The following is a 55,579-nucleotide window of genomic DNA, read 5'->3' as shown; positions in this document are numbered from 1 at the left end:
TTGCTGTGACATAGCCTTTTGTTCCTTTATTTCTCTATTTTTGACGACTTAAAGTTATAAAGGAGCGGCTATGTCATTTCAACTCATCATAAAAGTCGAGCATCGCGTTAATATTATATTTTTTTGATAATAATAATTATTATCAAAAAACTCACCCTCCCTCAATCTCCATCTATCTGTTTCTGCATTAATTGATTTATCAAATGTAATACACTCAGTAAGCGATAACGCTGTTCTGATGTTAAACGCAGATAACGACGAATCATCGGGAACCAGCTGACCATTTCAGAAACAGCAAAATGTTCAACTTCGCAACGCTATTTCCCCTCTCTGATTTTTATTCACAAAGAAAAAGTTTTTTATGATTAAAATTGGCAGACTCACTAACTTAATAAAAAACTAGGGAAGTGAGCTTGTTGGCAATGAAAAGAATTGGAAATGCGTCAAAACGCCTTAAAAAAACAAGTAAGAATAATTTATTAATTGCGGTTATTGCGTCATTACTAAACCACGATAAGCATTTTTTACTTTCCACAAATAACGCGGAGCCTGTGGTGCAGGATGATTATTTTGAACATATTGATAAAATTGATCAGGCGTCATTCGATTGATCTTATTAATTGCCACAGTTCGGTTTGAATCAAATGTACGCAACAATGCCCCTGCACCATTCACATAAGCGACTATTGTTGCATAATACAGCGTTTCTGGATTCGAAATACCGTCCAGATGCTGTTTTTTCAAAATACTGATATAAGCAGTGCCAAGGTCAATGTTCGTTTCAGGATCTTTCAATTCACGCACTGTCGGCTGCCCTGATTTTCCTTTCATTCTGTAGGCATCTCTCCCGGCCGTCGTTGCTTTAATTTGCATTAACCCAACAGCATTCGATTTACTGACAACTTCTGGACGAAACCCCGACTCCACTTGAATAATCGCTTTAATAAGGGTTTCATCAACACCATAACGTTTTGCAGCTTGCTCAATGAAGGCATCAAACGGAGTGGGTTCAGATCGATTGGTTAATTTAGGAGAACTGAAAATAGCTCTATTACCATCCAGCATACGTTTTGCTGTTGGTTGTCTGTTGATGTCTGACTGATGCCCTTTTTGGCCTGCACATCCCGTCAGTAACAGTGCCAACACAATATAACGAAGTCTTAATTTCACACAGTTTCCCCTAAATAAAATTAATCCCATAAAGGATATATAATTTTATCGGTAAGCCAAAAATATTTTTCCATTGCTTATCAAAATAAGTTAATCCATTGTTCTTGGGTAATTCTGGACAATGTGCTGTTTTTTTGTTCGCATGTGGTTCACTACTGTCATACCAATCAACGAAGAATAAAGGTGTATCTAACAAATCTATTATCAATTTTGCTGATATCACCTTGACTTCACACAAGTGATATTGATAATCATTATCAAAGATAATATGTATAACAAATAGGGTCTGCCATAATGAATAAAAAACGTTCTCTCTCTGCTGTACCGATATTTAACCTAATCATTGCGCTCTTAACAATGGTTTTATTCAGCCAACACGCTCATGCAGATAAGACGTTCAGAGTCGTTACGACATTCACTATCATTCAAGATATGGCACAAAATATCGCTGGTGATGCTGCTATTGTTGAATCCATCACAAAACCCGGCGCAGAAATCCACGATTACCAACCAACACCTAAAGATATTATCAAAGCACAGCGTGCAGACCTCATTCTTTGGAATGGCTTAAACTTAGAACGTTGGTTCGAACGCTTCTTTGAAAATATGAAAGATATACCTACTGCTGTCATTACCGACGGGATTACTCCTTTGCCTATTCGCGAAGGGCCTTACAATAAAAATCCCAATCCCCACGCTTGGATGTCACCTACAAATGCATTGATATATATCGAAAATATTCGCAATGCCTTTGCTAAACACGATCCGGAAAATGCGGAAATTTATAATCGCAATGCCAAAGCTTATGCAGCAAAAATAGCCCAATTAGATGCTCCGCTCAGAGAACGCCTCTCACGTATTCCTGAAGAACAACGTTGGTTAGTCACCAGTGAAGGTGCTTTTAGCTACCTCACACAAGATTATGGTTTCAAGGAAGTGTATTTATGGCCAATTAACGCTGAAGAACAAGGCTCCCCCCAGCAGGTTCGTCGTGTCATCGATACAGTAAGGGCTAACAAGATCCCTGTTGTTTTCAGCGAAAGTACTGTTTCAGATAAACCGGCAAAGCAAGTCAGTAAAGAAACAGGAGCCCGTTACGGCAGTATCCTCTATGTTGATTCTCTTTCTAACCAAAAGGGGCCAGTGCCTACTTATATTGATCTGCTCAATACCACCGTAGACACCATTGCGAAAGGATTTAATCAATGAATCGCTCATCGTTAAGCCACCAGCCATTATTTGAGCAACCCCACTTGATCGTTGATAACGCGACTGTCACTTACAACAATGGACACACCGCTATTTATGATGCCAGTTTTGATATTACCGGCGGCACGATTTGTGCGCTGGTCGGTATGAATGGCAGTGGAAAATCCACACTATTTAAAACAATTATGGGACTAGTTACACCTTCTCAAGGAAAAGTGACTCTCAATGCACAATCTATAAAAACTGCATTAAAGCAAAATATCATCGCCTATGTTCCACAAACTGAAGATGTAGATTGGAACTTCCCGGTTTTAGTTTCAGATGTCGTGATGATGGGCCGTTACGGAAAAATGGGATTCTTACGCCGCCCCAGTAAACGAGATCATCAGGTCGTAAATGAAGCTCTTGAGCGTGTTGGATTAAAAGAACTACGTGACCGCCAAATTGGTGAGCTTTCAGGGGGCCAGAAAAAACGCGCATTTTTAGCCCGCGCGCTCGCTCAAGAAGGAAAAGTCCTGCTACTGGATGAACCTTTTACCGGTGTAGATGTGAAAACAGAAACTGCCATCGTTAATTTACTCCGTGAATTACGGGATGAAGGGCATTTAGTCTTGGTATCGACGCACAACCTCGGCAGTGTTCCTGAATTTTGTGATCGGGTTATTTTGATCAATCGCACTGTGTTGGCTAGCGGTCGTACTGAAACTACTTTTACCCAAAAAAATCTGGAAATCACTTTTGGCGGTGTCTTGCGCCATATTAATCTTTCCGGTTCTGAACTGCACGAAGATGATGACCCTCGTTCATTGACTGTCATTACTGATGATGAACGTGCCGCTGTCTTCTATGGACATGACCACCATATCCCACCGCGGCAAAGCTCAAAACAAAAGGAAAACCAGCCATGATGGAATTGCTTTTACAGCCATTCAATTACAACTACATGGTAAAGGCCATGTGGGTAAGTGCCATCGTCGGTGCTGTTTGTGCTTTTTTATCAGCTTATCTGATGCTGAAAGGTTGGTCACTGATGGGAGACGCACTCTCCCACTCTGTTGTACCCGGAGTAGCAGGTGCGTATGCTCTTGGCTTACCTTATGCGGGAGGCGCCTTTTTTACGGGGATGCTTGCGGCACTATCAATGACATTGGTGCGTCATATCACTCGATTGCGTGAAGATGCAGTAATCGGCTTTATATTCTCCACCTTTTTTGCTGCCGGATTACTGATCGTCTCCCTGAACCCTACATCCGTGAACGTACAAACCATTATTCTGGGTAATGTTTTAGGCATTGCTGACGAAGATGTTTTGCAAGTTGAAATCATTACCGCCGTTTCCTTTATTATCCTGATGTTGCTTTGGAAAGATTTATTGGTTGTTTTCTTCGATGAAACTCACGCACGTTCTATCGGGTTATCACCATTACGGTTAAAAATCATTTTCTTCACTTTATTAAGTGCCTGTACGGTTGCCGCATTACAGACGGTAGGTGCCATCCTGGTTATCGCAATGGTCGTTACCCCCGGCGCAACCGCCTATTTACTGACCGATAAGTTTAAAAACCTGCTGATCATTGCTGTTTCCATCGGTTCACTCACAAGTGGCATCGGTGCATATTTAAGCTATTTTCTTAATGGCGCAACTGGCGGTGTCATTGTCACCCTACAAACAGTGGTTTTCCTGTTAGCGTTCTTCTTTGCCCCTAAACATGGCATGCTGGCTTCCCGCAAACGAGCGAGAAAGGAATCTCTGGCGTTGACTCAGGAAAGACGCCCATGAATACATTTATTGAATTAATGACTGAACCCTTCACACATGAATTCATGCAGCGGGCTATCTTTGCTGCCATCATAGTGGGTACGGTTTGTGCTGTACTTTCTTGTTATCTGGTCTTAAAAGGCTGGTCTTTGATGGGTGATGCGATTTCTCATGCCGTGCTGCCCGGTATCGTATTGGCCTTTGCAGCAGGTATCCCACTTGCAGTAGGTGCTTTCCTTTCAGGTATATTTTGTGCGTTTGCCACCGGATATCTGAAAGAACACAGCAGAATCAAAGAAGATACTGTTATGGGAATTGTCTTCTCTGGTATGTTCGCGTTTGGCTTAATTTTATTCACTCGTATAGATACGGATCAACACCTGACACATATTTTATTTGGTAGCATACTCGGCATTACCCAACATGAATTGATTCAAACACTGTGTATTGCCGGAGTCACGCTGGCTATTGTTTTGTTGAAGCGAAAAGATTTCATGCTCTACTGCTTCGATCCCAATCAGGCTCGAGTTGTTGGCCTTCCAGTGAAACTTCTTCATTACGGCTTATTATCTCTGTTAGCTCTAACAATCGTCGCATCCTTGCAAGCCGTTGGCATTATTCTAGTTATAGCCATGCTGATCTCACCAGGTATTATTGCTTTTATTCTTTGCCGGAGTTTTGATCACATGTTGATTGTTGCAATGCTTGCTTCCGTATCATCCTGCGTGCTCGGTACCATCATCAGCTTCCATATTGATGGTGAAACAGGGCCTTGCATCGTAATCATTCAAGCCATTTTCTTCACTATCGCTCTTATTTATAACCAAATAAAATTGGCCCGCAAAAAAGTGAACAGGGAACTCTCAGAAAATATACCTTCTTAAACATTACCAGCCCCCAAAAAATCCAATTAACAATCCAGAGCGCCATATCCAATTTGAGATATGGCCTTATTAATTGCTATTAAAGTCCTTTTTAACCTGTTCAAATGTTGCATCTATCTGTAATATGAGTCTAGCAATTGTCAACTTAATGAGGTGAATCATGTGGCAAACCGTGAACCGTCTATTAAGTGAGCATTTTGATGGCACTGAAATTCACGATAAAACGGAATTAGCAGGAGGCGACATTCACCGTTCTTGGTGCATTAAATATGGTCAACAGCATGTTTTTGTCAAATCCAACGTGAAAGAAATGCTGCCAGTTTTTAAAGCTGAAGCAGAGCAATTGGAATTACTGGCCCGCAGCAAAACAACCCGCGTTCCCGAAGTTTATGGTGTAGGGCATGATCGCAACTATAGCTTCCTTTTACTGGAATATTTGCCTATAAAGCCGTTTAATGCCCATAGCGCGTATTGTTTTGGTCAACATCTTGCAAAGCTACATCAGTGGAGCGAACAGCCTAAATTTGGTTTTGATTTTGATAACATGCTTTCAACCACCATACAGCCTAATGGGTGGCAAAAACGCTGGAATCAATTTTATGCGGAGAAACGTATAGGATGGCAATTGCAACTTGCGGCTGATCAAGGAATGGTATTTGGCGATATCAACCTCATTGTCCAAATAATCAGTGACAAATTACACTCCCATCACCCTCAGCCTTCCCTCCTTCATGGTGATTTATGGCCTACAAACTGTGCATCGCTGAATGATGATTGTGCTGTAATATTTGATCCTGCCTGTTATTGGGGAGATCGTGAATGTGACTTAGCGATGCTGCCATTTTACCCAGACCTTCCCTTACAAATTTTTGATGGTTACCAAAGTATCTGGCCATTGCCACAAGACTTCATTGAACGTCAGCCCATTTATCAACTCTACTATTTACTGAACAGATGCAACCTTTTCGGAGGTGATAACTTCATGATTGTGCAAAATATGGTAGATAAACTCTTATCTGAATAATGATGAGAAAATCTTATCGGCCTCACATTTGAAAATAAAAATCAAGAGAAAAATTTATATATTAAAGATGCACTTTCGCATTACCAACCCAATAATTTAGATAAGAAATAAGCTATCGCACCAATAATAATTGGAGATATATAAAGGGTAAAGATCTGACTGAATAGAGAATGACGGGGAAATTTAATTTTAGCTTCCAACTCTTCCTTAGTTATTCCGCTTTCCTTAGCCTGTTCCAGAACCATTTGATCTTCAATATGTTCCTTGATGAATTTAAATTGACGATACATTCTCAAACCAGATGCACTCATCGCTAAACCAACAAACATTAAAATATAAATAATGAAAAAACTGATATTTTCTCCTGTAATTCCAGCTATGCGATCAGGAGTTGGAGAGTGCTTCCAAAAGAAATCCAAAAATGATGTATTAAATTTAATCATGTCTGCCATCATCTTAAGAAAATCATTCAATACCGCACTAATACCCTCACCTTTGGAACTATGCTGCCACGCCAGATTAATCACAGAAACTAAAGTTGATAAAAAAGCTGGTACAAAAATAATCCAACCTAAGATCCGTTTAGCAATAGCAACATATCCAGCTTGTTGATAAGTCATTGACATTCCTCATTAGCATAAATTATTTTATTTTTATTCAATGATAGCTGATCGCTCATAAGGAACCAACTTTAATCCTATTTGCAGATTAATACTCTTGCTTTTACCAGAAAACTATTTTTTTCTTTGTTATCAATCTATAACGGGATTTAAATCACAGAGGTTGCTACAATCAAATTGTATCAATTATTATCATTACTGCGAGAAATATGAGATGTCATTTTGTTTATCTATAGATACAGCCATTTTGATATGAGTGGTATCAAAATTAAATTATTCATTTAAAAACAATAAATTATATAAAGACTACTTATAAAAACCATAAATACACATAGATGTACAAACGAAAAAAGTGCTCTATACAGCACATAGCAATGGATTTTGTGCTCGTTAGATAGGAAAGAAACCGCCGTCACTATAGGGTAGAAATTTACCCTTAAACTTTCAGGGTAATCAGTCAAAAACATCCCCCTTCAGCACAATCAAAACTCCCTTTATTCATTAACCTTATTGGAGTTTTAGTCTACTTTGCGCTCATGTCACTGTCAGCTTCTTTGCCTCATTTAGCATATTCAACTGGTTAGATTTATATAAACCCGACTTTTTAAAGCACATGGATAGCTAAAAACTCTGCATAAGCCACCCTGTGAATAATCTAGCTATCAGCCCGTGTGCGTTGGGTACGCGGCAGGAGCAGGGCAGCAGCAAGTGTTATTCCTGTAGCCATTCAGGGAATGGACACAGAAATATTTACTTTAGTTACAGGAGTTGACGAATTGTTAAGCATTATTCGCGTATTGTTGGGGGAGATAAGGTTATTAGACTTATCAATCTTTTGATAATAACGTTATAAGCGGAGAGTAAAATGAAAAAATGTCTTCTTCTTTGCCTGTTGGCGGGTTCGGCCATTTTAGCTCCAGTGCTAACTTATGCTAACACCCCCAGCGAGTTATCGAGTGGTCCTATATGCTTTACAACACCTACAGGGGAATACTGCGTGATGCCCCCACAACCCTTTATTCCTCCATTCCCTTTTTCCCCACCGACAAATTAACAGAATTGAACAGACTAATAAACCGAGTAGGACGGTAACATTCCTGCCGTCCTCTCATGGCTCACTGACACTCAATTCTGATGTACTCCTGCCACCCCAGTATCATTTGCTCTGAGGTGGCAATCAGAATGTAGTTGGTTGAGCTACGGCACGAAGCCAGCACATAATCCCCTACTTCTTATCCACTAAGACGCTCCAGATAAATAAAGATTTTTCTTATTTACCCCCTATCATCCTTATGCAAAACCCTCTATACTGCCAACTGTACGTATACACAGCAATCAGCATAAATAATTAGTATAAATCGTTATGACAGCAGAAGGACATCTTCTTTTTTCCGTTGCCAGCCTTGTATTGGCTCACCAGCTAGAAATTACACCAGAAATAGCACAGGGAGATTGGCTACATATGCTTCCTGGCGCACTTCTGGCTTCATTACTACCTGATATTGATCACCCAAGTTCAACTTTAGGTAGATTATTCCGTTTTATATCCATTCCAATTGCGCGCTTATGCGGGCATCGTGGGTTTACACACAGTTTAGTAGCTCTCATTGCAGGTATTACTTTATTTCAGACTGAAATACCTTCTGATTGGCCTATTCCAACTGATTTTGTCCATGCTATGGTTGTGGGTTATATCAGCCATTTGATTGCTGATATGCTGACTCCTGCCGGTATTCCACTTTTATGGCCATTAAGAATACGTTTTTGTATTCCTATTGTTAGAGGTAAGGATAAGCAACGCAAGAAAACTGAACGCTTCATCGCTGTGTTGCTGGTAGTAATTGCCATTATTCTTCCTCAACATATTGAATCTTCATTTGTTGGCTATTTAGAAAAATTTCAGTTGGATAAATTACAGCTAGATAAGTTACAAATTGATAAATTACAGAATCTCTATAAGTAACCAATTGATTGTATTTTCACTAAATCAGACCCCACTTGAAAAAGTGGGGTGCCCTAAAATATAAAAATTTCTTTTATATCCATTCTTATTCTTTTTTGAACAGCACTTATAACCCAGTTAAATATACCTTTTGTCTGTCAAATCCGCAGGAAATAAAACAGTAATAGATTAGGATATATAACTAATTAAGCTAGTTAGTGAAAAATAATTATATTAAATTCCATTTAATTATAAGAAACACGGTTCTTATGCTGATACCATTCTCTTATACACTTCATGGCATGTATCCGACAAATTTCAAGCCGCAAAAGCGACTGTTGAAAAAATAAAAAGGTTATCGATTACCACATAACACGGTTACATATCATACAGAAAAACCATATAAATATCGTTATACCCAATAGCTTGCAAGTTGCAACACAGCAATTTGCAGATATAAGGGTATAAAAGTTTTGGAGACTAGGGATGAATTTACCGCTCATTATCAACATACTCGTTTTTGTAGCGCTACTTATTTTATTAGCAAAAGCGGGCTCAAATAACTGGAGTTTGTCCAAAAAGGTTCTTATGGCTTTAGCCGTAGGTGTCTTTTTTGGGCTGGCATTGAACATCATTTATGGCACAAACAACCCTACAGTGAAAGAATCAATTAAATGGTTCAATATCGTTGGTAATGGCTATGTGCAGTTATTACAAATGGTTATCATGCCATTGGTTTTCGCCTCTATCCTGAGCACTGTTGCGCGTTTGCACAAAGCATCTTCTTTAGGAAAAATCAGTTTCCTGACTATTGGTACGTTGTTGTTCACTACCGCAATTTCCGCCTTAATCGGCATCGTAATTGCCAATTTATTTGGACTGAGTGCAACCGGCCTAATTCAAGGCACTCAAGAAACAGCTCGTTTATCAGCCATTGAAACCAACTATATCGGTAAAGTTTCTGATATGAGTGTACCCCAGATTATTCTCTCTTTTATTCCTAAAAATCCCTTTGCTGATCTAACGGGAGCAAATCCTACTTCTATTATCAGTGTTGTGATTTTTGCGGCATTTTTAGGCATTGCTGCATTACAAATGCTCAAAGATGATCGTGAGCGCGGTGAACGAGCTCTCGTTGCCATTGATACAATGCAGTCATGGGCAATGAAACTGGTTAGATTAGTTATGAGCCTAACTCCATATGGTGTAATGGCTTTGATGACTAAAGTTGTAGCCAGCTCTAATATTCAAGATATTACGCAATTAGGTAATTTTGTCGTTGCTTCCTATATTGCCCTTGGTTTGATGTTTGTCGTTCATGGCGGACTTCTGGCACTTATTGGTATTAATCCTCTGAAATTCTTTAAAAAAGCAGGTCCCGTACTGACATTTGCATTTACCAGCCGTTCAAGTGCGGCAAGTATTCCTATGAATGTTGAAACACAAACTCGCCGCCTCGGTGTGCCCGAGTCTATTGCCAGTTTTTCTGCGTCTTTTGGTGCCACCATCGGCCAAAATGGTTGTGCGGGTATTTACCCAGCCATGCTTGCTGTCATGGTTGCTCCAACCGTAGGGATTGATCCGTTTGATCCTTTGTGGATTGCAACTCTTGTTGGCATTGTGACTATCAGCTCCGCTGGTGTTGCTGGCGTTGGTGGTGGGGCAACATTTGCAGCGCTAATTGTTTTACCTGCCATGGGCTTGCCTGTTACCTTGGTAGCTCTGTTGATTTCTGTTGAACCTCTTATTGATATGGGCCGTACTGCGTTAAATGTTAATGGTGCAATGGCCGCAGGTACAATCACCAGCCAATTAATGGGACAGACTGATAAAAAGATATTTGAACAAGATGAAAACGTGGTATTAAGCAAATCTTAAATCGCTTAAATAACACTTGGCCTCCTTTGAACTCACAGTCAAGGGAGGCTTTTTTATAAGATTCCTGCCCTACTTCCTTTCTCTCAGCTACATTCATAATGAAAATCCCCTCTCCCTGAGAATCAAATAAATTTTGCAATATGTTCAAAAACGCGATCAAAAAAGCCGGGGATCACTATGACGCCCGGCTTTTTATCAGAAATAATTTAAATGCTTATTCAAGCTTCTTATCAGGAAGCCTATGGCATTATTTTATATACTCACCACTACGCAGAGCTTCAATGCGCTTATCCAAAGGTGGATGCGATAAGAATAGTTCACTGAAACTCTTAGATTTGCCATTAATACAGAATGCCATCATGCGACCTTCTTCTTGAGGTTCATAGCTGGTCTTAAGACGTTGCAACGCAGCAATCATCTTTTCACGACCAACCAATTTTGCTGATCCTGCATCCGCATGGAATTCACGGTAACGGGAGAACCACATGGTAATAATACTTGCCAAAATACCAAATACGATCTCCAACACCATGGAAATAACCATATAAACAATTGGGTTACCGTTACTGTTACTTTCTTCACCTTCATCATCACTGCTTGAAAGGAAACTTGCAGCAGCCTGTGCAATGATGCGTGAGATGAAAATAACAAATGTATTTACAATCCCCTGTAGCAACGTCATCGTTATCATATCACCATTTGCGATATGACTGATTTCATGTGCAATGACAGCTTCTGCTTCATCACGGCTCATATTGTTCAGCAGCCCGGTACTAACAGCAACCAGAGAAGCATTACGGCGTGCCCCTGTCGCAAATGCGTTAATATCAAGAGCATCATAGATAGCGACTTGTGGCATGGTAATTCCAACCTGATCCGATTGACGACGTACAGTTTCCATCAACCAGGCTTCAGTTTCGTTGGAAGGTTTTTCAATAACTTGACCACCAACAGAACGCAGAGCCATCCATTTCGACATTAATAAAGAAATGAAAGCACCACCAAAACCAAACAAACCAGCCATAATCATGAGGCCAGCAACACTACTTTGCTGAACTCCTGTAAGTGAAAGTATTATTCCAAACACTACCATGACAGCAAGGTTAGTGAGAAGGAACAAGGCTATTCTCATCATATAAATTTGCTTCCTTTAATTATCGAACAATTCAACTAAAAGTTAGGCCATAAGATGGGGGCTGAACCCATATTATTCAAGTTTTTTAAGATGTTAAGCGATAGAATCAACATAACTTTACAATATAATAAAAAAAGCCGGCTTGATAGCCGGCCTTGCATCAATAACGAATTCTATAGCTACTTCGTTATAGCCATTTCAGCAGGCTGATGCGCTAAATCTAACGCAATTTTTACCGATTCATCTAAATATGGATCAGGCCCTTTATAATCTTTTGGTAAATCATCAAGTGACTTGAGCTGTTTTTTCCCTTCACGTTTAAAACGCTCATTAAGACGATTCAACTTGGTTGTTTCATATTGCTTATTCTCTTTCTCTCTTTGGATATAGTTTAGAGAGTAAACACCATTACGCTCCTTCATGGTCTTATAATAAGCAATATCCTCTTTGATATATTTAAACTCAGGATCATTAGCAACGCGATTGTTATGCAGTTTGGTTAATAGCCCCGCCAATTCTGAAATCACTTTCGAAGAAGTATAATCCGCAGGTTGGATACTGTCCCAAGGTAGCGCATTATCTTCCTGGCTTTCACCTATTTCATTAGGATCTTCACCCGTAAGCATAACTATATCAGGCGTTACACCTTTCAGCTGAGTGCTGCCGCCATTTACTCGGTAAAACTTCTGAATGGTATATTGCACAGAGCCGATTTTCGGCCAATCAGGCTCTAGCATTTGATCATAAATCCGGTGCAGAAGACGGTGCATCTGAACTGTACCTTTACCAAAAGTAGGCTCGCCCAGAATTAGCCCACGCCCATAATCCTGCATAGCCGCAGCAAAGATTTCAGACGCCGAAGCACTTCTATTATCAACTAAAACAACCAGAGGGCCTTTGTAATATATTGCTTCATCCGTATCCGATTCTTCTTTAACTTTACCAATATTGTCTCGAATCTGAACAATGGGACCAGTAGTAATAAACAAACCAGATAGAGAAACGGCTTCCGTTAATGCACCGCCACCATTGCTACGCAAATCAATTACAATCGCGGAAACACCTTGCTTAGTCAGTTTTTGCAACTGAACTTTGACATCGTTAGTCAAGCCAACATAGAAGCTCGGTATATCAAGAACCCCCACTTTTTCCTTGCCGACAGTCTTCACCGACATCTTGACTGCATTATCTTCAAGGCGGATATTTTCACGAGTTAAGGTGACAATATGATTTTTTGCCCCTTTCGTACTTGGGATAATTTCAAGGCGGACTTTACTGCCTTTCGGCCCTTTGATCAGGGTAACAACGTCTTCTAAACGCCATCCGACAACATCCACAATAGGCTTGCCAACTTGCCCGACACCAATAATTTTATCCCCAACTTTCAGTAAATTACTTTTAGCCGCCGGGCCACCTGCAAGTAATGAACGGATAGAGATATATTCATCCTCATATTGTAAAACAGCACCAATACCTTCAAGAGAAAGGCTCATCTCTGAGTTAAATTGCTCTGTATCTTGAGGTGAGAGATAACTGGTATGAGGGTCTATTTCACGGGTAAAAGACATCATGATACTTTGAAAAACATCCTCACTTTTAGTCTGTGTGAGGTGCTTCATCAACATCCGATAACGTTTAATCAGTGTTTCTTTGATTTCTTTATCATTTTTGCCTGATAATTTGAGATTTATCCAATCAAATTTAATCTTGGCATCCCAAAGCTTATCCAGTTCCTCAACGCTCGTCGGCCAAGGCGCTTTAGTACGTTTTGTATCAATCGTATCACGCCCTTCTAAATCAACGGGCTGCTCCAAACGAGAGAGCACATATTGATAACGTTCAAAACGACGCTTTTGCATTAAATTAAACAGGGTATAGGGCAGCTTCAGATCGCCACTTTCAAGATCTTTTCCTAACATGCCCTTTTGAGCCGCAAACTGTGCAATATCCGATGCCAGAAAAACATTGTGCCCATAATCTAGCTGGTTCAGATAACGATCAAATATTTTCCCTGAAAAATCAGCATCTAAATAAAATTGGCGATAATGAGAACGAAGCAAGCGTGAAACAATTCGCTTACTTACAGTAAAATGTTGTGGCTCCGGTTTTAAATCTGGCAACTGGCTCAGACTGATAACAGCGACATTGTGATTATTAATGGTACTGCCGCTAGCGACATTGCCACTACTGGCGATATTATTGCCATTAGTGGTATCTGAATATCCCGTACTAGAAAATGATAGACCTAAAACGAAAGCCAAAGTAATGAGTTTGTTCATGCCCAAGTTGGCCTCCGTATCAGAACTTTAAGTGTTCTGCGCGTACTATCATTGCCAAACCAGTAGGTAACTGCACTCTTACACCATCTTTTGCAATTTCAAGCACAGAAGCATCCATTAAGCTTTTTCCTACGTTTACTTTGATTGTCTGACCGACTTTCAAAGAAGATACGTCTGTGACTGAAGTTAACTCAGATTGTACAGTTTTCTTTGTGGTTTTATCTGCAGGTTTACGCGATTGTTGCAGACGGTTTTGCGAACGAGATGGACGTTTTTCACCATCACCTGATGTTTTTTGACGACGGGGAGCCGGCTTTTTACTTACAGGGCGTTCACTCTTCTTTTCAGATACGTTTTCAGTTTCACGTTTCTTGGCACGCTGTTCAGCTCGTTGAGCCTGTACACGCGCTTTTGCTTCTGCCAATTGCTGACGAGCATGTTCAATATGTTCGGCTTCCAACTCACCACATACATTCCCATCAAGGTCAACACGTTGAGCTCCCTCTTTAACGCCATAAAGATAGCGCCAACTGGAAGTATACAAACGCAAAGCAGAACGGAGCTGTGTTTTACTTAAACACTCTTCACTCTGAATACGCTCAACGATATCCTGAAAGATCCCGATCTTCAAAGGACGTGCTTCACCTTCTGCTACGAAACAGAGCGGGAAACGCTCAGCCAAGAAAGCAATAACTTCTTTACTACTGTTCAACTTAGGTTGATTTTCCATGAAATTTCCTGATTACAACGGTTTTGCCAACCAGCGCAGGCATGAACAGGCGACATTATAATAGCGTTACTGATAAATGCCACGTCATACGTATGTTAAGTTACGTTCTGTTGTAGATATTTTGACACAACACATTGTCCCAAATGTTTACAAAGCCTGATCACCAGCGCTTCCAAGCCATTTTCATCATTCTCGTCAAACCGATCAAAAACCGTGCTATCGATATCCAAAACCCCAATAACTTGTCCATTGATTTCCAAAGGAAGAACAATTTCAGCATTACTAGCGGCATCACAGGCTATATGACCGGGGAAATCGTGCACATCAGAAATACGCTGTATACATTTATTCGCAACAGCCGTTCCGCATACACCTTTTCCTACGGGAATGCGAACACAAGCGTTCTTACCCTGAAATGGCCCTAATACTAGGGTATCATCATCCACTAAATAAAAGCCAACCCAATTAACATTATCCAAACGTTCATATAACAATGCACTCGTGTTGGCAAGAGAAGCTATAAAATCATATTCACCTGACAGCAGTGCCATCAAGCTGTCTGTTAGCTCTCTATAAAATTCGTTCTTATTCATAATGCCCTATAAAGCAGATAAGATTTTAACAAAATAAAAACAAAAATTTTACATGAAAATTTTCATCCTAGTTCAGCAGACTATTTCTGAGAAAAATGTACCACCAAAATATCAATTTCCCCAAAATATAAACTGTCTTTCTGAATTTAAATTTTCTTTAATTCTTTTTACCAGTATTTACTGGTAAAACTCAGGTAGGTATCACAGCTTATATTAAAAATCACTCCAATTTGCAGCCAGAATCGTGTGCTTGTTCATATTATTATAAAACACCAAATCAAGATCCTGAACGATTGTTTTCTTCTCTCCTGCTTATTATATATATAGCAAAATGAGGTAATTTATTGAAAAGAGAGTCAAAACACCCGCTCCTTATAATAGACAAAAAAAAGGCCGAGTTCACTCCTATACTCGGCCCAGGGAAAATGGCTCTGTCAAAGAGCCTTGCGCAAAAGTTGCCATTGAGACGTAGAACAACTTACCCTCTAAAGCGTAGTTGACATGGCATGATTTACCAAATTTTACCCCTTATTAGGTATTCGAAAAACCATTAACATTATAAATATTAATCAATTTTTACTTTTTATCATTTGAATGATCACATAAAGCCGATGCCGCTTTCTGGAATGGCTCTACGCTCATTTTTTGATTGGGACTTTCTGGATTATCTAAGAGGATTGTATCTAATGATGTTGCAATAACTTTATTAGATTTCATCAATTTTGTTGCCAGGTCATTCAACGGATACTGCATTAGTGTACTAGGATTTATCACAAATAGCGCCCCATCTGAGCGACAATCAAGCATCACCTCTTCGCGGGTAAATGCCCATTGCTTACCAAACTGTAGCTTGCTGATGGTTTGTATTGGCGAACTTACTCCCTGAAAAGAGAGAAGCAAAAAAGGCAAAGCCAAATATATTCGTTTCATTATCATTCCCCTGATATACCCGTTGTCTTTCAAGTTGCAGCTTTGTTGGCGGCATTTTGAAATCCATTAGGTTATAGATACATGATCTGATTTTATCGTTAATTTTTCTGTTAATGTACCCGGAATTTTACCAATCACTCAAGAATCATGCCGGAGGCTGCGTTGCAAAAATTGCCACACATAATAATGCAGATGTACCCAGGATAAGCTCCAGCCAGATATTGATGATCAACAGTTGATAACAACCTTTCCGCTTCAATTTGGGAACTAAAATATAACGGTTGATTAACGCCAAAAGCACCATGCCAGTGACCAAAACAATTTTCAGCCATAACATGGATTGGTATTCAGAAATAACGCGATTAAAAACAGGCCAACCCGGAATTAAAATCACACTACTCACAATTCCCGTTACAATCACCAGAAAAACGGCAAAATGCCCATAGAGGGAAAATTTTCTCATTGCTGCCATACTTTCTGCATATAAACCAGCAGCAATATTTTTACTACTGTCTATATCCCCTGCATGTGTGCCATTAATTAAGCATGTACTATCACGATATAAATTTGCTTCCGGTGCTTTCTTCAAACGCAAAAATTGCAGGCACAGCAAGAATGGCCATAATCCCCCAAACCAGTAACCCGCACTCAGCAAATGAACAACCTGATTGGCTTGCAGTAATAACCCTATGCTTCCTTCATACATAGCGGCATGACCAATGAAAGCGTGACTGGATAATAAGATAACTGCACAACTGAGCAATAGAAGGTTTCTGACCTTGGCATTGGAAAGGAACAACCCACCAACAGCAAATATTGCAACCAATAACTGCCATTGCCACACTTGCCCAAAAGAGGTCCCTAATACAGCCAGCCAAATATCCGGGACATAGATATCTTGCCAGCCATCCCCCATTAACCCGGCCTGAGCAACAAACCAGACTAAGGAGGTTATTAAAGCCAGCACTGTGCTGATTAGAATTCCAACCCTTAACCGTTCTCCCATCAGCCTCGAAAAATGACCAGAAGTCAGCATCACAGTGAATAAACTCAAACCAAACATCAACATGACGACGACAAAATGAGAAAAACGGCAGAATACGTATAGTGCCTCTAGAGAGATCATTATCTTACGGTAAAGTTATAAGCGCCTTTTGTTTTATGACCATCGACAGAAAGTACACTCCAGTCGACACTATATTCTCCCGCAGCGAGTTTACCTTCAACCGGCAGGATAAGTTTGGTTTTAGTTTCTGGATCAAGTTCCAACTTACCAGTTTTGATCGCTGTTTTTTCCGGGCCAGTCAATTTTACTTTACTGAATCCAAGTTCAATACGCTCTGAAAAACTCAAAGTAATGGTTTGCGGAGCAGCTTCAACTGTCGTGTTTTCTGCCGGGATTTGATCTTTCAAATGCGCATGCGCTAAAGCCTGTTGGCAAGACATGCCGACAAAAAGAACAACAAGAGCAGATAACTTAGCCCAAGATGAACGGATACTAAAAGTAGACATATAGATAACCCTTTAATATACAGGTGAATTTTTCATACTAAGACAAAGATTCTATATTAAAAGATCGGTTTAATCTGCGATATTCGAAGGGTAATGTCCTGACCTGTGAAGCACTACGCAAAAATGAGGGTAAAAACGAAAAAAACCGTAATTCCTGCCTTAAAAATAAACGAAAAGGCGGGAACTACGGTGAAAAAAGCGGTTCAGGCGAATTTATTTGGCGCTCTCTTAAGCGTGGTTTGGTGCCATAGACAGACCTTTCAGATCCTTATCCAGCAAGAACAGTGACTTGCCACTTTCACCCACCATATCCAGTTTACCCAGAATGGATTTGAACAATTTTTCTTCTTCATGTTGTTCAGCAACATACCACTGCAAGAAGTTAAAAGTAGAATAATCTTGTGTCATCATCGCGACATGGGCAAGTTTGTTGATCTCTTCTGTAATTAATTTTTCATGCTCATAAGTCTGATTGAAGACATCAGAGATAGAATCAAACTCAACCGGAGGAGCCTGAATAGCACCCAGCACAGGCATTGAACCAGTGTCACCTAAATAATCAAACAAACGCTGCATATGCTGCATTTCTTCTTGTGAATGCGCTTTCAGAAATGCGGCTGCACCTTCATATCCTTTGTCGCTGCACCATGCACTCATTTGCAGATATAAATTCGCAGAGTAAAACTCCAGATTTAACTGCTCATTTAATTTCTTGATCATTTCTTGTTTTAACATCAGCCAATCCTTCTAATGATTTATTAAACTGGGCGTATTATGCCAATTAAAAACACATAAAACAAAAATAAAATAAAAATATATAACCTATTGATAATAAATGTTTTATTTTAAATAAATAACAAGAATAAATCTCATTAAATATAAGAAAATAAGAATCAATTTTATTTAATTTAATTCTTTCATTTAAAATAAAAACTTTAATAAGAATGAGAATTGGTATTATTTATATTTATTTGATGTTTTTTTGAACCCTTTAAACCACTTGATAAACCCAAAAGAGTCGATTAATTTTCTTCCTAAGAGATAAATTTTCAGAGAGGCCATAATGGAGTACAACTTAGCCAGATTATCTAAAGACGAGATGGATAAAGTCAATGTTGATTTAGCAGCATCCGGTGTTGCTTTTAAAGAGCGCTATAACATGCCTGTCATTCCCGATACTGTCGAGCAATCACAGCCATCCCATCTACGAGAATATTTCCAGCAGCGTTTGCATCACTACCGCCAGCAATCAAGGTTTCTGTCACGCTTGCCTTACGAACCCAAAAGTCGTTAACAGAGACGGCAAAAAAGGTAACCACCGCTGAATGGGTGGTTATCTCGGCTATTTTCCGACAAATCTATCAGTTGCCTTGATTAATTGGTGCAAAATACCGGGCTCATCAAAAGAGTGACCAGCACCTTCCACAATACACAGTTCTGCTTCTGGCCATGCTGTTGCCAGATCCCATGCATTCTGAACCTGACATGCCATATCATAGCGTCCATGTATAATGACGGCTGGAATATGTCTGATCGCATCAATATGATCCAATAGCTGCTGGGTTTCATCCATAAAGCCGTTATTGATGAAGTAATGATTTTCAATGCGTGCAAATGCCAGAGCAAATTCATCTTCCGCAAATGAATCTGAATGTTCGGAAGGCAACAACGTCACGGTTTCTCCTTCCCAAAGACTCCATAAACGCGCCGCTTCCAACTGCACTTGCAGATCAGCGCCCGTCAGCCGTTTGTGATAAGCTGCGATCACATCTCCACACTCTTCTTCAGATAAGATAGATAACATACGTTCCCATTTTTCAGGGAAAAAACGAGAAGCACCTTCCTGATAATACCAACTCAATTCTTGGGGACGAAGCAGGAAAATTCCCCTTAATATCAATTCAGATACATGACCCGGGTGTTTTTCAGCATAGGCCAAAGACAACGTTGAGCCCCACGAACCACCAAAAACCAACCACTTCTCAACACCCATCAAATTACGCAAGCGTTCAATATCATCAATCAAATGCCACGTTGTATTATTCTCCAGGCTGGCATGAGGTTTGGAACGGCCACAACCACGCTGATCAAACAGCATAATATGATAACGCTCAGGATCGAATAACTGACGATGATAGCTTGCAATACCGCCTCCAGGGCCGCCATGAATAAATACCGCAGGCTTACCTTTCGGATTACCACACAACTCCCAATAAATCTGGTGCCCATCCCCGGTATCTAAATACCCTGTTTGATACGCATCATAAGCGGGATAGAATTTCCGTTGTTCCGTCATAAAGCCCTCTCTCTGTTCAAACAAAACGGGATACTCTCTCGGTATCCCGTCCATACTCAAAGATAGCATGACAAACTATTTACTTACTTTACTTCACTATAATTGATAGTTTCTTTTTGGCAATCAATTGTGACATTGTAACTTTTATCCATTTTTGAACCACGGACAATAAGTGGAACCTGCAATGCGTTTTCATCACCAGTAATATCGTTGACATTTACCCATGCAATCGGTTTTGACGTTCCTAATTGCTTTTTATCTTCACTCCAGCGATTAATGCGGTTTTGTAAAAAATCTTGCTTAACCTGCGCTGCAACTTGATCTTTAGTTAAATTTTTACAAGAAATAAACTTCGCTACACGATCATTTTCAGCGGCTGTCGCAGTAAATGAAACAGAAAGCAGCACCCCCACACTCAATAACCCAATTCGCTGAATAAACTGACTTGCCTTCATATTACCTCCTATTACCATCCAAATAATATGGATTAAAAGTTGCGATAAATTAACATGTAGTAGAAAGTAATTATGTGATTTTTGTTAAAAATGCGTTGCAACTATTTTTCGTCATCCTCAAACAAAACATGAATCTGCTCGTTACCCTGATGTTTTTCACGCAATTCCTGAGCAACGATGGCAATGGCTTCTCCACTTCCCATTCCTTCTGAAATGAGCTGATGGATCCTTTCTACAGCAACTTGCTGTTCTTCGTGAGATAATGCTGGCATACCTGAAAACATAGTTATAACCTCAAACCTGACATAACAATTAGTGGCAAACGAAGATTATAATCTTTTTTATCTCAAGTCAGGAGTGAGATTCTGTGATAATCTCCGCGGGTTAATATGTTATTTATCGTGAATTACCAACCGCCAACACTGATTCCATCATGAAGATTGCACTACAAAAACGACAATTACCTTATTCTCCCAATCTTGCTACCCACTATTTTGCACCTGTTTCTGCATCTCCCTGGGCAATGTTGTTACATTCAGGAGCCGCCGAACATCCACATAATAGATTTGATATTTTAGTCGCCGAGCCAGTGACAACATTTGTTACTCATGGAGAATCTACAGAAATCAATCATGATGGCGAAACGTCTTTTTCTCAGGAAGATCCTTTCTTTTTATTAAAAAAATCCCTCCAGGCCTGTCATATTCCCCCTCAATGTGATCCTGACTTACCTTTTCAGGGAGGAGCATTAGGACTCTGGGGATACGATCTTGGACGACGGATTGAAAAATTGCCGACCATCGCTGCCAATGAACTGGATTTTCCTGATATGGCTATTGGCATCTATGATTGGGCATTAATTATCGACCACCAGCAACAAAAAGCGACTTTACTGAGTTATCACGATATCGATAAACGTTTGGCATGGTTAGAATCACAAAGGGAAAAAAAGAACAATCCTTTCTCCCTGACAAGTCATTGGCACGCCAATATGACAGAACAGCAATACCACGAAAAAATCGCCCATATCCATCGTTACCTGCGGGAGGGTGATTGCTATCAGGTCAATTTATCACAACGTTTCCATGCTGATTATCAGGGAGATGAATGGCAGGCATTCACCCAACTTAATGAAAGTAATCGGGCGCCCTTTTCTGCCTTTATCCGTTTACCTGAACACTGCATTATCAGCGTTTCACCTGAACGTTTTATTTTACTGGAAGATAAGCAAATCCAGACTCGCCCAATCAAAGGAACATTGCCACGATTGCAAGACCCCGCAGAAGATCAATTGCAGGCTGAAAAATTAGCGAATTCACGAAAAGATCGCGCTGAAAACCTGATGATTGTAGACCTATTGAGAAATGACATTGGACGGGTTGCCCGCCCCGGTTCGGTCAGAGTGCCTGAATTATTTGTTGTCGAGCCTTTTCCGGCCGTACACCATCTGGTCAGTACCATTACAGCAATGTTGCCTGATGAATATCATGCCACCGATTTACTTCGTGCCTGTTTTCCGGGGGGGTCTATTACCGGAGCGCCCAAAATCCGCGCGATGGAAATCATTGAAGAACTGGAACCACATCGTAGGCATGGGTATTGCGGTGCTGTCGGCTACATTAGTTTCTGCGGTACAATGGACAGCAATATCACTATCCGAACCTTACTGACAGAAAAAGGAAAAATTTACTGTTGGGCTGGAGGTGGTATCGTCGCAGATAGCATTGCTGAAAAAGAATATCAGGAAACATTTGATAAACTCGGGCGAATTTTACCTCAATTAGGAGAGCTTCACATACCATGACATCGCTTTCTGACTTCATTCATCGGTTTCAATTGCAACTTCCTTCCCAATCTCCGCATCTAGCGGGGAATCAACGGAATGCTGCGGTATTACTTCCGATTATATGTAAGCCGGAACCAACGCTTTTATTGACTCAACGCTCCCAGAATCTTCGTTCTCATGCGGGACAAATTGCTTTTCCGGGCGGAGCTGCTGACCCTGAAGATCATTCACTTATTGCCACTGCTTTGCGGGAAGCGGAAGAGGAAGTCAACCTTCCGCAAGATAAGGTACAGATTCTGGGGCAATTGGCCCCTTTGGACAGCAGCGGAGGTTATCGTGTTACTCCGGTCATTGGGCTAATCTCCACTCCGGTTTCTTTTCAAACAAATCCGGCAGAGGTGGCAAAAATTTTTGAGATTCCGCTGTTTGACGCACTTTCCCTATCTCACTACCGGTATCTGGACATAAAACGTCGCAATCGCCACCACCGCGTCTACTTTTATTGGCACCAAAAGCAAATGATTTGGGGATTAACCGCTGCCATTATTTATCGGCTTGCACAACAAGTTCAAAAAACATTCTGAATTGAACATAAAATGCCACAAAATTGTGCATTACTTATCCATAATCATATCAATTGCTATTATAATTAAAAAAAAACTGTAAACTCCTTTATCAACACTACTAAATAACAGTAAAGTAGCGCGCTTTAATATAAATAACTATATCTCTTTCTTCTTAAAGGAGTCTGGCGTGATTAGCGTTTTCGACATGTTTAAGGTGGGTATTGGCCCATCCAGCTCTCATACTGTTGGTCCTATGAAAGCAGGAAAACAATTTGTCGATGATCTTGTAAACCAGGGGGTAATGTCCTCTATCACGCGTGTAGCTGTTGATGTATACGGCTCACTTTCATTAACCGGGAAAGGTCACCATACGGATATCGCTATCATCATGGGATTGGCAGGTAATATGCCAGCAACTGTTGATATTGATTCAATTCCGGGTTTTATACGTGATGTTGAGCAAACTCAACGTTTGCCACTGGCAAATGGTTTACATGAAGTCGATTTTCCTCGCGATGGCGGTATGAACTTCCGTAGCGATAATCTGTCACTGCACGAAAACGGCATGCAAATTCATGCATTCGCTGGTGATGAAGAAGTCTACAGCAAAACCTACTACTCTATCGGTGGTGGTTTTATTGTTGATGAAGAACATTTCGGCAAGCCATCTCAAGATACTAAGCCTGTTTCTTACCCGTACAGTTCAGCAGCAGAACTTCTGATGAACTGCAACAAAACAGGTTTGTCCGTTTCTGGCTTGATGATGAAAAACGAATTAGATTTACACAGCAAAGAAGAAATTGCTGAGTATTTCGCAGACATATGGGCAACCATGCAGGCCTGTATCGATCGCGGCCTGAACACAGAAGGGGTATTACCCGGCCCATTACGTGTTCCTCGTCGTGCAGCCGCATTGCACCGTATGCTGACATCATCTACCAATCTATCCAATGACCCGATGAATGTTGTTGACTTAATCAACATGTTTGCATTGGCCGTCAATGAAGAAAATGCTGCGGGTGGTCGTGTCGTTACCGCACCAACCAATGGCGCATGTGGTATCGTGCCAGCCGTCCTGGCCTATTACAATCACTGCATTGAACCAGTAACACCGGAACTGTACACCCGTTATTTCCTGGCCTCTGGTGCAATCGGCATTTTGTATAAAATGAATGCTTCTATTTCTGGCGCTGAAGTTGGCTGTCAGGGAGAAGTCGGTGTTGCCTGTTCAATGGCTGCTGCCGGTCTTGCTGAATTACTGGGTGCAAGCCCTGAGCAAGTGTGCATTGCAGCAGAAATTGGCATGGAACATAACCTCGGCCTGACTTGTGACCCTGTTGCAGGACAAGTGCAGGTTCCATGTATTGAGCGTAATGCAATTGCTTCAGTCAAAGCGATTAACGCCTCTCGCATGGCACTTCGCCGTACCAGCGAACCCCGTGTTTCGCTCGATAAGGTTATCGAAACCATGTATGAAACAGGTAAAGATATGAACGCGAAATATCGTGAAACTTCACGTGGTGGTTTGGCGATAAAAGTTCAGTGTGATTAATATCAGACATCACTTATTCCTTCTGGGATAAGTGATATTGTTATCTGTTTTTCACTATCCATTAACCTCAGCCCTGCCGGAATACTGAAACGGCGGGATGAGGTTATATAAAGTGTTCTGATTTTACGAGCTGCTACCCGGCAGCGACGGCATCGATATCAAAGTCTCCGGTAGAAAAACTTAATGATTTTTCGAAATTCTCCATGAGTTTTGCCGTTGGTACAAACCGTAAGGACAAATCCCTCTTCAGACAATGAAAGAAACGATCATCCTGCTCAGCGTCACTCAGCATTTTTGATGCATTCACTAACATTTCCGCCCTTGGAAGACGAATTTTTTCGTATTGGCGCAGAGCAGAAATTGGCTCTGACTGCTGCTTAAGTGCATGCCCCAAAACCGCAGCATCTTCGATAGCCATACCCGCACCCTGACCAAGGCTTGTCAGCATGGGATGCGCTGCATCTCCCAAAAGAGTAATTCTACCTTTTCCCCAGAGAGGTGAAAAAGGTCTATCCTGTGCCGGAACAGCAATGATATCTTCGGATGGCGTTTGCAGGATAATATCAGAAATAATAGCCGGCCATCCCTGATAATACGCCAGGATATCTTTATTATTTCCTTGCCAGTTACGGGCCTGTTCAGTACTCATATTCGCAGTCCCCCACCAATAGACTTCACCGTCACCTACATCGACCAAACCGATTCGTTTCCCTGCACCCCAATAATGACCAACGTAACCCGGTGTGATCTGCGGATGTTGATAGCGAGTAACAGCTAACCAACAGATATAATCGGCTGGGCGGACGGGTTTGTTCCCTTGAATATAGTCACGGACAAAAGAGTAAATCCCATCAGCACCAATGAGCAAATCTCCATCTGTCTCTCTGCCATCAGCAAAACAGACAGAAACACCATCATCCCTTTCCGTGATCGCGGTGACCTTAGCGCCGACATGGATAATATCCTTATCAAGCTGCTGTAGCAGAGCTTCCTGCAATGCCTTACGAGATATACAAACACTATCGAATCCGTTAGAAGACGAGATTTCGGGTATTGGTAAGCTACGTATCAAACGATCTTTAACGTTCCTGATTTCAAAACGTTTAATTGGCGCACCAAAGTGTTCCAACTTCAGATTAATACCAATTGAGGATAAGGCAGCAACCGCATTGGACATCACAGATAAACCTGAGCCTGCGGTACGTAAAGTAGATGCTTGTTCATAAACTTCAACACAATAGCCAATCTGCCGTAATACGATAGCAGCAGTTAACCCGCCAATACCGGCTCCGACTATAATCACTTTTAATGGACGATTCATACTTTCTCCGACACTAACAATACTTGTTCTTTAGAAAATTCACTCATTTCCCGCAGGATCACTTGTGCAACTTCTGCCACATACGGCTCTTCCATAATCTCTAAATGATCACCGGGTACATCAATGACATTGATATGACCCGCTGTTTTACCCGCCCAGCCATTTTTAGGATCGCGATACTCACTTCTTATCGCATCATGCATGGAGCGTAGTACTTCGGGTAATGGACGCGTTGCATGTAATAAAGTCATATTGATATCGGCCGTGCAGGCAGCATAATCCGCAGCTGCTTTCCAATTGGTCTTATACACATCAAATAATCTTTGTACGACAGCACGAGAACTGCCTTGTGGAATAGCGCCTGTAGCAATGGCGTGTTCCGTAATATATTCGAATCGTTCCTGCAAAGAAGTCATCTGCTCCGGCACCGTCTGCTCAGGGAGAGTCGCCCCTTCATTAACCCACAGTAATTCCCAGAAAAACCATCGTAATAGTGCTTCCTCATTCACTTTTCCCTGAGAGTTCGTGTTAAGCGCAACCGTGTCTAAGACAAAAAGATCGGCCACTTCTTCCCCATGCTCTTTCAACTGACGTGCCATCTCAAATGCGACAAATCCGCCATAAGACCAACCGCCGATTGAATATGGGCCATATGGCTGGATTTGGCGTATAGCTTCCAAATAATTTGCCGCCTGTTCCTGCACACTGGTCAATGGCATAGACCCCGCATCCACTCCGTGAGCCTGCAAGGCATAGAAAGGTTGATCCTCAGGGAAATGTTTCACTAAGCGTAAATAGGACAAGACATTTCCCCCCATTGGATGGACAAAAAACAATGGCCGTTTATGACCCGTAGTACGCATGGGGACAAGAGGACTGAATTTGGGATATCCGCCTTTTTCTCTGACATGTGTAGCTAACTGTGCGACAGTCGGGTTACTGACGAAAAGAGACAAAGGAATGCTGCTACCGAAATATTTCTCTACCAGAACGACCATTCTCATGGCTGTCAATGAAGTACCACCGATATCAAACAAATTTTGATGAATAGATAAGCCGGGTATTTTCAGCAAGTCCGCAGCCAGATCACACAATACTTGTTCATAGTTGTCTCGCGGAGCAACATCCTCTACAGCATTATGTCCATGAATGATCCGCATACTGCGTAACGCCGCATCATCACGTTTCCCACTCGGGGTTTTAGGCAGTGTTCCCAACCACTCTATTTGAGAAGGGAGCATGTGTTTAGGCAGAGTTTCAGCCAGATATTGCTGTACCCGCACAGTAAATACTTCGTTCTTTTCCCCGATCAGGAATGCGACCAAAAAACCGTCACTTTCACCGTGCTGTTGAACGACAACCGCAACGTCTTTCAGTATTTCATCAGCACCGGGCGTACTCGATACGGCTAATTCTATTTCTGCCAATTCAATGCGATAACCACGAACTTTAACCTGTGTATCTTTGCGGCCTAAGCAGAGAATATTGCCATCCTTAAGCTTCACGCCCAGATCACCCGTACGATACAGTGGCTCATCACTATCTTTGAACATAATAAAGCGTTCTGCGGTTAATTCTGGCTGACGGTAATAACCCAGCGCTACAGGTAAACCGCGAGCATAAATTTCACCCTGTTCACCAGAAGCAACTTCCTGTAATTGACTGTTCAGGAGCACGATATCTGAATTGTTGATACTTTTACCAATGGGTGGAAGCGCTGGGAAAGATGTCGGATCACCTTGCATTGTAAATGCGGTAATGACATGGGTTTCCGTGGGGCCATACTGATTCTCAAGGATACCGTTATTTATTTGTCCAATAAACAGACGAATGTCTTCAGTAACCCGGAGTTGCTCACCGGATGAAATGACAACTTTCAGATTTTTCGGGTAAGTGCCCAATGCTACTGCTGTTTCGGCTAATTGCTGAAGTGCAACATAAGGCAGGTAGATTCTCTCTATTTGGTATGTCTCGATAATACGCAGTAACTGCAAAGGGTCACGTCGTTCATCTTCATTAATAAGGTGTAATTCTCCACCAGACGTCAATGTAGAGAAAATTTCCTGAAATGAAACGTCAAAACTCAGAGGCGCATACTGTAAGGTAGAACGAATATTCTTACCAGTATGAGTTTCATTCTGCCAGATAACCAGATTCGACAGGCTACGATGCGGCATTGCCACGCCCTTGGGCTTACCCGTTGAACCTGATGTAAACAGTAAATAAGCCAACTGCTCAGGGAGGATTTCTCTATCTGGTACACGTATATCTCCGTTTATCAACGTGTCCGCTCTCATTGTCGGGATTGTCACTCCGTTGAGTAATTTATCGGATTTACCATCAACAATAGCCAGTATCGGCTGAGCCTGTTCTACCATAGCTTCAATACGCTGAGCCGGATAACTCAGATCCAATGGTAAACAGGCTCCTCCCGCTCTCATCACACCAATCAGTGATGCAACGAGCGTCGGAGAACGCTCAAGAGCAATGGCGACAGGGGTATTCTGAACAACCCCCTCAGAAATCAGCGCGGCAGCAATTTTTCCGGACTCTGACCATAGTTTTTCATAACTCCATTGCAGGCCGTGATAACGAATCGCTACTGCATCAGGTTGCTCCTGTACATTTTTCGCAATCATAGCCAGCGTTGATATGAACTCCTGAGATGGTATTTTCTTGCTTCCTCGTGTGAGCGGCTGGCTCAGGGTTGCCCGTTGATCACCACTACTGACCATTCTGTTCAATATGGCCATATAGGTGTCCATGTAAGTATCAGCCTGCACCTGTGAGAAAACATTGCCATCAAAATCGCATCGTAAATAATTTTGACCTGTGATGAAGTCAGTCATGACATTGAGTAATACCTCAAAGTTAGTTTCTTCCCACGGATCAAATGCGATGAGAGACAGGTCAGGGCCGCCAAATACTTCGGATAATACGTGGAAGTGAATGTAATTGAATGCGGAACTTATTCTTGCCCCTTCGCCTGCCACCTGCTGGATAGCATTAAGTGGATATTTACGGTATGGCGCATGACGCTGTTCAGCACTGAATACAGAATGAATACACTCTTTCCATGTTTTGTCAGCCAGAGAGAAACGCACGGGTAATGTATTAAGAAACAAGCCCAGCGTTTGCTCTGAATTCTGTGCATCAGGCCTACCATGGGTAACCAATCCCGTCGCGATTTCATCCTGATTCGCAAACATAGCCACAGTTAAACAATGTGCAGCAAAGAAAACCGATTTAATTGAAACATGTTCCTGTTGCACCAGACTTTTCAGTTTTCTTTCAATTTCTTCTGGAATGATTGCCTTTTTCGTGAAAGTCTGGTTTGTTGGCAAACTTTCGTACAATCGGTATCCGGGGAATTGCGTACGGGGAAGTCCATTAAACATCGCCTTCCAGAACGTGCTGTGTTTCTGATCCTGTAATGCGTGAAGCTCATCCTGTATATATAGCGCAGGTGATGGAAGTACATCCGTCTCAGAAAAATACCTGCCATCATTAAGGTAACGAGAGAATAATTCACGCACCAAATTTGCCACACTACCGCCATCCAGAATGGCATGATGGAAACTAAATACCATCTCTATAGCCTTTGCGGTTCTGAACAAGCAGATGTGATACAAAGGCGCACAATCAAAATGATAGTCCTGACGACTTCTTTTTTTCATGCACTCTTTAATAAGTTGTTCAGACTCAATCAATGGCAATAAGCTAACATCTTGAATCACTACTGCATGGTCAAGATCGATATTGCGATTAATGACCTGCAAGGGCTCGCTGAAATCAGCCAGATTAAAGTGTGAACGAAGAGCCGGGTGACGTTGGATAGTCGCTGCCGCACTTTTACGGAAGATTTCAGGTTTCCACTCTCCTTTCAGCGTATAGCGGAAAACATCCTTATAAGTGCCTGAACTTTTGCTCTGCTGGCTATGATATATCAGGCCGAGTTGAAGTTGGGTGGCAGGGAACGCATCAACATATTGAGAAAGTTTCGCACGCTCTTTTTCTTTGATCAGTGCAAAGGGCAGTAACTCAATGGTTTTTTGAGCTTTATGACCGGTGTCAATTTGTTGGCTTAACTCGGCTATCGTCAAATGTTGTGACAACTGAGAAAGAGTCACATTCATTCCCGACTTTTCAGCTTCAGAACGCACTTTCAACATTAAGATGGAGTCACCTCCTAATGTGTAAAAATTATCCTGCACACTGAGTTGTTCGATCTTCAATACCCGTTTCCAAATTTCTGACAATTGATATTCAGTTTCAGTCTGAGCATCATCATGGCGACCCGAAACTTCTGTTTTCACCAATGTACTAAGAGCACCACGATCGACTTTACCGTTTGGGGTAAGAGGAATAGAAGGAACCTGAAAAAATTTCAGTGGAACCATGAAATCGGGTAAAAATTCCAGTAAAGTTTCACGTAGTTTCTCAGAAGTAACACTCTGGTTATTGGTAACATAATAGGCACAAAGGTAAGCATCACCATCATTATTCTTTTGTGGTAAAACTTCAGCTTGGGTAATTCCGGGAATGCGTTCGAGCGTGTTCTGCACTTCCCCCAATTCAATGCGGTTACCTCTGATCTTCACCTGATTATCAATTCTGCCCAAATATTCGATGCTGCCGTCCGATAACCACCTTGCTAAATCGCCTGTGCGATACCAGCGCTGCTCTCCATCCCGAATGAATTTCTCATCAGTTAATTCTGGCTTATTGTGATAACCACGGGCCAACCCGATACCGCTGATCTGTAGTTCACCTGCAATGCCGATTGATTGTCGGGTGTCATGCTGAGACATAACCCTCAGTGAAATATTGTTGATCGGAAAACCAATGGGGACGCGATTGATAACAGCGTTATTTTCAGGAAAAAACTCGAAATACGATACATCCACGGTGGCTTCTGTTGGACCATACAGGTTGATCAAAGCCGGTGCATTTAAACCAAAGGTGGAAAAGATTTTACGGAACTGATTAACCCGTGCAGGAGGAAGTGCTTCACCGCTGGTGAACACACGGCGCAGACTGGTTAATTTATCCACTAATTCAGGTTCAGCCTCCAAAATATCTAAGAAAGGCTGGAGCATAGAGGGAACAAAGTGCAATGTAGTCACATTATGCAGACTGATTGCTTTTATTATTTCCAATGGGTCTTTGTGAGCACCGGGTGGCAATAAGTGGACAGCAGCCCCAGAAACAGACCACCAAAATAATTCCCAAACGGATACATCAAATGAAATTGGTGTTTTTTGTAGTATCACATCGGTATTATTCAGTGGATAACGTTCCTGCATCCACTCAATCCGATTTACCGCTGAATAATGATCGATCATGACTCCTTTAGGTTGCCCGGTGGAGCCTGATGTATAAATCATATATGCCAGAGAATCGGCTGTAGATAAATTAGGCTGTTTTACACTTTCTTGAGCGGAAATGTTATTACCATCAATGACAATATAAGATTTAGCGATTAAAGGCTGATTAGCTTTGTCGGATATGATGACTTCGACACCGCTGTCACTCAGCATATAATCAATCCGCTCCTGCGGATAATTGGGATCGATAGGCAGATAAGCCGCGCCTGCTTTTAATACAGCAAAAATAGCTGTAAGCATATCCGTACTACGATCCATTAAGATTGCAACGATGTCGCCTTTCCGCACGTTCTCTTTCAGTAACACCGTAACCATATTGTCTATGCGGGTCTGGAACTGAGTATAAGTCAGCGTAGGTTGCTCACCAGAATTTACGATAGCGACTGCTTTTCCGTGTAATGAAACCTGAGTATCAAATAACGTTGATAAAGTCTCTTGTTTCGAGAATTCTGCAATGGGTCCTTGCTCAAAAAGAGCCAGTTGAGTCATTTCTTCCGCCGAAGAGAGGTTTACTTCCGAGACAGTTTGTGTTGGTGATGCAATAAACTGTTCGATAATACGCTCTAAGGAAGCAGTAAGGATTTCAAATGTATAATTTTCATCGAAAATATCGACAGCTCCGGCGATGTCAATAGTGACATCATTATCGTTCCCATCGGTACAGATATAGATCGCTATTGCGTCATCTTCATGAGCCGGCGCATAGTTACCTTCACTTTTATAGGTATAACAGGAAGCATCTACGGTGGGAAAGCGGTTATAAGATACAGTGACGTCGAAATATCGACGTTTTGTTGTCCCCATAGACTTAAGCAAACGCCCGAGAGGAATATGCTCAAACTTTTTCAGTTTTGTGGTGTCTGTTTTAATACGAGCCGCTAGATCAATAAGGGTATCATCTTCTTCTACCGCAATGGCAAGTGGCAGCGTATTAGCCCAATGACCAGCCATATCAAGTTGATTATTGCGACGGTTGAGTAAAGGAACACCTATTGTTATCTCGGTACTGTTATGTAACCGTGACAATAAGATAGCTACCGCAGACATAATAACTTGGTAGGGACTAATTCCCTGAGATATCGTTTTTGCAACCTCAGACTTAGCCAATATATATCGGTGACGCATGAAGCGGGAAAGATTACTTTTCTTTCCACGATTAAAAAAAATGGGCTCATTGCATTGAGTAAATTCAGCCAGCTCCGTTATTTGCTGTTCTATTTCCGGCTGTGACAAAGTTATTTCTTGTTCAATTACTGCTGAAATATACTTCTCATAATCTTTATACAATATTCCTTGATTAAGATCATTGTTTTGGTAGAAATGTAGAATTTTTTCTGCTAATTGGTTTATTCCCCAGCCATCACAAATAATATGGTGAACACGAATAAAAATAGCAGTGCCATCATTTTGTAGATTTCGTAACAGAGCAATCTCAATGAGCGATTCGTCATTCAGATTAAAAACTCGCTCTGACCACTTACTGAAGTGTACAGTAATATCTTCATTTTTGGCATCAATGACTTTCACTTGATTAACTGCTATATCTTGTATTTGCTGACCCAACACTTCTGCCTGTTCAACGATACGCAATTTGCATGCAACGTCTTGATTAATAAAATCATTAACTGAATTAACAAGTTTTTCAAAGTTAATATTTTCTTTTAATATCCTCGCTATGGATATAGTGAACTGACCGCTTTCTGGATTACGTTGAGTTTCATAGTATATTTCTTTTTGATACTGGGTAAGAGGTACAACTTGTAATCTGTTCATAACTATTCACATCATGATTAGGGCGTTTGATTTTATTCATTACTTTTTACTTGGCACAATAATTCCACTTTCCTTGGAACAATATTTGTTAATTTGCATTACATCGAATCATTTATTAGCGTACCTTAGTAATGAACAACAGAAAATAATTTATAATTGGCAGTTCTGATTAATAAGTGCAATTTTTCATAAGGGCAATCAGTCGCTATAGCAGGCATCTTTCCCACCAAAGGAAAATATTCCATGATCGATAAACAACTGACTGAAACAGAAAGATACCAGATTTTCAATTTAAAAAAAGAAGGATTTTCACAATATGCCATTGCTGAATCACTTAATTTAAATCCATCAGTCATCAGCAGGAAATTGAAGGGAAATAAGCAGGCTCAGGAATTTTATTCTGAAAAGTCTCAGCTTAATGTATTAACTCACCATCATTTTTCTAATAAAGCGGTGAAAATTACACCAGAGATATAAAATCCACTCGCAGCCAATTTATCATACAGAGCCTGCAAGATATGGCCTTTATCTCCACAGATGTGCTCCAGTGAATCCTTTCACCAACGATTTTGCGATCATCTGTATTTTTACTGCCAATTTTCGACGGGCAGTTCCCAACAATTATTGATATACCAAATTCTAGTTGAAACAATATCCCTACCATTTGGTAGTGATATTTTTTGGCTGAAACGGATCACCAAAGCACATTATTTTCTATTTTACCGTAAAAACATCACGAACTTTTTATGTAAAGATTAATAAAATGTTACCGGAAACAGTTAAAAACACTTTAAAACACACTAAAAACTAAAATAAAAATCTAATATTTAAAATAAAAAGATATAAAATCTCGTTTTGAACTATCAAAACAGCCTATCTAAATTTTTCTGACTGACAGCAATTTTCTCGAAGGTTTCAAATGATAATCTAGCGACATATTTTCTTATGTAACGAAATATAAAACCGTAAGAAATGAAATATTGAGATAGATTCTCGATAAGGTTTTATGTTTACAACTATCATGTTTATTGATAGTTGATTAGCTACATTAGAAATATTGAGTGTGAACTTACAGTAGGCCTGAGTTCAATTGTTACAGAAAGGGGAAAACAAGTGAGTATAGCCATTATGATTGGCACACATGGGGCTGCAGCAGAACAACTGCTTCATACTGCAGAGATGTTGATTGGAGAACAGGAGAACGTTTCTTATATCGACTTCGTACCCGGTGAAAATGCCGATACATTATTCGATAAGTACAACAAAAAACTGGAATCGCTCGATACAGAACAAGGGGTTTTGTTTTTTGTCGATACTTGGGGTGGTAGCCCATTCAATGCGGCAAACCGTATTGCCGTCGATAAAGACAACTACGAAATAATCACGGGTGTAAATGTCCCGATGTTAGTTGAAGCCTTCATGTGCCGTGACGACGGTCCCTCAATGGAAGAACTGGTTGCTGTTGCATTAGAAACAGGGAAAGAAGGCATCCGGGCCCTAAAAACCGAACAAACTGAAGAACCCGCAAAACCTGAACCAGTTAAACAGGCAGCGCCTGCCGTAACATCAATTTCAGCGCCTGCTGCGGGCGGCCATATGAAGATAGCTCTCGCGCGTATTGACGATCGCCTTATTCACGGTCAGGTTGCTACCCGTTGGACGAAAGAAACCAACGTCAAGCGTATTATTGTTGTCAGTGATGAAGTTGCTCAAGATACCGTACGTTCTACTCTGTTGAAACAAGTCGCACCTCCCGGCGTCAGTGCACACGTCGTGGATGTTGCTAAGTGTGTTCGTGTTTACAACAACCCTAAATATGCGGGTGAGCGCGTCATGCTGCTATTCACCAACCCGACAGATGTCCTGCGCATTGTAGAAGGAGGAGTTACTCTCGAATCCGTAAATATTGGTGGTATGGCTTTCCGTCAGGGAAAAACCCAAATCAACAACGCGATTTCTGTTGATAATACTGACATCGAAGCCTTTGGAAAACTGAGTTCTCATGGCATCGAACTTGAAGCTCGCAAAGTCGCCAGTGATACCCGTTTAAATATGATGGATCTGCTGAAAAAAGTTTAAAAACAAAAACAGATGTCATTTTATTAACCATTACTCAATAACAAAATTCTTACCAAATTACATTTGGTTACAGGAGAAAAACAATGGAAATTACCGTTGTTCAACTTGTGTTGATATTCATCGTTGCCTGTGTCGCAGGCATGGGATCTATTCTTGATGAATTTCAATTTCACCGTCCATTAATTGCCTGTACATTAGTCGGCTTAGTGCTTGGCGATATGAAAACCGGCATCATCATCGGCGGTACACTGGAAATGATCGCGCTTGGCTGGATGAATATCGGTGCGGCAGTCGCCCCTGATGCAGCTTTAGCCTCCATCATTTCGACCATTCTGGTCATCGCAGGCGGGCAAGATGTCGGTGCCGGTATCGCACTGGCGATTCCGCTGGCTGCGGCAGGACAGGTTCTGACCATTATCGTTCGTACTCTGACTGTTGGTTTCCAGCACGCAGCAGATAAGGCGGCAGAAAACGGTAATCTTCGAGCAATCAGCATCATTCATATTTCAGCCCTGATGTTACAGGCTATGCGCATTGCCATCCCTGCTCTGATTGTTGCGATATCCGTAGGAACCTCTGAAGTTCAGACCATGCTGAACTCCATCCCACAAGTCGTTACCAGTGGTCTGAATATCGCCGGTGGCATGATTGTGGTGGTTGGTTATGCAATGGTAATTAACATGATGCGTGCTGGTTACCTGATGCCATTCTTCTACCTTGGTTTCGTCACTGCCGCTTTCACTAATTTCAACCTGGTTGCATTAGGTGTCATTGGTATCGTTATGGCAATCCTGTATATCCAGCTTAGCCCTAAATACAACCAATCACAGGCAGCCGCTTCTGCTGGCAATACCTCAAACGACCTTGATAACGAATTAGATTAAGAGGATAAACAATATGTCAGAGACAAAAAATATGGGTCAGAAAAAACTGACGCAAAGCGATATCCGCGGTGTTTTCCTCCGTTCTAACCTCTTTCAGGGTTCATGGAACTTTGAACGCATGCAGGCGCTTGGTTTCTGCTTCTCAATGGTACCTGCCATTCGTCGCCTGTACCCAGAGAATACAGAAGAAAGGAAACAAGCTTTAAAGCGACATATGGAGTTCTTTAATACTCACCCTTATGTTGCAGCACCTATTCTTGGTGTCACCATGGCAATGGAAGAACAGCGCGCCAACGGAGCCAACATTGATGACGGCGCTATCAACGGTATCAAGGTTGGCTTGATGGGGCCTTTAGCTGGTGTAGGTGACCCAATTTTCTGGGGAACTGTACGCCCGGTATTCGCCGCCCTTGGTGCTGGTATTGCCATGAGTGGCAGCCTGTTGGGCCCTATTCTATTTTTCTTTCTGTTTAATTTGGTCCGCTTGTTCACCCATTACTTCGGGATAGCTTATGGCTATAAGAAAGGCTTGGATATCGTTAAAGATATGGGCGGTGGCTTCTTACAGAAAATGACGGAAGGAGCGTCAATTCTGGGCTTATTTGTCATGGGAGCCTTGGTCAATAAATGGACGAAAGTCAATATTCCGCTAGTGGTTTCAGAAGTTCCCGATCCACTCACTGGCGAAATTAAAGTGACTACCGTTCAAACAATTCTGGATCAATTAATGCCTGGCCTGATGCCATTATTGCTGACCTTCGGCTGTATGTGGCTACTGCGGAAAAAAGTCAATCCTCTGTGGATAATTGTAGGCTTTTTCATTCTGGGTATCGTCGGTTTCCGCTTTGGTTTCCTTGGCTAAATTTGTTTTTTATACCATTTCAATACATGGGGAGGCAGAACCTCCCCATTCTTACAAAAACAAGAATACTGTAAGGCTTCCATTCGCAATGAAAAATAGGGACTAAAAATGAGCTTGAATGATATCATCTTGATAATTTTGATTGTGTTAATGCTCGCTTTTGCAATTTATGATGAATTTATTATCAATCAGCTCAAAGGTAAGACGCTGTTAAATATAAAGCTTAAAAGAAAACAGCGGATTGACGCCCTGATCTTCATTGTTTTGATCGGAGTTGTTATTTACAATAACGTCACATCTCATGGCAGCCAATTCACTACCTATTTATTATCATTTATCATCCTTGTAACGTTATATTTAGGTTATATTCGCTCACCGAAATTAATATTCAAAGAACAAGGCTTCTATCATGCTTATCGCTTTTTTCCTTATGAAAGTATTAAAGCAATGAATTTATCTGAAGATGGTATTCTCATGATGGAGTTAGAACATAATAAAATATATATCTCTGTCACAAAATTAGACGATCTGGAAAAAATTTATCAATTCCTTATGAATAATAGATAATCCTCCCCCTTACTTTCAATCCATATAGATTAAATAAGGCCAAAGCGAATTATTGGTCTTATTTTTCACCCCACAAAAGGTAATGATAACTATTATCAGTTCCGTATCAAAAATATAATGAATTTTTTTGCCTTTTATTCTGAATATGATATTGTCCGGTTCAGTCATTGGGGAGTAGCCTGTTCCAGACAGTTTCTGGAAAATTCGTATCAACATGCTCGTTTAAAATAAAACGTGGTGCGAATGCCTAAAGAGCCAGACAAATAGACTCTGGATGGTTGGCAAGACCATAGACACATAGCTGCGCCATTGGTTGGGGGTGAAGTTGTGTGTATATGGAATCACCCAACCGAGGCTATTTTGATGAACTTCTATGCAACACTTATTCTCGCACTAGCACTTTCCATGGATGCTTTTGCCGCAGCAGTCGGAAAAGGAGCCTCTCTACACCGCCCTCATTTTCGTGAAGCCATACGCACTGGTATTATCTTTGGCCTGGTTGAAACCTGCACCCCTTTAATTGGTTGGGGACTAGGCCTGTATGCCAGCCAATATATTATGGAATGGGACCATTGGATCGCCTTCTCATTGCTGTTCATTCTTGGCTGCCGAATGATTATTGAAAGCTTCAAACATGAACCTGAAGCCCCCTGTAAAACCACACGTCAACGCCATAGTTCAGTGGCATTAGTTCTCACTGCTGTTGCAACCAGTCTGGATGCCATGGCAATTGGTGTCGGTCTTGCCTTCTTGCAAGTTGATATTCTGCATACCGCCATGACAATCGGGCTTATGACCATGATTATGGCGACGCTGGGAATGTTAATAGGCCGTTATATCGGCCCTCTATTGGGTAAACGTGCTGAGTTAATTGGTGGGTTAGTATTAATTTGCATTGGCTTCAATATATTATTCGAGCACCTTCAATTATTTATGTATGCTGAATAATCTCTTCTCCGGGGTGAATAAGCATTTATTTACTCCGGATTTTCTGATTGATACCCAATAAATCTCAGGTTACAGCATATCCGATAAAACAGTAACCTGAGAAATAAGACGAATATAAGATTATTGCTATCAAATACGTCGGTATACTTTCAATGTGAAATCTGCTTCACAATTAAAGCTATCTTGTGACAACAAATCAGCTTTAATTTCTTCTGATGCCCGCCAGGCAAAAGGGGTCATCTGCAATAAATTATGGGCTTGTTCGCCATCTAATGACATTGGATAAGCCAACGTTTGCGTCGAAATTAAATCAAACCCTTCCCATTGCTCATGGTTTTCAGGATGCAAATGCACGTCCTGATAAATCAACTCCTTCAATTGATACAAATGGCGTGGGCCTGGTGTCACCGTCAGAACAATACCGCGTGGTTTCACTACGCGGGCTAATTCTGTTGCTTTACAGGGGGCATAAATCCGTAAAATGCCATCCATTGCACTGTCTGCAAATGGTAACCGGTGGCTGGATGCCACGCAGAAATTAACATTGGAATAACGTTTTGCGCCATAACGAATCGCTACCTTCGCCACATCCAGTCCATATACTGTCAGGTTACGATGATGACTTAACTGTTCTTGTACCGCAGCTGTGTAATAACCTTCACCACAACCGATATCCAGCAGCGTTTCAGCTTCCTCCGGCAAATATCCATTAAGCAGTTCAATCGTTTTTTGTTGCAATGCCCGATAATGCCCGGAATGCAAAAATGCCCTTCTTGCTTGCATCATCTCCACACTATCACCCGGTTCTTTTGAACGCTTATGTTGAACGGGCATCAAATTGACGTAACCTTCTTTTGCACAATCAAATTGGTGGTTGTTTTTACAGCGCCATTGATGATGAGTAAACAATAATGGCAAGTGGCATAAAGGACATTGATAAGACATAACATTCCGATGGGTAGGAAAAATTCAGGGGGAGCTACTATACCATAGTTTTATATACCGCGTTTTCACCCTCTATGTTTTACCCCGTTATTTTACTGAATTGAAAAATTGAATTGACTATTTTTGACACTAAAATTAATGTTTTTGAAAATCAGACAGCAACATTTTTATTACAATCGGAGGCATTATGTCAATTGACAATCTAGAAACTGGGCGGCTGCTATTAACAAAATTAGCGCATAATGATGCGCCTCAGATTCAGCAAAAATTCCCTCATTGGGATATCGTCAAATACTTAGATGGCAGTGCAGTTCCATGGCCTTATCCTGCTGACGGAGCTGAATATTTTGTCAATAAAATCGCTCTGCCCGCCATGCAGTCAGGAAAAGCCTGGCTATGGTCTATTAGAATAAAAGAACACCCTGATGAATTGATTGGTGTGATCGGATTACATGATAAGCAAGATAATAACCGGGGTTTCTGGCTGTCTTTAGACTATCAGGGTCAGGGATTGATGCGTGAAGCCTGTGAAAGAGTTACCGATTATTGGTTTCACACACTGGGGCAATCTGTTCTCAGAACGCAAAAAGCCAGTATTAATCAACGCTCAAAAAATATCTCATCAGCACAAGGAGAAAGATTAATAAAAACTGAAAAAAAACAATATGTGTCAGGAATATATGATTGTGAATTCTGGGAAATAACCAGAGAGGAATGGTGCAACAGGCATTCCCTTTCTTAATGCTGACTTTCAGGCAGTCAGTTAGCCTGATGCTCTCCCTTCCCTACTTGCCGGGGAAATTGAGCTTGTAAGAACGGGAGTAATAATAAGCCTATCATTACTGCGCAGACAGAAATGGTAATAAATAACCCTGTCCAATGGTAATGCTCCAAAATGACGGCAAAAGGATAGCCAGCAAGAGCGGCTCCTGTATAAGCAAAAAGCCCCACAAAACCCGTTGCAGCACCTGCGGCATCTTTGTGTGAACATTCAGCAGCAGCCATCCCAATCAATAATTGTGGGCCAAAGACAAAAAAGCCAATGGTAAAAAAACCGATTGATTGAAAAACCAGCCCCGTCACAGGCATCAGCCATAAAGCAGCCACTGACAAAAAAATACCCATTGCAAATATCAAGTTCATCGGCCCACGATTACCACCAAACACTCTATCTGATCCCCAACCTGCCACCAGCGATCCCATAAATCCACCGATTTCAAACAGGGATAACACCGCATTTGCACTCACCAAATCATAATGGTGATATTCCGTCAAATAGAGGTTTCCCCAATCATTAATAACCGTGCGAACGATGTATACCAACACATAACTAAATGAAAGCAACCAAATGTATTTATTGCGAAAAACATACATTTTCAGTATTTCTCTGGTGGTTAGCCCCTGCCCCTGGCTTTCCTGCATCTTTTCCAAACGATCGTTACGAAACTGACCGATGGTCGGCAACCCCATAGTTGTGGGCTTATCACGTAATCGCCAACATAAAAACAGACCCGCTAAAATGCCCAGACAACCCGGTACAATAAACCCTTCCCGCCAGCTAAAATGCAATGTCAAAAAACTGACAAACAATGCCACCAATGCACTGCCTACATGATGTGAAGTATTCCATAACGACCACCAGAACCCACGCTCTGAACGGGAGTACCAACTCGTCAGCAGCTTAGCGCATGACGGCGATCCCCATCCCTGAAACCACGCATTTAATATCCAAAGGAAGGTAAACATGACAATAGAGCTGGACAAGCCAAAAAAGATATTGATGATGCCTGTGGCAATTAGCCCTATTCCCATGAAATAACGCGGATTAGAACGGTCAGAGATAATGCCGGAAAGAAATTTGGAACAACCATATGTGATGTAAAACAGCGTGCCAATAAGGCCAATCTCACCTTTATCAAGGCCAAGATCGGTTATCATGGCAGGCATCGCATAGTTAAAACTTTTGCGGGTAAAATAAAACAGCGCATAGCCTATATAAAGGCTCAGCATGATATGCAAGCGCCAATAACGGTATTGCTCTCGAATTTCTCCATCAGACAAATGACGTTGATGGGCCGGCTTAGGTTGAGAAGAAATGGTCATGACTGTATCTTAAAGTTTAGGAAAAATGATTGACAAATCTGTCCCCGAACGTGCCAGACCATCCTGTCGTTTTTCACTATAAATTGAGAACGTTCCACCCAGTGCCTGCACACGTTCCCGCATACCACGTAAACCAAATCCTTTCATATGGTCTTCGGCCTTACAGCCAATACCGTTATCCCTGATCAGCAGCTTAATCTTTTCCCTGACAGAAAAATGCAGTTCAATATGATTGGCCTGAGAATATTTCAGGGCATTATTCAGTGCTTCCTGACAAAGACGATATAATGTGATCTTGGTTGTATCACTCAGTTGCTCAATGGCCACCGCAGAATCCGCTTCCCAGTGAGTTTCCACCAATATATCATGGGATTCAAACTCCATATCCCGCAATAATTGTTCAATGGCTTCTTTCAGGCCAAGATCATCAATAATTTTAGGACGCAACCGACTAAGCAGTCCCTTAGTCGTATCATAAACATTGAGAGATAATGATTCGATAGTTTTAGCGCAGTTAAAACTAATTGGTGCGACTTCGACACGTTGGATAATATTGGCCTGTGTACGAATAGCGGTAATATTCTGACCAATTTCATCATGCAATTCACGTGCAATTTCTCGCCTCACCGATTCTTCTGCTTTTACCAATTGACGGGATAAGCTGTGATTGCGATGCAGTTGACGCTTTAACTGCACATTAAGGTCACGCTGACGCTGAACCGCCATCCCTAACATAATACCCGTTAACGTTTGCACCAAAAGCGATAACAGCAGATCTGTGATCTCCATACTTGAAACGCCACTACGCGCAGCAATCAATGCAATGCTGTTCAATAAGGTACCGAGTACAGCACCTTGCCAGCCATAACGAAAAGCCAGAAAGATAATCAGGATGGCTAAACAAAATGGGGCAAAGTAGCGCAATTCATTCGGTAGCCCCACCTGCAAGAAAATATTCAGTATAAACAATAAAATACACAGAGAAATGTGACTCATGCGAAACTGAAGCCGATGTGATACCAGATTGGCGGTCAACGGAAACCAAACTTTTTGGAATAAATAGTGCCATACCAAATAACACAGAGGAATCAACATGACGCCACCCGTTAAGCTCACCAAAAATGCAATAATCAAGGCAGAGCTATGATTACTTATTGCCACAACATTAATGAGAGAAGTTATCAGGATCACACTGATCATGACAGCGAATCGCTGCCATTGACGACCGAAATAATAACGGCTGGCAAACCAAACAACCGGGAGACTGGCTATGCTGGCGGTTAATACTGTCAGCCATTGCAGTTGCCCCATTAAAAGCGTCAAACAAACGGTCAGCACCCATTCTGCACCATAAACCGTCGGCCAATAATGTTTGGGAGTATGCAGCACGATACCGAGACGCAAGGAAAAAGGAAAAAATAAGATAGCCAGTTCTGAGTCATTGACAAAATAGTAGGCGATTACCCATAAACAGAACCACCAACAAGAAAACAGCAGCCAACCGCAGAGTGAGTTAATCAGATATCGAGGCATTAAAAATCACTAGTGGCAAAATAATTAGCTAAACCAACGTTATTTGTTACCCCTAACTTACTCATCGCATTAGCGCGATGAACATGCACGGTTTTATGGCTCAACCCCAGTTCCGCCGCCACCGCCTTGACATCCATACCACGGGCCAACATTTCTCCTACTTGTCGTTCCCGTTTAGTCAGATGTTCCAATGAAGTCGGATTGCTTTTTGATGAGGTCAATTTGAGCACGATATCCGGTGTAAGATAACAACCATTATTTGCCGTAGTGCGTACTGCCTGAACTAATTCATCCGGGCTACAACGTTTGCTGAGATAACTACGTGCCCCCGCCTTCAAGGCATTTTCCACCATAGTGGCAGAATCATGAACACTCAACATAATACAGGCAATACCCGAAGGAAGATCTTGCAGCAGTGACAGCCCACTTTCATCTTTCATCGAAATATCCAGAATACAGATTGTTGCTCCTGAGCCCGGCAACCCTTGTCTGGCTTCAGCACAAGAACTGAATTCCCCTACCACCTCAATATCAGATTCGAGATTCAGTAATTGGGCGAACCCTGAACGAACAACAATATGATCATCAACTAACGCTACTTTAATCATCATTATTTATTATCAAATTAAGAATCAAACTAAACTACCTTTCTTGGTATGCCTTAGCAATAAATGATGCATTTGGTAAAAGGTGGAGAGAAGATGCTACTGTAGAAATACAGCAGCATCGACACATTTTTTCAGAATGGGTTACTGCGCTTTCTTACTTTTTCGTATTTTTCTTTCTTCCGCAATTGCCACAAAAATAAGCAGGCTAAGGCAGACAAAGGCTGAGGCATCCAGGGCAACAAACGTTCCTTTCCAACCGGTCAAACCAAAGACAGGCACACCATCAGCAATCATACCCAAACCGAGTTTGGCAAAGCTGTCACCAATTAAGTAAGCAAATGTTCCTTTAACACCATCAGCAACACTGATTGCTTTTTTCGGTACAAAACCAACAGCCGCTACACCTATCAACAATTGTGGGCCAAATACCAGAAAGCCGAGTACAAACAGGGAACCCAAATACATGAACTCACTGGTTGCATTTTGATAGAATTCAAGGCAGACAATGATTAAACCTAACGAAAAACAAGCAACCAGAGCGCGACGACCATTTGCTAAATCTGAGAGATATCCCCACATTAGCGTACCGACCAACGCGCCTATTTCGAACATGGTGAAACCCGTGATGGCAGTTTCTTTTGATTGCCCCAATTCCTGATACGCATACACCGTTGACCATTGGTCAATACCAATACGCACGATATAAAGGAAAATATTGGCAAAACAGAGTAACCAAATCACTTTGTTCTTTAGGACATATTCAACAAAGATCTCTCTTTTAGTCATTTGGTTTTCTTCTGCCGCAATATCTTCTTCGCTGACAGTTTCACCAAATAGTTCTTCTACTTTACCCAATCCATAACTTTCCGGAGAATCGCTACCATAACGCAATCCAATAAAGCCAATAATCAGTGCAATAATAGAAGGAAAAACAAACATTCCTATTACATGACCATTGAAAAAATAATTGGCACCAAAGAGTGCAACTCCAGCCGCCCCGGCCCCGCCTACGTTATGTGACATATTCCACAAGCCAAGATAACTTCCGCGTTTATTGCGGGGAGTCCATTTTGTAATCGTGGAATAGCTGGCAGGTCCCCCGATGCTTTGGAAAAAACCACTCAACGCATAAAATGCCACCATCAGGAAAATGCTGACGCCAGAATTACCCATACTCATACTGAAACCCAACATGGCAAGGCCAGATAGAATCAGCATGAATGGCAAGAATTGTTTGGTATTTTTACCGTCCGCATAGTAGGCAACAACCGTTTTGCCGATCCCATAGGTAATAGAAAACCCTAACCCTATTAACCCCAATTGCGTCATCGACAAGCCGTAAGTCGAGATCATATCATTTTGGGCGATGTTAAAGTTTTTACGCACCAGATACATGGCCATATAGCCAATAAAAACCACCAGGTACGACTGCATAAAGGGCTTGAACCACATTTTGCGGCGTACTTCCACTGGAAGATCCAGTGTTGGCTTACGAATTTGTTCTAGAATTTTAAGCATTTTAATTCCTTGGATAACCACGAGAAGAAGAGCCTTTTTTGATGCAGGTGGAAATAAAAAAGGCAAATCGCAAGAAGCGAAAATTTTCGTTGGTATTGTTATTACTTGGCAGTTTAAGGAACTAGAAACAAATTGGCTTGAGCTGTGGTCTTAGTTGATTTAGGAATATTTCTTAGTTTTGTGCTATTCGGACGTAAAGCGTGAAAAGAATCACACTCCTTTTATACTCAATTTTATCAGGCCATCGCCATGCGGGTTCGCCCAGAGTATCGATACCTATCGTATGAGTCTCACCAAACTGTTTTTTTAAGTTGGATCGGTTGCTCTTTTTGACTTCCAACGATATCTGGGCCAATAGAAACTGAACAGTATCATCAACAACGTTAACGGAGAGCCGCATAGAAAAACGAGACTATTAATAGATAATTCGCCTTTACCTGAAAGCACATAAAGCCCTGTCGCTTTCAACAAAAACACCAAGATCCAAACCATAGAAACTTCATGCCACACTCTGGCATAAAGTGGCGTACCGTAAGCAGCAATGGTTTTCAATCCCGGCATAGCTTGTTCTGCCAATGTTTGCACAACTGGCCTACCCAATAATGAATAAAAACAAAATATGATTATCGTGGAAATAGCCCCACTAATAGAAAGAAATACGTCTTCTTGCTTGATAGCAAATAGCGTATTCCCATGAATATAAAGATAATGACTCATACCTGATACGAGAATCAACGCAACAACAATTAAAGAACCTTTGGTTTTGCTAATAAATTTGAGAACAAGTGAGTATAAACCTGTTAGCAACAAAGCAATACCAACACCACCAAACCGAAACGCAATGTTATAAAGCATTATCGGTATAATAATAGTCATTATTGCATCACGCGATAATAGATAACGCCAGATGGAGATAGGTTGCTGTTTAGTCATAATTATTCCTTTTTGCAACGTGCTGAACGAAATGGTAAATAATATAAATTGAATAAAAAAGCATAGCCGATAGCAACTAACTTTAATCTATTCATCCATATTACACTACGTATTTTATCAATTTAATGAAAAAGACTGCATTAATATAATTAAATTCATTTACTTAAAATCTTTCGTAACCTTGAATACCCAAAAGCCACCCAAATTAACAGGCGACTTTTGGTATGCTCTTCAATTTAATTAACTTTATTTTACTACTTCCCATAAACCTCCCTTAGACATAAACATAATTTGCTGACCCTTTTCTACACGTTGTTCTTTATTGTTAAAGTGCAGCAATGTAGTCTGCCCAGCCCGATGATCTATAAAAATTGACTTCCAATCATAATTTACCGCATCAGGGAAATAAATATCAGGAGCCAATTTCCCATCAAATAATCTTATTGCGACTAAACCTTGTGAATCCAATAGTTGGGCAATCTCTTTCTGAGTTATGGTTTGTCCGTTTGTAATCGGGACTTGAGGAACGTCAGGAGAAGCAATCCAACCCAAGTTACTTACTGTATTCAGGCATTCAGTGTCATTGCATGCTGCATGAACGACATAAGCATCGCCACAAATACCATGAGCGTTATTACTTTGGTCAGTACTTTGTTTGGCTACAATAGTACTATCCCCTAATGGATTGCGAAATACCGAAGACTGGGCTCCCAGGGCATAACACGATCCTCGTACCTGACCACCGTATTCTTCCACAAAACCAGAAGACCCAATCAGTTTACCAAAATTAGCAGGAACTATAATTTTTCCAATCTCTATTGATGTTCCATCCATTAAATCAGTGACTGTGCCCGTCACTATATTTCCATTCTTACTCACATCTAATTGATATGTATGCCCGGTTTTCCATGACATTTCAGTCTGACACTGGACACCTTTACCCTCGCCACCGTCAAAAGAACCACAATTGCTACCTTCCCAACCAGTGGCAGTCCATATTGAATAGTTAATGCCTCGAATTCCTACACCTCCAGATCCTACACCTCTAGTTTGTAATCCCATATATCCTCCTCCATTTCCTTTAAAAGAGAATTGGTTTGCCCAATAGTAATGGGAATTTTCACCACCATCATTATTAATTTGCTGAAAAAAAGATAATTTATCGAACTCACTCGATGGTGGCCAAGTATTAGTAATCCAAACTAATCCCACCGCAGTAACAGAGTAACTCGTGACACTCACTAAAAACATTAATTTCCATAATATGGATATGAATACTTTTTTCATAATAATTCTCCTGTTAGTTGAAAAATCACAAAGTAAATAAAATAACAAATGGATTTAAATATAAAATCCATTACTGGATGTAATGACATAAAACAATAAACTGTTAAATGCCATTCATTTATTAGCCAGAAAAAAAATCCATAATTCATTAAAGTGCTTTTTTAAAAAATGGTTATTTTATTTCATCCAGATAGAATAACATTAATATATTAAAGGCGTATACTCCAGTCGGCAGGAACTAACTCTGATTCACTCTATTTATTATCTAAGCATAGTACACCAGCAGAAATTCGTATTATTTTTCTCAGTTGAAAAACCATAATTATAGTTATTCGTGATCTTATTTTTTTACCCAAACCCATAATTATAATAACATTTATTTTAACCACTAAATACCTAAAAAAATCACATGCAGATATAATGCGAAGCCACGTTGTATTTTTTTATAGAAAAGATTGCGAGGGTTTAAGCCGGTTTTTCCGGCTTATCAACGAGAATCAAAAAGCCCTTTTTACTATCTTTGAAAGCACAGCAGCAGCCAGATCAGTATGAGTAAATAAGGTATCTACGCACTTACCAACCACAAACTCTGTACCTTTCTCTTTCACTAACTGTAAAAGGATTTTCTTTTCAGAATCAGACAAGTTCGCAGCATTAATTATTGTTTCAATCTGTTCCGGTGTATTTTTATGGATATTGATGGTAACCGTATTGATTTCATTACCTATTATGTCCGTATTAACGTAATCAACGCCAGCAGAAGTAAGCATCATTGCTTCTGGATTAAAATCATAACCACCATCAATATCAAAAAGGATTGCATCATGATTAACCAGCCCAATTTTTATTAAATAGTTTATATCGTCAGCTAGTTGATCCCATCCAAGTGTATTCCCAAGGAACTGTAATTTCTCTTCACTAATAGGTTGCATTAAGCGATTTTGATCATTCATAGCACGAATAATCATAAGCTGTCTCTCTTTCAGCATAGCCATGAAAGTTTCCTTATTTAGCATTGATAAAGATTAAATTATAGATGACTTACTTACGTTAGCGAATGTAGGGAAATTGGTGGAACGCAGAGACAAAAAAGCCCTGAAATCAGGGCCTTAATTAGAAAATCATGATAATTTGGTGAGGCTTGGGGAGACGTTAAATCATTCCCATTCAATCGTCGCTGGTGGCTTACCGCTAATATCATAGACCACACGCGAAATACCTGCGACTTCATTGATGATCCTGTTCGATACACGCCCCAGGAAATCATATGGCAAATGTGCCCAGTGAGCAGTCATAAAGTCAATGGTTTCTACCGCACGCAGGGAAACAACCCAGTCGTATTTACGACCATCGCCCATAACGCCTACAGAACGGACTGGCAGGAATACGGTAAATGCCTGACTCACTTTATGGTACAGATCGGCTTTATGCAGCTCTTCAATAAAGATAGCATCAGCACGGCGCAGTAAGTCACAGTATTCTTTCTTCACTTCACCTAATACACGAACACCAAGGCCCGGGCCCGGGAATGGATGACGATATAACATCTCATATGGCAGCCCCAATTCCAGACCGATACGGCGAACTTCGTCTTTGAACAGCTCTTTTAATGGTTCAACCAGACCCAGCTTCATATCTTCCGGCAAGCCACCCACGTTGTGGTGAGACTTAATCACATGGGCATTGCCCGTTGCAGATGCCGCAGATTCGATAACGTCCGGGTAAATCGTGCCCTGAGCCAGCCACTTAACTTGACTTTGTTTCGAAGCTTCTTCATCAAACACATCAATAAAGACGTGGCCAATGGTTTTACGTTTGGCTTCTGGATCATTAATTCCCGTCAACGCAGACAAGAAGCGATCTTCTGCTTTAACATGAATGATGTTCAGGTCAAATTTCCCTTCGAACATTTCCATAACTTGATCTGCTTCGTTCAAGCGCAGCAAGCCGTTGTCTACGAAAACACACGTCAGTTGCTTACCAATTGCACGGTTCAGCAACAGTGCTGTTACGGAAGAATCCACACCGCCAGACAGAGCCAGAATAACCTGATCATCACCAATCTGCGCGCGCAGACGTTCTACGATATCATCAATGATAGAAGCCGGTGTCCACAGCGCTTCACTTTGACAGATATCCAGTACGAAGCGTTTCAGGATATTCAGCCCCTGATGAGTGTGAGTCACTTCTGGGTGGAATTGCACACCATAAAAACGTTTTTCATCATTGGCCATGATAGCAAACGGGCAAGTATCAGTGCTGGCAATAGTCTTGAAATCAGCCGGAATAGCAGTCACTTTGTCGCCATGGCTCATCCATACATCCAACAGAGGTTTACCGGCTTCACTCAGTGCATCTTGAATATCGCGGAATAGTTCACAATCCTGCTTAATTTCAACCTGAGCATAACCAAATTCACGCTCATCAGAGTTGGAAACCTGACCACCCAACTGCTTGGACATGGTTTGCATGCCATAACAGATACCCAATACTGGCACACCTGCATTGAAAACATATTCCGGCGCACGTGGGCTATTGTGCTCAGTTGTGCTCTCCGGTCCACCAGAAAGGATAATACCATTCGGGTTAAATTCACGGATTTGCTCTTCAGTGACATTCCATGTCCAAAGTTCACAATAAACACCAATTTCACGAATGCGGCGTGCAATAAGCTGAGTGTATTGCGAGCCAAAATCAAGGATCAGAATACGATGCTGATGGATATTAGTTGTCATTTGAGGTGAATTCCAAAAACAAGTGGCAATTAAAAATTTAAAAAGTCAGTGGCCCGATTACGGGCCACCCTAAATAGATTACAGACCTAAACGATAGTTTGGTGATTCTTTGGTAATCGTCACGTCATGAACGTGGCTTTCCTGAATACCTGCACCACTGATACGAACAAATTCTGCTTTAGTTCTCAGTTCATTAATGGTTGCACAGCCAGTCAGGCCCATACAGGAACGCAGGCCACCCATTTGCTGGTGAACGATACTTTTCAGCAGACCTTTATAAGCCACGCGGCCTTCGATACCTTCCGGCACAAGTTTGTCTGCTGCGTTATCAGTCTGGAAGTAACGGTCAGAAGAGCCTTTAGACATCGCGCCCAAAGAACCCATACCGCGGTAGGATTTGAATGAACGGCCTTGATAAAGTTCGATTTCACCCGGAGATTCTTCTGTACCAGCCAGCATTGATCCGACCATCACACACGATGCACCTGCCGCAATCGCTTTGGCGATGTCGCCAGAGAAACGGATACCACCGTCTGCAATAACAGGAATACCAGTACCTTCCAATGCTTCAACTGCATCTGCAATTGCAGTGATTTGAGGAACACCCACACCCGTTACGATACGAGTCGTACAAATAGAGCCAGGGCCGATACCTACTTTAACCGCATTCACACCCGCTTCCATCAGCGCTTTAGCGCCTTCTCCGGTTGCTACGTTACCGCCGATAATTTGTAGATCAGGGTATTTAGTGCGGGTCTCACGAATACGCTGTAAAACACCTTCGGAATGACCGTGTGAAGAGTCGATAAGCAGCACATCTACACCCGCTGCGACCAATGCGTCAACACGTTCTTCATTACCGGCACCTGCACCAACCGCAGCACCAACACGCAAACGACCCTGCTCATCTTTACATGCGTTTGGCTTACGCTCTGCTTTCTGGAAATCTTTCACCGTAATCATGCCGAGCAGGTGGAAGTTATCATCAACAACCAACGCTTTCTCAACACGTTGTTCGTGCATTTTCTGCAAAACGACTTCACGGGCTTCGCCTTCTTTTACTGTCACGAGGCGCTCTTTCGGCGTCATCACCGCAGTTACCGGCTGATCCAAATCGGTAACGAAACGGACATCACGACCAGTAATAATACCCACCAATTCATTCTCTTCGGTGACCACCGGATAACCAGCGAAACCATTACGTTCAGTCAATTCATGGACTTCACGCAGAGTCGTTTGTGGCGTTACAGTAACAGGGTCGGTAACAACACCGCTTTCGTGTTTCTTCACGCGGCTGACTTCTTCGGCTTGACGCTCGATTGACATATTTTTATGAATGAAGCCAATGCCCCCTTCCTGTGCCAGTGCAATTGCCAGTGAAGATTCCGTCACGGTATCCATAGCAGCGGAAAGCATAGGAACGTTCAGGCGAATGGTAGAAGTTAATTGGGTGGACAGATCTGCTGTGTTTGGCAGGACTGTAGAATGGGCAGGAACCAACAAAACATCGTCAAAAGTTAATGCTTCTTTTTTAATACGTAACATGGGCAATATCTCACCAGGCTATGGAGCAATAAGAGGGATAAAATATTGCCGCGGCATTATACAGGCCGAAATCGGTTGCCTCCAGCATTTTTTGAAAAAAATTCTTGATTAGTCAGATAAGGAGATTAATATCGTTCAATTAAGTCCTTGTTTTAAAATTTGATCTAGCTCACATGTCACTACCAACCAATACCGGAATTTTTTCTGTTAGCCGTCTGAATCAGACGGTTCGTCAGCTATTGGAGCTGGAAATGGGCAGAATTTGGCTATCTGCCGAAATATCCAATTTTTCTCAGCCATCGTCAGGACATTGGTATTTCACATTAAAAGATGAACGGGCACAAATTCGTGCCGCCATGTTCCGAAGCAGTAATCTGAGGGCAGCATTTCGTCCACAAAATGGTCAGCAAGTGCTGGTACGGGCACAAATCACGCTGTACGAACCTCGGGGCGACTATCAACTGATTGTCGAAAGTATTCAGCCTGCCGGAGACGGGTTGCTGCAACAACAATTTGAAATGTTGAAGCAAAAACTCACCGCAGAAGGCCTATTTGATCCGATCCATAAAAAACCCCTGCCCTCACCGGCAAAGCGACTCGGTGTCATCACCTCGGCAAGTGGCGCTGCATTGCACGACATTCTGAATATACTGAAACGGCGCGATCCTTCCTTGCCCATCGTTATTTATCCCACCGCAGTGCAGGGAGCTGAAGCGCCATTACAAATTATTCGCGCAATCGAACTGGCAAATGCGCGACAAGAATGTGATGTTCTGATTGTCGGACGTGGCGGAGGGTCACTAGAAGATTTGTGGTGCTTCAATGATGAGCAAGTTGCACGTGCGATATTCCAAAGCCGTATTCCCATTGTTAGTGCTGTCGGGCACGAAACGGATGTGACAATTGCGGATTTTGTTGCTGATTTACGCGCTCCTACCCCTTCTGCGGCAGCAGAACTGGTTAGCCGCAATCAGATAGAGTTATTGAGGCAAGTTCAATCCTTACAACAACGCCTTGAAATGGCGATGGATTATTTCTTTGCCCAAAAACAACGCGTGTTTAATGTGTTGTCCCATCGGCTTCAACAACAACGCCCTGATTTGCGCCTGGCACGGCAACAAAATCATTTGGCTGAATTGCGCCAAAAGTTGATTGATAGTTTATTACGTTGCCTGAAACAAAATTCAATTTCATACGAGAAGTTGAGCCAGAGGCTGTTACAAACCAATCCCGAACGGAAAATTCGCCATTATAATCAATCGATCCAACAGCTTGATTTTCGTTTGCAACAGGCCATTGAGCGGCAGTTAGGACGTTGTCGGGAAAAGTTTGCTATCTCCTGTTCACGAATGGAAGCCGTAAGCCCGTTAGCAACATTAAGCCGTGGTTACAGCATCAGTGAAGCACCGGATGGAAAGTTGCTGAAACAAGTTAAGCAGGTAAAAGCGGGTGATATGGTGAAAACACGATTGCAGGATGGTTGGGTTGAGAGTCAGGTGATACAGGTTACAAAAAGTAAGCAAGAGAAAAATTAAATTAGTACGGTTATATGGGACTAATTAGGGGGGATTTGTTAAAAACCCCCCTCCACGGAAGTAATCTGCATTCTTCTCAAAGACAGAAATTTCATCGTTAAGTGCACTAAAAATGTATGTCGGGGAAGCAGCTCCCCGTAGTGCGGTGACCTCTGCCGCCGCACGGGCCCTTATTAATCAGTAATTCTCTCCAGTCCCACTGATGTGGTGCGGTAAGTCTGCTGTTTTCCCTTTTCGGCCAACCGAACCTGCCGCATATCGTTGGTGATGATTAAACGATCATCCGGCTCTTCATGGTACAGACGGATCACCTCGCCGCCGTAACCGGAGATAGGCAACACTACCGAGCGAACCTGCTGTGTTTGGTTGCCGATGACCTCATAACGGTACAGGCTGTTGCCGTCCGCATCCTCGTAACCGATCGAAGCGTAAACTCCTGGGAAGTAAGAATGCGCAATCCCTGCTTCAATCTTCACCGTCAGGGTTTTCTTCACCAGATCGACGACGCCGGTCAGGAACTGACGATCGCTAAACCCCTTATAGGCCAGAGTGAAGGCATTGCCCTGATTATCGCCCGGACGGGTGTTGTCGGCGGGAATGCAATCCTGATAGGTTACCAACAACTGCTCACGCTGCGGACTGCCAAAGATATTGATAGCCAGATAAATGTCGTCTTTGAAAGACGAGAACGGTGCGTAATAGGCCTGAGGATAGCTGCGCAAACGTTCCGCAGCCCCCTTCAACCGCATCAGCAACGCCTGCTCCGGATCACCCTGAAGCGCTTCATTTCTCAGCCCGCTGTTGGTGAGCGTCAATAGGTTGGTTTTGTTTTTATTGTCAATAATGTTTGGATAGTCCGGATTCACCCGCACCAGACTCGGCTCTGCATGATAAATTTCAATTTGGTAGCCCGCAGTAAAAGGCAGTTCGTCATGACTAAGGCTCGCCTGGGTGCCGTGAATGTCCTTGCTGAACACCACCGCGCCTTGCGGATCGCGCACGAAAATTTTGGCATAGGTGACGTTAGGGAAATAGACGTGCGGAGTGGTGTTGGTGACGTCAATCACCAGCTTACCCTGGGCATAATCGGCCACCAGAGTGGCGAAAACGGCACCGCCCAATCCCAGCAGGTTGATCTTCTGTGAGATGATCGATGAAGAGACCTTTTTGACAAAGTGGAGTTCTACCGCACTATCCCCCTGCTTCACCACCAGATAACCTGACGTTAGCTGATATTTGCGATCTTTGCCGGTGGGTAGACGCAGTGTGTAAACGCCAATCGGCAGCTCACTCAATACCATCGTCGGACTGTTGATCTGCGTTTTATAGGCGTAGCGCGCCCCCTCTAGCAGGATCAGATCCTCGCCATAAATCTGCGCAAAATCATCAATAGTAAAATTAAGGGTGACATTGCCTTTCAGGCCGCTGACTTTCAGCTGTGAGGCATCGACCAATCGTAAGGTGGAATCCAACTTCAACTGCGTTTTCACTTCATCCAACTGCTGTGCATTGACCAATTGATACAGCGGGTACACCGCTTTGGCATGGCTGAACGCGTTACGATCCCGCTGTGTTTGGGTCACGTAGCCGCCGGTCAGTTGAACGAATGGCGTTACGTCCACCCGCTCACTAACCATCGCAAAGCTTTCGGACAACATATCAAGCAACGCATGTTCGTAAAGTACAAAACCTGGTGTATTACAGTTTGCGCGGTACTGCTGATTGAAATGCGTGAAGGCATTCTTTCCCGCCTTATCCACCATCAATACAACGAAATACAACTTATAGAGCAGATCCCATTGATTGAGCGGGGTGGCCTGAGCAATCAGATCGACGATTTCCTTCTCGACCTTCGCCATATTGCCGTAATTATACAGCCAGCCTTCTTTATATTTGCGCTCACCTAACATCACGTCCTGATAACAGGCGGCATAAATATTGTTCCACACTTCCCCAGTAGAAAAGTATTTATCCCCCGTAAAGGGGCCCTCATAACCGTGGGCAATTTCATGCAGACTGCCCCAGTTATCATCTTTCGGCGTCAGCCAGCAACTGCTGACTGAGCCGCCGGTTTGCGCCGTCCAGCCGGAGCTGTAATAAGCGAAAGCGCCGCCAAGGCTGCTTTTATCGGCCCTCATAAAGTAGCGGTTTTTAATATTGCGATCCGAATCGTTTTCAGCCTCAAATGAAACGCCTGCCAGCGCATTATAGGGTCATGAACCCAATAGTTAGATCGTTTAGAAAAAGTAGTATTCTGTTTCAATGAACGTTCCTATCACTTTATCGTGTATCTTTTCGGATTTGGAATAACCTATCGTTTTTCGATTCAGCCTTTTTAGGCGGATACGGAGGGTGAGATTGGTTCTCTCGATACGTTGGGTAAATTTCTTTCCGGTGAGGTGTTTTCCTTCAGGAAGGCTATCGTAAACGGCATAATCATCTGTACAGTAAAACCGGATATTAAAAGGGGACAGAAACGCCAGTAATTTTTCCAGCGTTTTCCTGCTGCGATCACCAAACACATGCGCCACTATCCGTTTCATACGGGGTTCCCAGGCGTACCAGAGCCAGCGCTGATTCTTCTTGCGTAACCCTTCACCAGTCCCCCATTGACACAAAAATGTGATGTTTATCGCTTGATCCGCATTTCCCTGTTGCTTGATCCTGCCAGTCAGGTAACTTTTTCACCCATGAAA

Annotated in this window: 45 protein-coding genes, 2 pseudogenes and 1 riboswitch; of the genes and pseudogenes, 19 read left to right on the top strand and 28 right to left on the bottom strand. The window is 41.9% G+C overall.

The genetic code is table 11. The annotated features are described in order from the left end of the window. Nucleotides 1-161: 161 nt before the first annotated feature. Together AAC854_RS06200 and AAC854_RS06195 are read right to left on the bottom strand one after the other, a co-directional pair. A pseudogene (locus tag AAC854_RS06200) lies at nt 162-305 on the bottom strand (DUF3156 family protein); the annotation flags it as partial. Nucleotides 306-489: 184 nt separating this feature from the next. Continuing rightward, entirely contained in the window at nt 490-1,170 is a 681-nt protein-coding gene (locus AAC854_RS06195; RefSeq protein WP_340616350.1) for a transglycosylase SLT domain-containing protein, read from the bottom strand. Nucleotides 1,171-1,464: 294 nt separating this feature from the next. On the opposite strand from AAC854_RS06195, the gene AAC854_RS06190 reads away from it, so the two are divergent. The 5 genes from AAC854_RS06190 (at nt 1,465) to AAC854_RS06170 (ending at nt 6,046) form a co-directional block, all read left to right on the top strand. After that, nucleotides 1,465-2,379, top strand: a complete 915-nt coding sequence (locus tag AAC854_RS06190) for a metal ABC transporter substrate-binding protein (protein ID WP_340616349.1) — start codon at nt 1,465-1,467, stop codon at nt 2,377-2,379. Next, nucleotides 2,376-3,287, top strand: coding sequence for a manganese/iron ABC transporter ATP-binding protein (locus AAC854_RS06185; RefSeq protein ID WP_340616348.1), 912 nt, complete (start codon nt 2,376-2,378; stop codon nt 3,285-3,287). The genes AAC854_RS06190 and AAC854_RS06185 overlap by 4 nt, the downstream gene beginning before the upstream one ends. After that, entirely contained in the window at nt 3,284-4,159 is an 876-nt protein-coding gene (locus tag AAC854_RS06180) for a metal ABC transporter permease (RefSeq protein WP_340616347.1), read from the top strand. The genes AAC854_RS06185 and AAC854_RS06180 overlap by 4 nt, the downstream gene beginning before the upstream one ends. Further along, the gene (locus AAC854_RS06175) at nt 4,156-5,022 is read left to right on the top strand and encodes a metal ABC transporter permease (protein ID WP_340616346.1); all 867 of its coding nucleotides are present in this window, start codon (nt 4,156-4,158) and stop codon (nt 5,020-5,022) included. The genes AAC854_RS06180 and AAC854_RS06175 overlap by 4 nt, the downstream gene beginning before the upstream one ends. A gap of 160 nt (nt 5,023-5,182) precedes the next feature. Beyond that, nucleotides 5,183-6,046, top strand: a complete 864-nt coding sequence (locus tag AAC854_RS06170; protein WP_340616345.1) for a fructosamine kinase family protein — start codon at nt 5,183-5,185, stop codon at nt 6,044-6,046. Nucleotides 6,047-6,126: 80 nt separating this feature from the next. Here AAC854_RS06170 and AAC854_RS06165 read toward each other — a convergent pair whose 3' ends face one another. Beyond that, entirely contained in the window at nt 6,127-6,666 is a 540-nt protein-coding gene (locus tag AAC854_RS06165; protein ID WP_340616344.1) for a YniB family protein, read from the bottom strand. 1,363 nt (nt 6,667-8,029) lie between these two features. Here AAC854_RS06165 and AAC854_RS06160 point away from each other — a divergent pair. Next, the gene (locus tag AAC854_RS06160; RefSeq protein WP_340616343.1) at nt 8,030-8,629 is read left to right on the top strand and encodes a metal-dependent hydrolase; all 600 of its coding nucleotides are present in this window, start codon (nt 8,030-8,032) and stop codon (nt 8,627-8,629) included. Between the two features lie 465 nt (nt 8,630-9,094). Next, the gene (locus tag AAC854_RS06155; RefSeq protein ID WP_340616342.1) at nt 9,095-10,486 is read left to right on the top strand and encodes an L-cystine transporter; all 1,392 of its coding nucleotides are present in this window, start codon (nt 9,095-9,097) and stop codon (nt 10,484-10,486) included. Between the two features lie 247 nt (nt 10,487-10,733). On the opposite strand, the gene htpX is transcribed toward AAC854_RS06155, so the two are convergent. The 8 genes from htpX to ftnA form a co-directional block, all read right to left on the bottom strand. Then, nucleotides 10,734-11,621, bottom strand: coding sequence for a protease HtpX (gene htpX / locus AAC854_RS06150; protein ID WP_340616341.1), 888 nt, complete (start codon nt 11,619-11,621; stop codon nt 10,734-10,736). Between the two features lie 179 nt (nt 11,622-11,800). Continuing rightward, nucleotides 11,801-13,900: a carboxy terminal-processing peptidase gene (prc, locus tag AAC854_RS06145; protein WP_340616340.1), complete on the bottom strand. Its 2,100-nt coding sequence runs from the start codon at nt 13,898-13,900 to the stop codon at nt 11,801-11,803. Between the two features lie 19 nt (nt 13,901-13,919). Further along, nucleotides 13,920-14,630, bottom strand: a complete 711-nt coding sequence (gene proQ, locus AAC854_RS06140; protein WP_340616339.1) for an RNA chaperone ProQ — start codon at nt 14,628-14,630, stop codon at nt 13,920-13,922. 95 nt (nt 14,631-14,725) lie between these two features. Next, nucleotides 14,726-15,223, bottom strand: coding sequence for a GAF domain-containing protein (locus AAC854_RS06135; protein WP_340616338.1), 498 nt, complete (start codon nt 15,221-15,223; stop codon nt 14,726-14,728). A gap of 576 nt (nt 15,224-15,799) precedes the next feature. After that, nucleotides 15,800-16,153: a YebY family protein gene (locus tag AAC854_RS06130; protein WP_340616337.1), complete on the bottom strand. Its 354-nt coding sequence runs from the start codon at nt 16,151-16,153 to the stop codon at nt 15,800-15,802. A 145-nt stretch (nt 16,154-16,298) separates the two neighbouring features. After that, complete coding sequence (locus AAC854_RS06125) at nt 16,299-17,279, bottom strand: CopD family protein (protein WP_340616336.1); 981 nt, start codon at nt 17,277-17,279, stop codon at nt 16,299-16,301. Next, nucleotides 17,279-17,665 carry a CopC domain-containing protein YobA gene (yobA, locus tag AAC854_RS06120; RefSeq protein WP_340616335.1) on the bottom strand — a complete coding sequence of 129 codons (387 nt, stop codon included), beginning with the start codon at nt 17,663-17,665 and terminating at the stop codon, nt 17,279-17,281. The genes AAC854_RS06125 and yobA overlap by 1 nt, the downstream gene beginning before the upstream one ends. A 228-nt stretch (nt 17,666-17,893) precedes the next feature. Continuing rightward, nucleotides 17,894-18,400 carry a non-heme ferritin gene (ftnA, locus tag AAC854_RS06115; RefSeq protein ID WP_273549035.1) on the bottom strand — a complete coding sequence of 169 codons (507 nt, stop codon included), beginning with the start codon at nt 18,398-18,400 and terminating at the stop codon, nt 17,894-17,896. A 328-nt stretch (nt 18,401-18,728) separates the two neighbouring features. Here ftnA and AAC854_RS06110 point away from each other — a divergent pair, with 328 nt between their 5' ends. After that, nucleotides 18,729-18,959: a DNA polymerase III subunit theta gene (locus tag AAC854_RS06110; RefSeq protein ID WP_047962877.1), complete on the top strand. Its 231-nt coding sequence runs from the start codon at nt 18,729-18,731 to the stop codon at nt 18,957-18,959. A gap of 48 nt (nt 18,960-19,007) precedes the next feature. Here AAC854_RS06110 and pip read toward each other — a convergent pair whose 3' ends face one another. The 3 genes from pip to AAC854_RS06095 form a co-directional block, all read right to left on the bottom strand. After that, on the bottom strand, nt 19,008-19,961 hold the full coding sequence (pip, locus tag AAC854_RS06105; RefSeq protein WP_340616334.1) for a prolyl aminopeptidase: 954 nt from the start codon (nt 19,959-19,961) through the stop codon (nt 19,008-19,010). A gap of 83 nt (nt 19,962-20,044) precedes the next feature. Continuing rightward, entirely contained in the window at nt 20,045-20,416 is a 372-nt protein-coding gene (yebF, locus tag AAC854_RS06100) for a protein YebF (RefSeq protein WP_340616333.1), read from the bottom strand. Nucleotides 20,417-20,517: 101 nt separating this feature from the next. Next, nucleotides 20,518-20,700: a YoaH family protein gene (locus AAC854_RS06095; protein WP_340616332.1), complete on the bottom strand. Its 183-nt coding sequence runs from the start codon at nt 20,698-20,700 to the stop codon at nt 20,518-20,520. A gap of 149 nt (nt 20,701-20,849) precedes the next feature. Between AAC854_RS06095 and pabB the strand changes: the two genes are divergently transcribed. The 3 genes from pabB to AAC854_RS06080 all read left to right on the top strand — a co-directional run bounded on the left by pabB (nt 20,850) and on the right by AAC854_RS06080 (nt 24,320). Then, entirely contained in the window at nt 20,850-22,220 is a 1,371-nt protein-coding gene (gene pabB, locus AAC854_RS06090; protein WP_340616331.1) for an aminodeoxychorismate synthase component 1, read from the top strand. Beyond that, complete coding sequence (locus AAC854_RS06085; protein WP_340616330.1) at nt 22,217-22,786, top strand: CoA pyrophosphatase; 570 nt, start codon at nt 22,217-22,219, stop codon at nt 22,784-22,786. Before pabB ends, AAC854_RS06085 begins: the two co-directional genes overlap by 4 nt. Before the next feature lie 169 nt (nt 22,787-22,955). Then, nucleotides 22,956-24,320, top strand: coding sequence for an L-serine ammonia-lyase (locus AAC854_RS06080; protein WP_340616329.1), 1,365 nt, complete (start codon nt 22,956-22,958; stop codon nt 24,318-24,320). A gap of 133 nt (nt 24,321-24,453) precedes the next feature. On the opposite strand, the gene AAC854_RS06075 is transcribed toward AAC854_RS06080, so the two are convergent. Both AAC854_RS06075 and AAC854_RS06070 read right to left on the bottom strand, forming a co-directional pair. After that, nucleotides 24,454-25,641, bottom strand: coding sequence for an FAD-dependent monooxygenase (locus AAC854_RS06075; protein ID WP_340616328.1), 1,188 nt, complete (start codon nt 25,639-25,641; stop codon nt 24,454-24,456). Next, complete coding sequence (locus AAC854_RS06070) at nt 25,638-32,801, bottom strand: amino acid adenylation domain-containing protein (RefSeq protein ID WP_340616327.1); 7,164 nt, start codon at nt 32,799-32,801, stop codon at nt 25,638-25,640. Before AAC854_RS06070 ends, AAC854_RS06075 begins: the two co-directional genes overlap by 4 nt. A 243-nt stretch (nt 32,802-33,044) precedes the next feature. On the opposite strand from AAC854_RS06070, the gene AAC854_RS06065 reads away from it, so the two are divergent. The 6 genes from AAC854_RS06065 to mntP all read left to right on the top strand — a co-directional run bounded on the left by AAC854_RS06065 (nt 33,045) and on the right by mntP (nt 38,141). After that, nucleotides 33,045-33,278, top strand: coding sequence for a helix-turn-helix domain-containing protein (locus tag AAC854_RS06065; RefSeq protein WP_340616326.1), 234 nt, complete (start codon nt 33,045-33,047; stop codon nt 33,276-33,278). Between the two features lie 636 nt (nt 33,279-33,914). Continuing rightward, nucleotides 33,915-34,880 (top strand): PTS mannose transporter subunit IIAB, encoded by a 966-nt coding sequence (gene manX, locus AAC854_RS06060; RefSeq protein ID WP_340616325.1) that lies wholly within the window; start codon nt 33,915-33,917, stop codon nt 34,878-34,880. A gap of 83 nt (nt 34,881-34,963) precedes the next feature. Then, complete coding sequence (locus AAC854_RS06055) at nt 34,964-35,764, top strand: PTS mannose/fructose/sorbose transporter subunit IIC (RefSeq protein WP_340616324.1); 801 nt, start codon at nt 34,964-34,966, stop codon at nt 35,762-35,764. Between the two features lie 13 nt (nt 35,765-35,777). Continuing rightward, nucleotides 35,778-36,626, top strand: a complete 849-nt coding sequence (locus tag AAC854_RS06050) for a PTS mannose transporter subunit IID (RefSeq protein WP_340616323.1) — start codon at nt 35,778-35,780, stop codon at nt 36,624-36,626. Between the two features lie 108 nt (nt 36,627-36,734). Next, the gene (locus AAC854_RS06045) at nt 36,735-37,193 is read left to right on the top strand and encodes a DUF986 family protein (RefSeq protein ID WP_340616322.1); all 459 of its coding nucleotides are present in this window, start codon (nt 36,735-36,737) and stop codon (nt 37,191-37,193) included. Nucleotides 37,194-37,348: 155 nt separating this feature from the next. Then, nucleotides 37,349-37,508, top strand: a riboswitch (yybP-ykoY riboswitch). A 48-nt stretch (nt 37,509-37,556) separates the two neighbouring features. Further along, nucleotides 37,557-38,141, top strand: coding sequence for a manganese efflux pump MntP (gene mntP, locus AAC854_RS06040; RefSeq protein WP_340616321.1), 585 nt, complete (start codon nt 37,557-37,559; stop codon nt 38,139-38,141). A gap of 129 nt (nt 38,142-38,270) precedes the next feature. On the opposite strand, the gene rlmA is transcribed toward mntP, so the two are convergent. Further along, on the bottom strand, nt 38,271-39,086 hold the full coding sequence (rlmA, locus tag AAC854_RS06035; protein ID WP_340616320.1) for a 23S rRNA (guanine(745)-N(1))-methyltransferase: 816 nt from the start codon (nt 39,084-39,086) through the stop codon (nt 38,271-38,273). A 187-nt stretch (nt 39,087-39,273) separates the two neighbouring features. On the opposite strand from rlmA, the gene AAC854_RS06030 reads away from it, so the two are divergent. Beyond that, nucleotides 39,274-39,828: a GNAT family N-acetyltransferase gene (locus AAC854_RS06030; RefSeq protein WP_340616319.1), complete on the top strand. Its 555-nt coding sequence runs from the start codon at nt 39,274-39,276 to the stop codon at nt 39,826-39,828. 17 nt (nt 39,829-39,845) lie between these two features. Here the strand turns inward: AAC854_RS06030 and uhpC are convergent, their stop codons facing one another. The 9 genes from uhpC to guaB form a co-directional block, all read right to left on the bottom strand. Continuing rightward, nucleotides 39,846-41,189: an MFS transporter gene (gene uhpC, locus AAC854_RS06025; protein ID WP_340616318.1), complete on the bottom strand. Its 1,344-nt coding sequence runs from the start codon at nt 41,187-41,189 to the stop codon at nt 39,846-39,848. 9 nt (nt 41,190-41,198) lie between these two features. Further along, nucleotides 41,199-42,722 (bottom strand): signal transduction histidine-protein kinase/phosphatase UhpB, encoded by a 1,524-nt coding sequence (gene uhpB / locus AAC854_RS06020; protein ID WP_340616317.1) that lies wholly within the window; start codon nt 42,720-42,722, stop codon nt 41,199-41,201. After that, on the bottom strand, nt 42,722-43,330 hold the full coding sequence (gene uhpA / locus AAC854_RS06015) for a response regulator transcription factor UhpA (protein ID WP_340616352.1): 609 nt from the start codon (nt 43,328-43,330) through the stop codon (nt 42,722-42,724). Before uhpA ends, uhpB begins: the two co-directional genes overlap by 1 nt. 141 nt (nt 43,331-43,471) lie before the next feature. Continuing rightward, the gene (gene uhpT, locus AAC854_RS06010) at nt 43,472-44,848 is read right to left on the bottom strand and encodes a hexose-6-phosphate:phosphate antiporter (RefSeq protein WP_273549048.1); all 1,377 of its coding nucleotides are present in this window, start codon (nt 44,846-44,848) and stop codon (nt 43,472-43,474) included. 306 nt (nt 44,849-45,154) lie between these two features. Next, nucleotides 45,155-45,781, bottom strand: coding sequence for a hypothetical protein (locus AAC854_RS06005; protein ID WP_340616316.1), 627 nt, complete (start codon nt 45,779-45,781; stop codon nt 45,155-45,157). Between the two features lie 246 nt (nt 45,782-46,027). After that, complete coding sequence (locus AAC854_RS06000) at nt 46,028-47,068, bottom strand: DUF3472 domain-containing protein (protein ID WP_340616315.1); 1,041 nt, start codon at nt 47,066-47,068, stop codon at nt 46,028-46,030. Between the two features lie 497 nt (nt 47,069-47,565). Further along, the gene (locus tag AAC854_RS05995; RefSeq protein WP_340616314.1) at nt 47,566-48,063 is read right to left on the bottom strand and encodes a hypothetical protein; all 498 of its coding nucleotides are present in this window, start codon (nt 48,061-48,063) and stop codon (nt 47,566-47,568) included. Between the two features lie 162 nt (nt 48,064-48,225). Further along, nucleotides 48,226-49,803, bottom strand: coding sequence for a glutamine-hydrolyzing GMP synthase (gene guaA, locus AAC854_RS05990; RefSeq protein WP_340616313.1), 1,578 nt, complete (start codon nt 49,801-49,803; stop codon nt 48,226-48,228). Between the two features lie 78 nt (nt 49,804-49,881). Beyond that, a complete protein-coding gene (gene guaB, locus AAC854_RS05985; protein WP_340616312.1) occupies nt 49,882-51,348 on the bottom strand; it encodes an IMP dehydrogenase in 1,467 nt (488 codons plus the stop codon). 173 nt (nt 51,349-51,521) lie between these two features. Between guaB and xseA the strand changes: the two genes are divergently transcribed. Then, the gene (gene xseA / locus AAC854_RS05980) at nt 51,522-52,883 is read left to right on the top strand and encodes an exodeoxyribonuclease VII large subunit (protein WP_340616311.1); all 1,362 of its coding nucleotides are present in this window, start codon (nt 51,522-51,524) and stop codon (nt 52,881-52,883) included. Nucleotides 52,884-53,056: 173 nt separating this feature from the next. On the opposite strand, the gene AAC854_RS05975 is transcribed toward xseA, so the two are convergent. Then, on the bottom strand, nt 53,057-55,084 hold the full coding sequence (locus AAC854_RS05975) for a putative mucin/carbohydrate-binding domain-containing protein (protein WP_340616351.1): 2,028 nt from the start codon (nt 55,082-55,084) through the stop codon (nt 53,057-53,059). A 36-nt stretch (nt 55,085-55,120) separates the two neighbouring features. After that, nucleotides 55,121-55,468, bottom strand: a pseudogene (locus AAC854_RS05970) (IS1 family transposase); the annotation flags it as partial. Between the last annotated feature and the right edge of the window lie 111 nt (nt 55,469-55,579).

It is taken from the genome of Xenorhabdus entomophaga, assembly GCF_037996725.1.
GTDB lineage: Bacteria > Pseudomonadota > Gammaproteobacteria > Enterobacterales > Enterobacteriaceae > Xenorhabdus > Xenorhabdus khoisanae.
The sequence above is the reverse complement of the archived record's forward strand: the minus strand, read 5'-3'. Positions and strand labels throughout refer to the sequence as shown.

Coding starts and splice junctions, on each gene's coding strand:
- AAC854_RS06000 (WP_340616315.1), bottom strand. CDS start 47,068: ATGAAAAAAGTATTCATATCCATATTATGGAAATTAATGTTTTTAGTG.
- AAC854_RS06065 (WP_340616326.1), top strand. CDS start 33,045: ATGATCGATAAACAACTGACTGAAACAGAAAGATACCAGATTTTCAAT.
- AAC854_RS06155 (WP_340616342.1), top strand. CDS start 9,095: ATGAATTTACCGCTCATTATCAACATACTCGTTTTTGTAGCGCTACTT.
- AAC854_RS06045 (WP_340616322.1), top strand. CDS start 36,735: ATGAGCTTGAATGATATCATCTTGATAATTTTGATTGTGTTAATGCTC.
- pabB (WP_340616331.1), top strand. CDS start 20,850: ATGAAGATTGCACTACAAAAACGACAATTACCTTATTCTCCCAATCTT.
- pip (WP_340616334.1), bottom strand. CDS start 19,961: ATGACGGAACAACGGAAATTCTATCCCGCTTATGATGCGTATCAAACA.
- AAC854_RS06095 (WP_340616332.1), bottom strand. CDS start 20,700: ATGTTTTCAGGTATGCCAGCATTATCTCACGAAGAACAGCAAGTTGCT.
- AAC854_RS06055 (WP_340616324.1), top strand. CDS start 34,964: ATGGAAATTACCGTTGTTCAACTTGTGTTGATATTCATCGTTGCCTGT.
- AAC854_RS06125 (WP_340616336.1), bottom strand. CDS start 17,279: ATGATCTCTCTAGAGGCACTATACGTATTCTGCCGTTTTTCTCATTTT.
- mntP (WP_340616321.1), top strand. CDS start 37,557: ATGAACTTCTATGCAACACTTATTCTCGCACTAGCACTTTCCATGGAT.
- AAC854_RS06130 (WP_340616337.1), bottom strand. CDS start 16,153: ATGAAACGAATATATTTGGCTTTGCCTTTTTTGCTTCTCTCTTTTCAG.
- proQ (WP_340616339.1), bottom strand. CDS start 14,630: ATGGAAAATCAACCTAAGTTGAACAGTAGTAAAGAAGTTATTGCTTTC.
- AAC854_RS06175 (WP_340616346.1), top strand. CDS start 4,156: ATGAATACATTTATTGAATTAATGACTGAACCCTTCACACATGAATTC.
- guaB (WP_340616312.1), bottom strand. CDS start 51,348: ATGTTACGTATTAAAAAAGAAGCATTAACTTTTGACGATGTTTTGTTG.
- AAC854_RS06180 (WP_340616347.1), top strand. CDS start 3,284: ATGATGGAATTGCTTTTACAGCCATTCAATTACAACTACATGGTAAAG.
- AAC854_RS06075 (WP_340616328.1), bottom strand. CDS start 25,641: ATGAATCGTCCATTAAAAGTGATTATAGTCGGAGCCGGTATTGGCGGG.
- AAC854_RS06085 (WP_340616330.1), top strand. CDS start 22,217: ATGACATCGCTTTCTGACTTCATTCATCGGTTTCAATTGCAACTTCCT.
- uhpB (WP_340616317.1), bottom strand. CDS start 42,722: ATGCCTCGATATCTGATTAACTCACTCTGCGGTTGGCTGCTGTTTTCT.
- AAC854_RS06005 (WP_340616316.1), bottom strand. CDS start 45,781: ATGACTAAACAGCAACCTATCTCCATCTGGCGTTATCTATTATCGCGT.
- uhpA (WP_340616352.1), bottom strand. CDS start 43,330: ATGATTAAAGTAGCGTTAGTTGATGATCATATTGTTGTTCGTTCAGGG.
- AAC854_RS06190 (WP_340616349.1), top strand. CDS start 1,465: ATGAATAAAAAACGTTCTCTCTCTGCTGTACCGATATTTAACCTAATC.
- AAC854_RS06030 (WP_340616319.1), top strand. CDS start 39,274: ATGTCAATTGACAATCTAGAAACTGGGCGGCTGCTATTAACAAAATTA.
- AAC854_RS05995 (WP_340616314.1), bottom strand. CDS start 48,063: ATGGCTATGCTGAAAGAGAGACAGCTTATGATTATTCGTGCTATGAAT.
- xseA (WP_340616311.1), top strand. CDS start 51,522: ATGTCACTACCAACCAATACCGGAATTTTTTCTGTTAGCCGTCTGAAT.
- prc (WP_340616340.1), bottom strand. CDS start 13,900: ATGAACAAACTCATTACTTTGGCTTTCGTTTTAGGTCTATCATTTTCT.
- uhpT (WP_273549048.1), bottom strand. CDS start 44,848: ATGCTTAAAATTCTAGAACAAATTCGTAAGCCAACACTGGATCTTCCA.
- AAC854_RS06160 (WP_340616343.1), top strand. CDS start 8,030: ATGACAGCAGAAGGACATCTTCTTTTTTCCGTTGCCAGCCTTGTATTG.
- AAC854_RS06110 (WP_047962877.1), top strand. CDS start 18,729: ATGGAGTACAACTTAGCCAGATTATCTAAAGACGAGATGGATAAAGTC.
- AAC854_RS06185 (WP_340616348.1), top strand. CDS start 2,376: ATGAATCGCTCATCGTTAAGCCACCAGCCATTATTTGAGCAACCCCAC.
- rlmA (WP_340616320.1), bottom strand. CDS start 39,086: ATGTCTTATCAATGTCCTTTATGCCACTTGCCATTATTGTTTACTCAT.
- guaA (WP_340616313.1), bottom strand. CDS start 49,803: ATGACAACTAATATCCATCAGCATCGTATTCTGATCCTTGATTTTGGC.
- htpX (WP_340616341.1), bottom strand. CDS start 11,621: ATGATGAGAATAGCCTTGTTCCTTCTCACTAACCTTGCTGTCATGGTA.
- AAC854_RS06170 (WP_340616345.1), top strand. CDS start 5,183: ATGTGGCAAACCGTGAACCGTCTATTAAGTGAGCATTTTGATGGCACT.
- AAC854_RS06070 (WP_340616327.1), bottom strand. CDS start 32,801: ATGAACAGATTACAAGTTGTACCTCTTACCCAGTATCAAAAAGAAATA.
- ftnA (WP_273549035.1), bottom strand. CDS start 18,400: ATGTTAAAACAAGAAATGATCAAGAAATTAAATGAGCAGTTAAATCTG.
- yobA (WP_340616335.1), bottom strand. CDS start 17,665: ATGTCTACTTTTAGTATCCGTTCATCTTGGGCTAAGTTATCTGCTCTT.
- AAC854_RS06165 (WP_340616344.1), bottom strand. CDS start 6,666: ATGACTTATCAACAAGCTGGATATGTTGCTATTGCTAAACGGATCTTA.
- AAC854_RS06050 (WP_340616323.1), top strand. CDS start 35,778: ATGTCAGAGACAAAAAATATGGGTCAGAAAAAACTGACGCAAAGCGAT.
- AAC854_RS06135 (WP_340616338.1), bottom strand. CDS start 15,223: ATGAATAAGAACGAATTTTATAGAGAGCTAACAGACAGCTTGATGGCA.
- uhpC (WP_340616318.1), bottom strand. CDS start 41,189: ATGACCATTTCTTCTCAACCTAAGCCGGCCCATCAACGTCATTTGTCT.
- yebF (WP_340616333.1), bottom strand. CDS start 20,416: ATGAAGGCAAGTCAGTTTATTCAGCGAATTGGGTTATTGAGTGTGGGG.